Annotated in this window: 52 protein-coding genes and 1 pseudogene (1 of these 53 running past the window's edge); 16 read left to right on the top strand and 37 right to left on the bottom strand. The window is 61.6% G+C overall.

Translation table 11 applies throughout. From position 1 onward, the window contains the following. Positions 1–42: 42 nt before the first annotated feature. The 7 genes and pseudogenes from N438_RS00800 to N438_RS00770 form a co-directional block, all read right to left on the bottom strand. Positions 43–831, bottom strand: coding sequence for an ABC transporter ATP-binding protein (locus tag N438_RS00800; protein WP_012541422.1), 789 nt, complete (start codon positions 829–831; stop codon positions 43–45). Next, the gene (locus N438_RS00795; RefSeq protein WP_012541421.1) at positions 825–1,820 is read right to left on the bottom strand and encodes an ABC transporter permease subunit; all 996 of its coding nucleotides are present in this window, start codon (positions 1,818–1,820) and stop codon (positions 825–827) included. Before N438_RS00795 ends, N438_RS00800 begins: the two co-directional genes overlap by 7 nt. Beyond that, positions 1,801–2,838: an ABC transporter substrate-binding protein gene (locus tag N438_RS00790; RefSeq protein WP_116696019.1), complete on the bottom strand. Its 1,038-nt coding sequence runs from the start codon at positions 2,836–2,838 to the stop codon at positions 1,801–1,803. Before N438_RS00790 ends, N438_RS00795 begins: the two co-directional genes overlap by 20 nt. Continuing rightward, positions 2,835–3,797, bottom strand: a complete 963-nt coding sequence (locus tag N438_RS00785; protein ID WP_008804495.1) for an ABC transporter substrate-binding protein — start codon at positions 3,795–3,797, stop codon at positions 2,835–2,837. Before N438_RS00785 ends, N438_RS00790 begins: the two co-directional genes overlap by 4 nt. Before the next feature lie 5 nt (positions 3,798–3,802). After that, positions 3,803–4,954, bottom strand: a complete 1,152-nt coding sequence (locus N438_RS00780; protein WP_012541418.1) for an acyl-CoA dehydrogenase family protein — start codon at positions 4,952–4,954, stop codon at positions 3,803–3,805. Further along, positions 4,941–6,036 (bottom strand): annotated as a pseudogene (locus N438_RS00775) (LLM class flavin-dependent oxidoreductase). The gene N438_RS00780 and the pseudogene N438_RS00775 overlap by 14 nt, the downstream one beginning before the upstream one ends. 144 nt (positions 6,037–6,180) lie before the next feature. Continuing rightward, positions 6,181–7,074: a LysR family transcriptional regulator gene (locus N438_RS00770; RefSeq protein WP_038431397.1), complete on the bottom strand. Its 894-nt coding sequence runs from the start codon at positions 7,072–7,074 to the stop codon at positions 6,181–6,183. Positions 7,075–7,180: 106 nt separating this feature from the next. Between N438_RS00770 and N438_RS00765 the strand changes: the two genes are divergently transcribed. Continuing rightward, positions 7,181–7,783, top strand: a complete 603-nt coding sequence (locus tag N438_RS00765) for a cysteine dioxygenase (protein WP_116696018.1) — start codon at positions 7,181–7,183, stop codon at positions 7,781–7,783. 5 nt (positions 7,784–7,788) lie between these two features. Beyond that, on the top strand, positions 7,789–9,369 hold the full coding sequence (locus N438_RS00760) for a rhodanese homology domain-containing protein (protein WP_032730630.1): 1,581 nt from the start codon (positions 7,789–7,791) through the stop codon (positions 9,367–9,369). 12 nt (positions 9,370–9,381) lie between these two features. On the opposite strand, the gene N438_RS00755 is transcribed toward N438_RS00760, so the two are convergent. From N438_RS00755 to N438_RS00720, 8 genes are all read right to left on the bottom strand, one after another. Then, positions 9,382–10,107, bottom strand: coding sequence for a polyphenol oxidase family protein (locus tag N438_RS00755; RefSeq protein WP_032741113.1), 726 nt, complete (start codon positions 10,105–10,107; stop codon positions 9,382–9,384). 102 nt (positions 10,108–10,209) lie between these two features. Further along, a complete protein-coding gene (gene mhpT, locus N438_RS00750) occupies positions 10,210–11,406 on the bottom strand; it encodes a 3-(3-hydroxy-phenyl)propionate transporter MhpT (protein WP_116696017.1) in 1,197 nt (398 codons plus the stop codon). Between the two features lie 75 nt (positions 11,407–11,481). Next, on the bottom strand, positions 11,482–12,498 hold the full coding sequence (gene mhpE / locus N438_RS00745; RefSeq protein ID WP_032741115.1) for a 4-hydroxy-2-oxovalerate aldolase: 1,017 nt from the start codon (positions 12,496–12,498) through the stop codon (positions 11,482–11,484). Beyond that, positions 12,495–13,445: an acetaldehyde dehydrogenase gene (mhpF, locus tag N438_RS00740; protein ID WP_008804485.1), complete on the bottom strand. Its 951-nt coding sequence runs from the start codon at positions 13,443–13,445 to the stop codon at positions 12,495–12,497. The genes mhpE and mhpF overlap by 4 nt, the downstream gene beginning before the upstream one ends. Further along, entirely contained in the window at positions 13,438–14,244 is an 807-nt protein-coding gene (gene mhpD / locus N438_RS00735) for a 2-keto-4-pentenoate hydratase (RefSeq protein WP_012541411.1), read from the bottom strand. The genes mhpF and mhpD overlap by 8 nt, the downstream gene beginning before the upstream one ends. 10 nt (positions 14,245–14,254) lie before the next feature. After that, a complete protein-coding gene (mhpC, locus tag N438_RS00730; protein ID WP_009486092.1) occupies positions 14,255–15,121 on the bottom strand; it encodes a 2-hydroxy-6-oxonona-2,4-dienedioate hydrolase in 867 nt (288 codons plus the stop codon). A 17-nt stretch (positions 15,122–15,138) separates the two neighbouring features. Beyond that, positions 15,139–16,083 carry a 2,3-dihydroxyphenylpropionate/2,3-dihydroxicinnamic acid 1,2-dioxygenase gene (mhpB, locus tag N438_RS00725; protein ID WP_032741116.1) on the bottom strand — a complete coding sequence of 315 codons (945 nt, stop codon included), beginning with the start codon at positions 16,081–16,083 and terminating at the stop codon, positions 15,139–15,141. A gap of 1 nt (position 16,084) precedes the next feature. After that, on the bottom strand, positions 16,085–17,749 hold the full coding sequence (locus N438_RS00720; RefSeq protein WP_116696016.1) for a bifunctional 3-(3-hydroxy-phenyl)propionate/3-hydroxycinnamic acid hydroxylase: 1,665 nt from the start codon (positions 17,747–17,749) through the stop codon (positions 16,085–16,087). 177 nt (positions 17,750–17,926) lie between these two features. Between N438_RS00720 and N438_RS00715 the strand changes: the two genes are divergently transcribed. The 4 genes from N438_RS00715 (at position 17,927) to N438_RS00700 (ending at position 21,633) form a co-directional block, all read left to right on the top strand. Continuing rightward, complete coding sequence (locus N438_RS00715) at positions 17,927–18,739, top strand: DNA-binding transcriptional regulator (protein ID WP_023340341.1); 813 nt, start codon at positions 17,927–17,929, stop codon at positions 18,737–18,739. 92 nt (positions 18,740–18,831) lie between these two features. Then, a complete protein-coding gene (locus N438_RS00710) occupies positions 18,832–19,890 on the top strand; it encodes an ABC transporter substrate-binding protein (RefSeq protein WP_032754661.1) in 1,059 nt (352 codons plus the stop codon). Then, the gene (locus tag N438_RS00705; RefSeq protein WP_032754663.1) at positions 19,880–20,887 is read left to right on the top strand and encodes an iron ABC transporter permease; all 1,008 of its coding nucleotides are present in this window, start codon (positions 19,880–19,882) and stop codon (positions 20,885–20,887) included. The genes N438_RS00710 and N438_RS00705 overlap by 11 nt, the downstream gene beginning before the upstream one ends. Continuing rightward, positions 20,884–21,633 carry an ABC transporter ATP-binding protein gene (locus N438_RS00700; RefSeq protein ID WP_032754667.1) on the top strand — a complete coding sequence of 250 codons (750 nt, stop codon included), beginning with the start codon at positions 20,884–20,886 and terminating at the stop codon, positions 21,631–21,633. Before N438_RS00705 ends, N438_RS00700 begins: the two co-directional genes overlap by 4 nt. Here the strand turns inward: N438_RS00700 and N438_RS00695 are convergent. The 4 genes from N438_RS00695 to N438_RS00680 all read right to left on the bottom strand — a co-directional run bounded on the left by N438_RS00695 (position 21,617) and on the right by N438_RS00680 (position 26,516). Beyond that, the gene (locus N438_RS00695) at positions 21,617–22,360 is read right to left on the bottom strand and encodes a substrate-binding domain-containing protein (protein ID WP_032754675.1); all 744 of its coding nucleotides are present in this window, start codon (positions 22,358–22,360) and stop codon (positions 21,617–21,619) included. The genes N438_RS00700 and N438_RS00695 overlap by 17 nt on opposite strands. A gap of 56 nt (positions 22,361–22,416) precedes the next feature. After that, positions 22,417–23,253, bottom strand: coding sequence for a shikimate dehydrogenase (locus N438_RS00690; protein ID WP_023297820.1), 837 nt, complete (start codon positions 23,251–23,253; stop codon positions 22,417–22,419). A 15-nt stretch (positions 23,254–23,268) separates the two neighbouring features. Next, a complete protein-coding gene (locus tag N438_RS00685; protein WP_023322833.1) occupies positions 23,269–24,591 on the bottom strand; it encodes an MFS transporter in 1,323 nt (440 codons plus the stop codon). Between the two features lie 71 nt (positions 24,592–24,662). Continuing rightward, entirely contained in the window at positions 24,663–26,516 is a 1,854-nt protein-coding gene (locus tag N438_RS00680; protein WP_116696015.1) for a sugar phosphate isomerase/epimerase and 4-hydroxyphenylpyruvate domain-containing protein, read from the bottom strand. A gap of 126 nt (positions 26,517–26,642) precedes the next feature. Between N438_RS00680 and N438_RS00675 the strand changes: the two genes are divergently transcribed. Further along, positions 26,643–27,281: a TetR/AcrR family transcriptional regulator gene (locus N438_RS00675; protein ID WP_008804472.1), complete on the top strand. Its 639-nt coding sequence runs from the start codon at positions 26,643–26,645 to the stop codon at positions 27,279–27,281. A gap of 17 nt (positions 27,282–27,298) precedes the next feature. On the opposite strand, the gene fumD is transcribed toward N438_RS00675, so the two are convergent. Both fumD and N438_RS27675 read right to left on the bottom strand, forming a co-directional pair. After that, positions 27,299–27,511: a fumarate hydratase FumD gene (fumD, locus tag N438_RS00670; RefSeq protein WP_012541399.1), complete on the bottom strand. Its 213-nt coding sequence runs from the start codon at positions 27,509–27,511 to the stop codon at positions 27,299–27,301. A 236-nt stretch (positions 27,512–27,747) separates the two neighbouring features. After that, positions 27,748–27,879 (bottom strand): hypothetical protein, encoded by a 132-nt coding sequence (locus N438_RS27675; protein ID WP_004217210.1) that lies wholly within the window; start codon positions 27,877–27,879, stop codon positions 27,748–27,750. 137 nt (positions 27,880–28,016) lie between these two features. Here N438_RS27675 and pykF point away from each other — a divergent pair, with 137 nt between their 5' ends. Beyond that, entirely contained in the window at positions 28,017–29,429 is a 1,413-nt protein-coding gene (gene pykF, locus N438_RS00665) for a pyruvate kinase PykF (RefSeq protein WP_012541397.1), read from the top strand. A gap of 311 nt (positions 29,430–29,740) precedes the next feature. Further along, positions 29,741–29,977, top strand: a complete 237-nt coding sequence (locus N438_RS00660; protein WP_007374746.1) for a major outer membrane lipoprotein — start codon at positions 29,741–29,743, stop codon at positions 29,975–29,977. 61 nt (positions 29,978–30,038) lie between these two features. On the opposite strand, the gene N438_RS00655 is transcribed toward N438_RS00660, so the two are convergent. From N438_RS00655 to N438_RS00620, 8 genes are all read right to left on the bottom strand, one after another. After that, positions 30,039–31,025 (bottom strand): L,D-transpeptidase family protein, encoded by a 987-nt coding sequence (locus tag N438_RS00655; RefSeq protein WP_032754677.1) that lies wholly within the window; start codon positions 31,023–31,025, stop codon positions 30,039–30,041. Between the two features lie 100 nt (positions 31,026–31,125). Then, positions 31,126–31,542 carry a cysteine desulfuration protein SufE gene (sufE, locus tag N438_RS00650; RefSeq protein WP_008804468.1) on the bottom strand — a complete coding sequence of 139 codons (417 nt, stop codon included), beginning with the start codon at positions 31,540–31,542 and terminating at the stop codon, positions 31,126–31,128. An 11-nt stretch (positions 31,543–31,553) separates the two neighbouring features. Next, the gene (gene sufS, locus N438_RS00645; RefSeq protein WP_008804467.1) at positions 31,554–32,774 is read right to left on the bottom strand and encodes a cysteine desulfurase SufS; all 1,221 of its coding nucleotides are present in this window, start codon (positions 32,772–32,774) and stop codon (positions 31,554–31,556) included. Next, a complete protein-coding gene (gene sufD / locus N438_RS00640; protein ID WP_012541393.1) occupies positions 32,771–34,045 on the bottom strand; it encodes a Fe-S cluster assembly protein SufD in 1,275 nt (424 codons plus the stop codon). The genes sufS and sufD overlap by 4 nt, the downstream gene beginning before the upstream one ends. Further along, positions 34,020–34,766, bottom strand: a complete 747-nt coding sequence (gene sufC / locus N438_RS00635; RefSeq protein ID WP_004184415.1) for a Fe-S cluster assembly ATPase SufC — start codon at positions 34,764–34,766, stop codon at positions 34,020–34,022. Before sufC ends, sufD begins: the two co-directional genes overlap by 26 nt. 16 nt (positions 34,767–34,782) lie before the next feature. Then, positions 34,783–36,270, bottom strand: a complete 1,488-nt coding sequence (sufB, locus tag N438_RS00630) for a Fe-S cluster assembly protein SufB (RefSeq protein ID WP_008804465.1) — start codon at positions 36,268–36,270, stop codon at positions 34,783–34,785. A gap of 2 nt (positions 36,271–36,272) precedes the next feature. Further along, positions 36,273–36,650 (bottom strand): Fe-S cluster assembly scaffold SufA, encoded by a 378-nt coding sequence (gene sufA / locus N438_RS00625; RefSeq protein WP_116696014.1) that lies wholly within the window; start codon positions 36,648–36,650, stop codon positions 36,273–36,275. Positions 36,651–37,123: 473 nt separating this feature from the next. Then, positions 37,124–37,321, bottom strand: a complete 198-nt coding sequence (locus tag N438_RS00620) for a hypothetical protein (RefSeq protein WP_004203090.1) — start codon at positions 37,319–37,321, stop codon at positions 37,124–37,126. Positions 37,322–37,700: 379 nt separating this feature from the next. Here N438_RS00620 and lldD point away from each other — a divergent pair, with 379 nt between their 5' ends. Continuing rightward, on the top strand, positions 37,701–38,885 hold the full coding sequence (gene lldD, locus N438_RS00610; protein WP_032735928.1) for an FMN-dependent L-lactate dehydrogenase LldD: 1,185 nt from the start codon (positions 37,701–37,703) through the stop codon (positions 38,883–38,885). 55 nt (positions 38,886–38,940) lie between these two features. Here lldD and N438_RS00605 read toward each other — a convergent pair whose 3' ends face one another. The 4 genes from N438_RS00605 to N438_RS00590 form a co-directional block, all read right to left on the bottom strand. Further along, a complete protein-coding gene (locus N438_RS00605; RefSeq protein ID WP_032735929.1) occupies positions 38,941–42,042 on the bottom strand; it encodes an efflux RND transporter permease subunit in 3,102 nt (1,033 codons plus the stop codon). Further along, entirely contained in the window at positions 42,039–43,148 is a 1,110-nt protein-coding gene (locus tag N438_RS00600; RefSeq protein ID WP_032735930.1) for an efflux RND transporter periplasmic adaptor subunit, read from the bottom strand. Before N438_RS00600 ends, N438_RS00605 begins: the two co-directional genes overlap by 4 nt. A 74-nt stretch (positions 43,149–43,222) precedes the next feature. Then, positions 43,223–43,837: a TetR/AcrR family transcriptional regulator gene (locus N438_RS00595; protein ID WP_012541387.1), complete on the bottom strand. Its 615-nt coding sequence runs from the start codon at positions 43,835–43,837 to the stop codon at positions 43,223–43,225. A gap of 95 nt (positions 43,838–43,932) precedes the next feature. Then, complete coding sequence (locus N438_RS00590) at positions 43,933–44,928, bottom strand: NAD-dependent epimerase/dehydratase family protein (protein ID WP_032741148.1); 996 nt, start codon at positions 44,926–44,928, stop codon at positions 43,933–43,935. A gap of 96 nt (positions 44,929–45,024) precedes the next feature. Here N438_RS00590 and N438_RS00585 point away from each other — a divergent pair, with 96 nt between their 5' ends. The 5 genes from N438_RS00585 to N438_RS00565 all read left to right on the top strand — a co-directional run bounded on the left by N438_RS00585 (position 45,025) and on the right by N438_RS00565 (position 50,135). Beyond that, positions 45,025–45,936, top strand: a complete 912-nt coding sequence (locus N438_RS00585; RefSeq protein WP_032741149.1) for a LysR family transcriptional regulator — start codon at positions 45,025–45,027, stop codon at positions 45,934–45,936. A 158-nt stretch (positions 45,937–46,094) separates the two neighbouring features. Continuing rightward, the gene (locus N438_RS00580; protein WP_116696013.1) at positions 46,095–47,093 is read left to right on the top strand and encodes an ABC transporter substrate-binding protein; all 999 of its coding nucleotides are present in this window, start codon (positions 46,095–46,097) and stop codon (positions 47,091–47,093) included. Continuing rightward, a complete protein-coding gene (locus N438_RS00575) occupies positions 47,093–48,130 on the top strand; it encodes an iron ABC transporter permease (RefSeq protein WP_012541383.1) in 1,038 nt (345 codons plus the stop codon). Before N438_RS00580 ends, N438_RS00575 begins: the two co-directional genes overlap by 1 nt. Then, positions 48,130–48,891 carry an ABC transporter ATP-binding protein gene (locus tag N438_RS00570; protein WP_032741150.1) on the top strand — a complete coding sequence of 254 codons (762 nt, stop codon included), beginning with the start codon at positions 48,130–48,132 and terminating at the stop codon, positions 48,889–48,891. The genes N438_RS00575 and N438_RS00570 overlap by 1 nt, the downstream gene beginning before the upstream one ends. Before the next feature lie 56 nt (positions 48,892–48,947). Then, on the top strand, positions 48,948–50,135 hold the full coding sequence (locus tag N438_RS00565) for an MFS transporter (RefSeq protein WP_162494487.1): 1,188 nt from the start codon (positions 48,948–48,950) through the stop codon (positions 50,133–50,135). An 84-nt stretch (positions 50,136–50,219) separates the two neighbouring features. Here the strand turns inward: N438_RS00565 and N438_RS00560 are convergent, their stop codons facing one another. Continuing rightward, a complete protein-coding gene (locus N438_RS00560) occupies positions 50,220–51,251 on the bottom strand; it encodes a methionine synthase (protein WP_032741154.1) in 1,032 nt (343 codons plus the stop codon). Between the two features lie 23 nt (positions 51,252–51,274). Next, positions 51,275–52,255 carry a DUF1852 domain-containing protein gene (locus N438_RS00555; protein ID WP_032730651.1) on the bottom strand — a complete coding sequence of 327 codons (981 nt, stop codon included), beginning with the start codon at positions 52,253–52,255 and terminating at the stop codon, positions 51,275–51,277. 608 nt (positions 52,256–52,863) lie between these two features. Between N438_RS00555 and N438_RS00545 the strand changes: the two genes are divergently transcribed. Next, entirely contained in the window at positions 52,864–53,184 is a 321-nt protein-coding gene (locus N438_RS00545) for a hypothetical protein (RefSeq protein ID WP_012967847.1), read from the top strand. A 96-nt stretch (positions 53,185–53,280) separates the two neighbouring features. Here N438_RS00545 and N438_RS00540 read toward each other — a convergent pair whose 3' ends face one another. Continuing rightward, positions 53,281–53,529: a GlsB/YeaQ/YmgE family stress response membrane protein gene (locus N438_RS00540; RefSeq protein ID WP_002909014.1), complete on the bottom strand. Its 249-nt coding sequence runs from the start codon at positions 53,527–53,529 to the stop codon at positions 53,281–53,283. A gap of 203 nt (positions 53,530–53,732) precedes the next feature. Beyond that, positions 53,733–53,854 carry the end of a 1,4-dihydroxy-2-naphthoyl-CoA hydrolase gene (gene menI / locus N438_RS00535; protein WP_008804450.1) on the bottom strand. Its footprint extends 289 nt past the window's final position, so the window shows 122 of its 411 coding nt (coding positions 290–411); its start codon lies beyond the right edge, outside the window — the gene reads right to left on this strand; it ends in the stop codon at positions 53,733–53,735.

Here is a 53,854-nt window from a genome sequence, read left to right as displayed (position 1 = left end):
AGGCCCGGTAAGGCGCAGCCGCCACCGGGCAATGCGTTCAGCTTACCAGTCCTCCTCCTGGCCGAGGATGCGCAATATATCCTGACGATGCTGCAGCAGCTGCGGGTTATCGCGATGACGAGGAAAATCCAGCGGCAGCGCGAACTCGGCGATAATCCGCCCTGGACGCGGCGACATCACCAGTACCCGCTCGCACAGCAGCAGCGCCTCTTCGATATCGTGGGTCACCAGCAGGCTGGTATACCCCTGCTGCTGCCAGAGGGCGATCAGCTCCCGCTGCATGCTGATGCGGGTCAGGGAATCCAGCTTACCCAACGGCTCGTCGAGCAGCAGCAGGCGCGGTTCGTTCAACAAGGCGCGCGCCAGCGCCGCACGCTGCGCCATCCCCCCGGACAGCTGCCGCGGCCACGCCTCGCTGAAGGCCTGCAGCCCGATGCGGTCAATCAGCGCGTCGGCCTTTGCCTCCAGCCCCTTTTTGCCCTGTGCCTGCGGGCCCAGCAGCACGTTCTGCCGTACCGTCAGCCATGGGTAGAGCGTCGGATCCTGAAACACAAGGATCCGCTCCGGCCCCGGGGCGCCGGGCGCCGCACCGTCGATCTGCATCTGTCCGCTCTGCGGCGCTTCCAGCCCCGCCAGCAGCCGCAGCAGGGTTGATTTACCGCAGCCGGAAGGGCCCAGCAGCGCCACGCTTTCCCCCGGGCGCAGCTGCAGACTGATATTCTCCAGCACCGGTACCGTCTGTTTGCCAAGTGTAAACGCATGATGAAGATGGCTGATGGATACCGCCGCGCCGCGCGCTATCGCCGGCGAATCTGGCGTCGCTGTTACCATTGCATTCCTCCTCGCTGCCAGCTCAGCAGCCGGTCACGCAGCATAAATAATCCGCTTATCAGGCCGGAGCATAACAACGCCATCACCAGCAGCGCGGCGTACATATTCGGATAGGCCGCCCAGCCCTGGGCCCACTGGAGGTAAAAGCCGATCCCTGACTTCACTCCGACCATTTCGGCGACAATCAGCACCGAAAACGACGCGCCGAGCCCCATAAACAGGCCGACAAAGACGTTCGGCAGCGCGGCGGGGATCGCCACCCGCAGGATCAGGAAACGCTGGCTGGCGCCGAGGGTCCGCGCCACGTCGTACCACGCCTTATCAATGCCCATCACTCCGGACCAGGTCAGCACCGTGACCGGGAACCAGGTGCTCAGCGCGATCAAAAACACGCTGGCCCCGAAGCTCGAGGGAAAAATAAACAGGCACAGCGGCAGCAGCGCGGTGGACGGCACCGGCCCCAGCAGACGTAACACCGGATGAACCCAGTAGCCAATCCGTTGCGACCAGCCAATGGCCAGACCGGTGATGAACCCGCTGCTGGTGCCCAGCAGCACGCCCAGCCCCAGCAGCCCCAGCGAGTGCAACAGGCTGTCGAGCAGGCGCGGCCAGTCGTCGTGCAGCACCTCGATCAGCGCCTGCGGCGGCGCGAAAAACGGCACCGGCAGCACGGCGCTCTTGGCGGTCAGCCCTTCCCAGACAGCAAACAGCACCGGCAACAGCGCCAGCCACTTGCCGGCATGCCGCACACGCGCGCCGCGCGCTCGCCAGTAGCGATAGCTCAGCGCCAGCAGCAGTAATCCACTGCCGAGGGTGAATTGCGCCAGCGCCCACCCTTCGCTAAACGGCCAGCGCCGCCCGGCATCGGGCCAGGTCAGAGTAAACAGACCGCCCAGCAGCCACAGCGCGGCGGCCAGCAGCCCTTCTCCCCACAGCGGCGCGCGGCCGGTGGGGCGCGCCAGAGCCTGCTCAGGCGAATACGTTGGCATAGATACTCTCCGCGAACTGATGGGGATCGGTACCCGGCTTGATCACCTGCACCCGCTGCAGGTCGACCGCGTACTGCGTCAGCTCTTTCACGAATGCTTCGCCCACCGCATGATGGCCGTGGCCCTGCCCGTGCAGGATGCCGCTCACCTCCGCTTCACTGGTGTTCAGGGCATGGGCGAGGAAGGATTGCGCCACGCTTTCCGGATGCGCAGCGGCATAGCTGTGCGCCTCAAGGATCGCCTGGGTGAGCCCGGCGGCGGCCGGTTTATGGTCCCGCGCCAGGCTCCCGCTCACCCCCAGCACGCAGCAGCTGAGGTTGGCATAATCCCCGGTCATATTGCTGGCGATCAGCTGATACTTGCCGGTCTCCAGCAGACGATAGCTGAATGGCTCGCTGCCGCTGATGGCGGCGATTTCGCGCTTGTCCAGCGCCACGCTGAGCAGATCCGCCGGGTAGACTTTCCACTGCACGTCGCTGATCGGGTCGATACCGTGGCGCTTAAGCAGAATGGCGAAGAAGTTTTTATCCGGCCCGGCCATATCAGTGACGCCGATGGTTTGTCCCTTCAGGCTCTCGAGGCCGCCGAACGGCGAGTCTTTGGCCGTCAGCAGGTTCAGACAGCCGCCGTGGGTTCCGGCGGTGAGCTTGACGTCAAAGCCCTGCTCCAGCGCCTTCAGCCAGCGCAGCGCCATCCCCACCCCGGCGTCGGCCTTACCGGTGGCGATCGCCTCCAGCAGCACATCGGTGGAGTTGCCGAAGTTAACAAACTCAACGTCGAGGTTATATTTACTGAAAATCTTCTGCTGCTCGGCGACGGCGACCGGCGCAAGGCATACCGCGCTTTTATTGATCGCCAGCTTGATCTTGTAGGGCTCTGGCAGGCGCAGCGCCGGATGGGCATCGCCGCTGGCCATGTTCGCCATATCGTGAGCCCACAGCGGCAGAGAGACCCCGGCCAGCGCCAGGCCGCCGCTGAGCTGTAAAAAACGGCGGCGGGAAAAAGCGTTTCTGGTCATGGTGTCACCTCGGCGGCGGGCACGCTAAAGCTGGGGTCAAAGGTCGGCTTCACGTCCAGCCGGGTGCGGATCAGGCCGTTGGCGAGATAAAAGTCCGCCGTTGCCTGCTGCTGGGTCACCGTTTCCTCTGCCAGCGGCTGCCACTGCGACTGGCGGTTGGCAAACTGCGCGCGGGCGATCTCCGCCGGGAAGCGAATGATCTCCCCCAGCGTTTTGCCGTAGCTGTCGAGATTGGCGTAGGCCCAGCGCTCGGCGCCGGCCAGGCGCTGGAGATAATCCTGCAGCGCGGCGCGTTTTTGCGGATCGTTAAGCGCGGAATCCGTTGCCGCGAGGAAGGTATTCCCCGGCAGCAGCCCTTTGCCGCTCACCAGAATCTGCCCCTCGTTGGTCTTCACCATCTGGGTGGTGTAGGGCTCCCAGGTCGCCCAGGCGTCCACCGAACCGTTAAGCAGCGCCACTTTGGCGTCCACCGGGCCGAGGAACACCCACTGCACCTCCTTCGGTGAAATCCCCGCCTGCTCCAGCGCTTTCAGCGCCACGAAATGACCAATCGACCCTTTACCGGTGGCGATGCGTTTGCCTTTTAAATCGGCGCCGCTTTTTAACGTGCTGCCGGGGGAAACCAGCACCGCGGTCCCCGCCGGGTTGCTTTTATCCACGGCAATGGCCTTGACCGGCGCACCGTTGGCCAGGGCAAAGAGCAACGGCGCATCGCCGATGATCCCCGCGTCTACGGCGCCCGCGTTGAGGGCTTCCGCCAGCGGCGCGGCGGCCGGGAACTCGGCCCACTTAATGTCGTAAGGGAGATTTTGCAGGGCGTTGGCCGCCTCCAGCTGCGAACGCATGCCGCCTTTTTGATCGGCGATACGCAGGGTGATCCGCTCCTGCGCTGTCGCGTAGCCGCCCAGCGCCAGCAGCATCAGCGCTGCCGCCACCCGGCCTGAAAATGATAGACGCATCGTGATTATCCTTGTGATTGAAAGACGAAGTTGCCGGCTGCCAGCCAGGCGCTGTCGCTCTGTGGGGTATGTACCCGTCCGCAGAGCACGTTGCGGTAGTGGCGTTCCAGCGGGTTCTGTCGGCTCAGGCCATGATTGCCGGTCAGCTCGAGCGCAATATTCACCGCCTGAATGGCGTTGTCGGTGATGGTGACTTTCGCCAGATTGGCCTCGATAGCGGAAAAGCGCAGCGCGGCGGCCTGCTCCAGCAGGCTGCGGTTGACCAGCAGCAGCCCGGCGATCTGCCCGACTTTCTCCTGCACCCGTGGCAGACGAGAGAGCGGATGACCGAGACCGGCGGGTACCCGTCCCGCCAGCCACCTCACCAGCCAGTCGTGAGCGGCGTGGGCAATGCTGTCATAGATCGCCGCCAGCAGCGCCGTCTGCCGGTTGGCGAACAGGCGAAACGGTTCGGCCTCCGCGGCGGGTGGCGCATCGGCCGGCCAGACATCCACCGCGTGCTCTGCCGCCACCCGCACGTGGTTAAAAATAACTTCATGGCTGCCGGTGGCCCGCATCCCGGCGTGATCCCAGCTTTTCACCACGCTGATACCCGGGCTGTCGCCAGCCACCAGCCAGGTGCCCACCAGCGGCGGGTTATCATCGCTTCTGGCCCACACCGCCAGCCAGCGCAGCCCTTCAATGCCGGTGGTATAAATTTTATGGCCGCTGATGTCCCAGCCCTCCGCGCGACGGGTCGCCACGGTGTCCGGCAGGCCGCCCCGCGCCGGGGATCCCAGCTCCGGCTCGACGCGCAGGCTGTTGATCAGGCCACCGTGTTCGACAGCATCGTGAAAAACCTGCTGGCGCAGCGGCGCGTGCCAGGCGTCGTTTTCCGCCAGCCGCAAATGGTGCAGATACTGCATGCAGACGATCAGCGCTGTCGCCGGCTCTCCCCAGGCGATGGCGGCGATGGCCTGCTGAAGCTGGGCCAGAGTGGCGCCCGCGCCGCCGCAGGATGACGGCACGGCGAGACTTAACCAGCCCCCCGCGCGCAGATGGTCGATATTACGCTGGGGAAACTCGCCGCTGGCATCAAGGCTGGCCGCCTGCTCCGCCATCTGCTGGCGGAGCGCCGTCAGCTGCCGGGCCCAGTCGTCGCGCTCAGGATGGATCACGATGCGCGCTCCGCCACCGCACGCCGGGCAGCTTTTTCCCGGGCGATCGGCAGCAGCGCCCGGCCATAGTCGGCCGCGTCGTTCAGCGGATCGAATCCGCGGATCAGGAAGTTACGCACGCCGAGGTCGTAGTAATCAAGCAGCGCATCCGCCACCTGCTCCGGGGTGCCCACCAGGGCGGTGGAGTTATGTCCGCCGCCCACCAGCTGGGCGATGCCGGTCCACAGACGTTTGTCCACCACCCTGCCCTGCGCCGCGGTGGCCCGCAGCCGCTGGGCGCCGATGCTGTCCGGTTTGGCTTTGAAACCCCCTCCGCGTTGCGCCGCCTGCTCGGTGGCGACGTGCAGGATATGCTCGGCTTTCTCCCAGGCTTCGGCTTCGCTGTCGGCGATAATCGGCCGGAACGAGACGCTGAAGCCGATATCACGCTGGTGTTTCGCCGCTTCGGCGCGCACGCGCTGGATGGTCTCTCCGGTTTGCGCCAGCGACTCGCCCCACAGGGCGAAGACGTCGGCATGTTTGCCGGCGACGGCGATGGCCGCTTCCGACGAGCCGCCGAAGTAGATGGGAAGATGCGGTTTTTGCAGCGGGCGAATGGCGGACCAGGCCTGCTCGGCCTGATAAAAATCGTTGTGAATATCCACCGGCTGCTCGCTGGTCCACACCTGGCGCACGGTGTCGAGGAAGGCGTCGGTGCGGGCGTAGCGCTGGTCGTGGTCGAGATAATCGCCATCCCGGCGCTGCTCGGCATCGTTGCCGCCGCTGATGATATGCACCGCCAGCCGGCCCCCCAACAGGTGCTCAAGGGTGGCGAATTTGCGCGCGGCGAGGGTTGGCGAAACAAAACCGGGGCGATGAGCCAGCAGGTAATGGATTTTCTGCGTCGACAGCCCGGCCAGGGCCGTCACCAGAAAGCCGTCGGGTTGATCGGACCAGTGGCCGACCAGCAGACGATCAAACCCGGCGGCTTCATGGGTTTGCGCAAAGCGAACGATATAGTCGCGGTCAAAGATCGGCCCCACCGGGGCAATCGTTTCGGAAGAGAGGCGGTGGCCAATCATGCCGAGAAACTGAATGCTCATGAACAACTCCTTGCGTCAGGGTAATGGAGTGGCCGCGACAGCGGCGCTGGTCATTACCCTATACAGAGTGTGTTAATGAGCAAAATGCATTTTTATCATATCTTAATATGCTGAATTAGCATTAAACAAAAATGCATAGTGCTTTCAGTCGGATACTGTCAGCTGCTGCACCACTTTGCTGGCGAAAAAGGTCAGCGGCGGCTGCAGGTTTGCCAGATACTGGGCGTGGATCAGCCACAGTGAGACCGCAGGCTGAAAATCGCTGAGATTGAGGACCGCGATCTCGTCCCGCCACGGGCTGCTGGCCAGCGCCGCCCGCGGCACCAGACCCAGCCCCTGTCCCTGCGCCACCAGCGCTATCTGCAGCTGCGCGCCCGCGCTTTCGACATTAAGCTTCAACCGCAATCCCTGACTCTGCAGCTGGCGAATAAGCCCGGCGCGCAGGCCACAGCCGTCGGGGTTAAGGATCCAGCCCTGTTCGGCGCACTCCCGCAGGGATGACGCGCGCAAATTCAAACGCCGGCCGACGATCGGCACCACCTCCAGGGGACACAGCAGCCGTCCGCTGTAGCCCTCGGCGAAGCTTTGCTGGGCGGGCCCCATCGCCAGCATGCCGTCCAGCTCGCCGTTTTCCAGCCGGCGCTGCAGCTGTCCGCTCCAGCCGCAGGTGATCTGCGGCGACAGTCCGGGAAACTGCTGGCTCAGCGCCGACAGCGCCGCCGGCAGGGCAATCTCGCTGAGACTCTGCGGCACGCCGAGACGCAGCGCGCCGCGCGGCTCGCCTTGCGGATCCAACAGGCTGTAGAGTTTTTTCGTCTCACGCTTAATGCTCAGACACTGCTCGTACACCCGGTGTCCGGCGGCGGTCAGGGTCAGCGGGCGGGTCTGGCGCTCCAACAGCGTCACGTTCAGCTCCTGTTCCAGACGCTGAAGACGCCGGGTGATGGCCGACTGGGTGATCCCCAGATATTCCGCGGCCTGATTGAGGGAGGAAAACTGCACCGTGGCCAGCAAAGCGTCAATATCGTCAATGCGCATAGGATCCTTATGTGAAATATGCATATTAATATATGCGTAAATTGCATTTAAATAATATTAACGCCTCTGTTAGCGTTTTGACCAGTCCCTCTGACAGGAACCGCACATGACTGCACCACGACTGGAAAAATTACGCCATTTCATTCATGAGGTAGACCGCCTGCACCGTGAGCACCACCAGACCGCCCCGCTGCTTGACGCCGTGGCGCAGCGACTGGCGGCGCTGGTGCGTCACGACGACTGGCTGCCGGAAGAGTACACTCTGCCGCATCCGCACCATTACCAGCAGTATCTGCTGCATGCCGACTACGGGGAGCGCTTCTCGATTGTCAGCTTCGTCTGGGGACCGGGGCAAGCGACGCCGATCCATGACCACCGGGTGTGGGGGGCCATTGGTATGCTGCGCGGCGCGGAGGAAAACCAGCGCTACCAGCTGGATGCCGATGGCATCCCGCGCGCGCTGGGCGCCGCCACGCTTCTGGAAGCAGGCCAGGTGGAGAAAGTCTCCGCTGACGATGGCGATATTCATCGCGTCAGCAATGCGCTGGCGGATCGCGTCTCCATCAGCATTCACATCTACGGCGGCAATATCGGCGCGGTGAAGCGCGCCGTGTATACCCCGGAAGGGCAGCAGAAACCGTTTATCTCCGGCTACTCTAACCGCCATTTACCCAATATCTGGGATTTGTCCCGCGAAAATCAAGGATAACCACTATGCCCACCTACGCTTATCGCCAGGCCGCCGGGATACGCCAGGCGCTGCTCGACCGTCGTGAACTGGCGCTGATCGACGTCCGTGAAGAGGCCGATTTCGCCACCGCTCATCCGCTGTTTGCCGTCAATCTGCCGCTCAGCAAACTGGAGCTGGAGGTCCGCCGGCGGATACCGCGCTTCACCACCCCGCTCACCGTCTACGACAACGGCGAAGGTCTGGCGGAGATCGCCGTCGAACGGCTACGGGCCTGGGGCTATCAGGATGTGGCCCTGCTGACAGAGGGGCTCGCCGGCTGGCGCCGCAGCGGCGGCGAGCTGTTTCAGGATGTCAACTCCGCCAGCAAAGCCTTTGGTGAACTGGTGGAAAGCGTGCGTCACACGCCGTCGCTCAGCGCCCAGGAGGTTCAGGCGCTCATCGACAGCCGGCAGGAGGTGGTGATCGTCGACGCCCGGCGCTTCGATGAGTACCAGACCATGAGCATCCCCGGCAGCATCAGCGTGCCCGGCGGCGAGCTGGCCCTGCGGGTGGAGAGCCTGACGCCCTCCCCGCAGACGCCGGTTATCGTCAACTGCGCCGGACGCACCCGCAGCATCATCGGCACCCAGTCGCTGATCAACGCCGGCGTGCCAAACCCGGTCCATGCCCTGCGCAATGGCACTATCGGCTGGACGCTGGCCGGCCAGACGCTGGCGCACCAGCAGCAGCGGCAATACGATCCCTCCGCCCGCGCCTCCGGCGTCCGGGCCGCTGAGGTGGCGCATCTTGCCGAACGGGCCGGGGTGGCGGTCATCGATGAGGCCACGCTGCAACGCTGGCTGCAGCAGAGCGACCGCACTACCTTCCTGTTTGATGTCCGCAGCCCCGAGGAGTACGCGGCGGGTCACTATCCCGGCAGCCTGAGCGCGCCAGGCGGCCAGCTGCTGCAGGAGACCGATCACTTCGCCAGCGTACGAGGGGCGCGAATTGTGCTGCTGGATGACGATGGCATCCGGGCGGCGATAACCGGCTCGTGGCTGGCGCAGATGGGCTGGGAGACGGCGCGGCTGAGCGCGCTGTCGGCCAGCCAGTTGAGCGAACGCGGGGTGCCGGCCGCCGAGGTGCCGCCCGGCCCGCAGGCGGAGGAGATAAGCCCGGCGCAGCTGGCGCAACAGCTGGACGAACCCGGTACGGTGGTGCTCGATTTTACCACCAGCGCCAACTTTGTCGCTCGCCATATCCCCGGCGCGTGGTGGCTAACGCGCTCGCAGCTGCGCCAGGCCCTGGATGTGATCCCTCCCGCACAGCGATACGTGGTGACCTGCGGCAGCAGTCTGCTGGCCCGCTACGCGGTGCCGGAGGTGGCGGCCTTGACCGGTAAACCGGTGCAGCTGCTTACCGGCGGGACGCTGGCGTGGATCGCCGCCGGTCTGCCGCTGGCGCATGGCGACAGCGGCCTCGCCGTCGAGCGCCGTGACCGCTATCGTCGTCCGTACGAAGGAACCGATAATTCCGCCGAGGCCATGCAGGCCTATCTGGAGTGGGAGTATGGCCTGGTGGATCAGCTGGCCCGCGACGGCACCCACGGTTTTCGGGTGCTCTAGCGCGAGCGCGCCTCAGGCCTCGCGCAGGATCCACGAATACTGAAAGCTCTTCGGCGCCGGAAAATGGGTCCGGCGTCGGTAGGAGCCCAGCGACTGCGGGGTGCAGTAGGTGCAACTCCCCAGCCATTCAACGCTCGCCGGCGACACTCCCGCCTCTGCGAAGATCGCTTCGGCAAAGGCGCGCAGATCAAACCACAGATTATCGCTGCCGCGTGCGGCGGCTTTGAGCGCATCGCTGACCGGGCCCGAACGGGAATGAAACAGCCGCTGGCGATGGCGGGCCACCCGATCACCGCCGGGCTGGTCCAGCAGTTGCTGATAAAATGCGGCGGAGACTTCGTAACAGCAAGGGTGAATATGCGGCCCCACGGCGATGACCAGATCGGCCAATGCCACCCCCTGCTGGCGAAAACAGGCCAGACTATTATCGACAATACCGCTGGCCAGCCCCTGCCAGCCGGCATGCACGCTGCAGACGAAGCGACCGTCGCGCGAGGCGATCAGCAGCGGCAGACAGTCGGCGGTCACCACCCCCACCTTTTGCCCGGCTACCGCGGTAAACACCGCGTCGGCGTGCGGGCGCGTCGGCAGCGGCTGCTGATAATGATGAACCTCATTACCATGCACCAGCTTCACCGGAGCCAGCTCGGCATAGGGAAAGGCGGCGGTTTCGTGGACATCGAGAAAAGCGTGGCGGATGCCAGGGATAGCATTGAGCAAACGGGAGGTGTAAGCCATAGGGACGATAAGCGTCAGGGAATGATGTCTTACCATAGGCCAGGTGACGCGGACAGGCAAGGCGGCGGCCCGGCATTTTTTTGCCAGACCGCCGGATGCGTCTCAGACAATCGCGGCGCGCTGCTGACGATGCATCAGCCAGAACACCGCCACGCCGGCCAGCACAATGCCGGGCGCCGAGGCCGCCATCACCCCGACGGTGCCGGTGCCGAGGGCCAGCATCTTGCCGGCCAGCAGCGGGCCGCTCATCGCCCCGAGACGGCCCACCGCCACGGCGGTGCCGACCCCGGTGGCGCGGATCGCTGCGGGGTAAAAAAGCGGCGCCAGGGCATAGAGTACGCTCTGGCCGCCGGTGGCGAACAGGCCGGCGACAAACCCCGCCAGCAGCATTCCGTTTAGCGACGACGCGCTGCCCAGCGCCAGCAGGGAAGCCAGAATCCCGCTGTAGATCAGGAGCGACATCCGCAGCGGGGTGAGCTTATCCATTAGCGCTCCCAGCAGCAGCGTGCCGCAGGCGGCGCCGATCTGCAGAGAGAACATCACCCCCGCCGCCTGGCTGGCGCGGAATCCCTGGCCCACCAGCAGCATCGGCAGCCAGTTGATCAGCATATAGACCACCAGCATGGTGAAAAAATAGCCCAGCCACAGCAGCAGGGTGGCGGCGGCCTGGCCCGGGGCAAACAGGGTGCGCAGCGGCACGCTGGCCTCCGCGCGCTGAAACGCCTGCGACTCCGGTAGCCAGCGCATCAGCAGCGGGATCAGCAGTAACGGGACCACGCCGCCAATCCAGAAAATAGTCTGCCAGGCCGCGGCGAGACCGGAAAAGCCCAGCGCCGCCGCCAGCGCGGCGCCAATGGGCACGCCGCAGTACATCAGGCTTACCGCCCGGCCGCGGAAGCGTGAGCCAGCGGCTTCCGAGGTTAAGGCAATCAGGTTCGGCAATGCCGCCCCGAGCCCGACGCCGGTGAGCAGGCGCGCCAGCAGCAGCGTCGGGAAGCTCCATGCCACCGCGGTGGCCAGCGAGAACAGGCCAAACAGCAGCACCGACCCCAGCAGAATGCGCTTGCGCCCGTGGCGGTCCGCCAGCATGCCGCCCATCAGCGCGCCGGGCAACAGGCCGAGGATCCCGGCGCTGAAGATCCAGCCCATCTGCATTTTATCCAGCGCAAAGGCCTGCGCCATGCCGACGGCGACGATCCCCGCCGCCTGCAGATCCAGCCCTTCCATCAGGGCCACCATAAAACAGAGCCCGATGGTAACCACCAGGCGCGAGGGGTTTGCAGTCGTTATCTTGGTCATAGGGTACCTTGGCGATAGCCGAACAAACGGAGCAGGTGACTGGCGGCTGATGCTTTGTCAGCCGCACGTTTTTCGTTATTTATTGCGGTTAAGCAGATCCAGTGCGACGTCGACGATCATATCCTCCTGGCCGCCGACCATCCGCCGCTTGCCCAGCTCGACGAGAATATCCACCGCGCTGAGGCCATAGCGCTCGGCCGCCGCTTCGCTGTGGCGCAGGAAGCTGGAGTAGACCCCGGCGTAGCCCAGCGCCAGCGTTTCGCGGTCGACACGCACCGGGCGGTCCTGCAACGGCCGCACCAGCTCATCGGCCGCGTTCATCAGGTCGTAGAGATCGGTGCCATGCTGCCAGCCGAGCTTGTCGGCGGCGGCAATAAATACCTCCAGCGGCGCATTGCCCGCCCCCGCCCCCATCCCGGCCAGGCTGGCGTCAATGCGATCGCACCCCTCTTCCACCGCGACGATCGAGTTCGCCACCCCGAGGCTCAGGTTATGGTGGGCATGCATCCCGGTGGCGGTCTCCGGCTTCAGCACCGCCTTCAGGGCACGGAAACGGTCGCGAATGTCGTTCATGTTCATCGCCCCGCCGGAATCCACCACATAGATACAGGTCGCGCCATAAGATTCCATCTTCAGCGCCTGCTGCGCCAGTGCCTGCGGGGAGATCATATGGCTCATCATCAGAAAACCGACGGTGTCCATTCCCAGCTCGCGGGCAAAGGCAATATGTTGCGCCGCGACGTCTGCTTCGCTGCAGTGGGTGGCGACCCGCACCACCCGCGCTCCGGCCTGATACGCCGCTTTCAGATCGTGCAGCGTGCCGATGCCCGGCAGCAGCAAGGTGGCGATTTTCGCCTGGCTGACCGCCTCCGCCGCCGCTTCAATCCACGCGATGTCGCTGTGAGCGCCAAAGCCGTAGTTGAAGCTGGATCCCTGCAGGCCATCGCCATGGGCCACTTCGATGGAGTCGACCCCAGCATTATCCAGCGCGCCGGCGATCTGCTGCACCTGCGCCAGGGAATACTGGTGACGAATGGCGTGCATGCCATCGCGCAGCGTCACGTCCGAGATATAAAGTTTTTTACCGTTCATGCTGTCGCTCCCGCCGCGCTGTGCATTGCCCCGGCCATTTGCTCCGCCGTCGCCAGCGCCGCCGAGGTCATAATATCGAGGTTGCCCGCGTACGCTGGCAGATAGTGCGCCGCCCCTTCCACTTCGAGGTAAACCGCGGTTTTCAGGCCGGAAAAACAGCCGATGCCGGGCAGGTTGACCGGCTTATCCTCGGGGATAACCTCAAACTGCACCTGCTGCTTCAGCCGGTAGCCTGGGACGTAAGCCTGCACTGCCGCCGCCATTTCGGCGATCGAGGCGGCAATCGCCTCCTGCGACGCCAGCTCGCTCAGGACGTAGACGGTATCGCGCATCATCAGCGGCGGCTCCGCCGGATTCAGCACGATAATCGCTTTGCCCTTGCCCGCGCCGCCGACTTTTTCAATCGCCTGCGAGGTGGTTTCGGTAAATTCGTCAATATTGGCCCGCGTGCCCGGTCCGGCGGATTGGCTGGCGATCGAGGCCACGATCTCCGCGTAATGCACCTTCGCCACTCGCGAGACCGCGGCGACCATTGGGATGGTCGCCTGCCCGCCGCAGGTCACCATATTGACGTTGCCCTGATGGAGATTGGCCGCGAGGTTGACCACCGGTACGCAGTACGGGCCAATCGCCGCCGGCGTCAGGTCGATGACGCGGATCCCCGGCTTCGCTTCGCGCAGCGCGGCATCGTTTTTGATGTGCGCCCCGGCGCTGGTGGCGTCAAAAACAAAATCGATGTCGGCAAATTCCGCCATCTGCATCAGGCCGCCCACCCCTTCGTGGGTGGTCGCGACGCCCATGCGCCGGGCGCGGGCCAGGCCATCCGACTGCGGGTCGATGCCGACCATCACCGCCATCTCCAGATGCTGGCCGTGGCGCAGGATTTTAATCATTAAATCGGTGCCGATATTCCCGGAGCCGATAATGGCGACTTTACGTTTACGCATCACGATGTCCTTCTCCGGCGGCGACGAAGCGTGCCGCAACTGAGCCAATACCTTCGATATGGGCGACAAAGCTGTCCCCCTCGTTAATCGCCACCATCGGGCCTAACGCCCCGGTCAGCACGATATCCCCCGCCCGCAGCGGTTCGCCGAGACTCGCCAGCTTGCGCGCCAGCCAGACTGCGGCGTTCAGCGGATGTCCCAGGCACTCGCTGCCGCGGCCGCTGGAGACCAGCTCCTGGTTGCGGGTCATGTGCATGGCGCACTGCTTCAGATCCAGTCCTGCCGGGCGCTGCGCCGGGCCGCCAATGACGTACAGGCCACAGGAGGCGTTATCGGCGACGGTGTCGACAAAGCCGATTGACCAGTCGCGAATGCGGCTGCCCACCACCTCCAGCGCCGGCAGCACCCATTCGATGGCGTTATACAGCTCATCAAAGGTGGTATCGGCATGCGGCAGATCCTGCTTCAACACCAGGGCGATCTCGGCTTCCACTTTGGGCTGCAGCACGCGGCTAAACGGCACCTCGGCGTTGTCGCCGTAGCACATGTCGGCAAACAGGGTGCCGAAATCCGGCTGGTTGACCCCCAGCTGCTGCTGCACTTTGGGATGGGTCAGGCCCACCTTGCGGCCCACTACCCGCCGGCCATGGGCCACGTGGTGCTGGACGTTCAGACGCTGGATGGCATAGGCGGCGTCGGCATTGTCGACGCCGAGGATATCGCGCAGCGGGGCGATCGCCTGGCCGGTCTGTTCCGCGTCGCGCAGCTGCCGGGCCAGCGCGTCAAGAGAAAAAGTCATCATTTACTCCTTAAGCCCGTGCGAGGAAATTGAGCACCAGCTGATTAAAACTGTCGGCATGTTCCCACTGCGCCCAGTGGCCGCAGTCGCGGTAAATATGCAGTTCCGAACCGGCGATCCCAGCGAGCAGGCGCAACCCGGCATCCATCGGCACGAAGCGGTCATTGCGTCCCCAGACGATCAGGGTTGGCGCGCTGATTTCGCCCAGCCGCGGGCCAAAGTCAGGAAACTGCTTCGGGTTGGCTTCGAGGCTTTTGACGAAGTTGTCCAGATGATCGCGACGCGACAGCATATTGTTGAGACGCGCCTCGAACAGCGCCTCGGTGAGGTCGCGGGTGTCGAAGACGAAGATGCTCATCATCTTCTTCAGGTTTTCTATGGTCGGCTCGCGGTACAGGGCGTTCAGCAGCTTGATGCCCTCCGTCGGCATCGGCGTAAACAGGCTCATGCCGCCGGTCCCCCCGCCCATCAGCACCAGCTTCGCCACCCGCTCCGGCCAGCTCAGGGTGAAGGCCACCGCGCTATGGCCGCCCATCGAGTTGCCCAGCAGATGGACTTTATCGATCCCCAGCTGATCGACCACGCTTTTCAGAATCCGGGCGTTGAGGTCCGAACGCGAGCCGCTGTTGACGATAGCATCGCTTTTGCCCCACCCCGGACAGTCGAGGAGCAGCACGCGATAGCCCGCCTCGACCAGCGGGTCAATGTTACGGCTGAAGTTGGCCCAGCCGGTGGCCCCCGGCCCGGATCCGTGCAGCATGACCACAGTCTCTTTCCCGTCGCCGCAGTCATTGATATGGATGCGCAGCGTGCGGCCCCCCTCGTTGACATTGAGGAATCGGCTGGTGGCGGCTTCGGTTTGCGGTTGATAGCTCATGTTAGTCTCCCGGTTAATCAAATCTCGGTGGTGGCGCTCAGCGAGCCGAACCCGGCGATCCACTCGGGGATCGGCCGGTAATAGCGGCCTTCACTGCGCCAGCGGCCAAAAGCGGATAGCGCGGCAAAAGCGGCCACCCAGGTCTTAATTTCGTGCGTCGATTTCCCGGCCATCGTCGACAGCTCGTCGTTGCCGATCGCATCCAGCTCCGCCAGCCGCCCCTGCTCCAGCAGGCTCATAAAGCGGTTGTCCCAGACCGGGTTGAGGGGATGGAGCGAGTGCGGATCTTCGGTAAACCGCCTGGCGGCGTTGATCACCCGCTGCTGGCGCAGTTCGCGTTCGTCCGGCGGCAGCTGTTTGCCACTGCCAAGCAGACGGTCACGCAGATGGGCGTCGGCCTTCGCCAGCTCCGGCACCGGCGGCTGGTGCGAGAGTCCGCCCGAGCCGAGGATCAGCACCCGCTTATTGAGGGTGTTGAGGAAGCGGCCCATCGCCTCGCCCAGCAGCCGGGTACGTTGAAAACCCGGCAGCGGCGCGGCGACGCCGTTAATAAACACCGGCAGCACCGGCAGGCGGTCCAGGCCGCCCAGCAGAAATTCCAGCGGCTGGGCGAAGCCATGGTCCACCTGCATGTTGTACGACACCGCCAGATCGATACCGCTGTTGATCACGGAGTGGGCGCAGGCTTCCGCCAGCTCGGTCGGCACCGGCAGGTCGCCGGCGGCGCTGGCGAAGTCGCCGATGGCGGTGGCGCCGACGCCGAGGCAGAACGGCGGCATCACGTCATAGAAAAAACCGTTGTAGTGATCGGGAGCGAAGAGCACCACCAGCTCGGGCTCGAAGGCGGCGATCCGCCGCCGGGCGTCGGCAATCACCCCGTTCACTTCATCAAGAACCGCCTGCTCCGGGTCCACCAATCCCACCAGCGGAGTGTGGGAGAGACAGTGCAAATAGGCATGCATATCAGGCCACCTTCTCTTCAGCGTGGGCGGTATCCCCGGTTGCGAGGGCCATTTTTTCCGCCAGGGCGGTCAGCTGTGCGCCGAGGGTCTGCGGGATGGCGAGAGCGGCGACAAAGCGGTCCGGTCTGACCACGGCGATGGCGGTGTTATGCTGAGCAAACCAGCTCTTCAGGCGGTTTTGCGTATCGCCCACCCGCAGCGTGCCGGGGGCGTTATCCTGCTCGCGATGGATCTGCACCGCCGGCACCACCTGGATAAAGCGCACGCCAATCGCGCGCCAGCGGGCGATCTGCCCGGCGTCGAGCCCCCACTGCGGGTTGCAGCCCCAGCCGATAATGGCGAAATTCGCGCCGATGACGTCGTCGAGCAGCACGCTCTCGCCGCTCTCCAGCGTCACCTGCGGTTGAATAAACATTTTGCCCACCGGCGAGGTCTTGCCGGCGCCGTCGGTCAGCAGCGCCCCCTCGCGGTACTGCGGCATCGGCTTAAAGCGCATTTCGAGGAAGTAGCGCTTCACCGGCGGCAGGTAGTTCAGCAGCCAGGAGAGACCGTCGCGCACGGCCCCCTGCCAGCGCTTCGGCGGCGCCAGCACGTGGCCGGCGGTGACCGACAGATCAATCATCGCTTTCGCGTGGTCGCGGCGCTCCTGCTGATAGCTGTCGAGCAGCGCCTCTCCCGCTTTACCGTTGACCACCAGCGCCAGCTTCCACGCCAGGTTGAAGGCGTCGCGCATGCCGCTGTTGTATCCCTGCCCCTGCCAGACCGGCATGATGTGCGCCGCGTCGCCGGCCAGCAGCACCCGGTCAATGCGAAAGCGCTCGGCAAGGCGGGCATTATGGGTGTAGACCCGCTGGCGGATCAGCTCGACGCGGTCCGGGTCCGGCAGCACTTTGCTCAGCAGACGACGCATATTGTGCGGCTCGCTGAGCTGGGCTTCGGTTTCTCCGGGCATCACCATAAATTCAAAGCGGCGCACGCCATGGGGCAGCGCGGCGGAAACGTAGGGTCGCACCGGGTCGCAGCACAGGTAAACGTGCGGGGTGGCCAGCGGGTCGTTAGCGATATCGATGACGATCCACTGATTCGGCGCGGTCTTGCCTTCGAAGGGGACGTTCAGCGTACGACGAATAAAGCTGGCGCCGCCGTCGCAGGCCACCAGCCAGTCCGCGCGCACCGTCTCCCGCTCGCCGTCCGGTCCTTTAAGATTTAACGTGACACCGTCACCGTTCTGGCTAAAGGCTTCTACTTCGCGGGAGAAGAGGCAGCGGACCTGCGGGAAACGCTGCAGGCCGTTATACATCACCGCATCGACCTGCGGCTGAATGAAGGCGTTGCGCCGCGACCAGCCAAACTCATCGGTCATCGGTTGGATATCAGCAAAGCAGCGCCCCTTCGGGGTCAGAAAGCGCATGGCGTGCCACGGCGTGGTGTGCGGCAGCACGTCGTTCACCAGCCCTACCGCCTGCATCGCCCGCAGGGATTCATCGTCAATGCCGATGGCCCGTGGGTAATCGATCAGTGTGTCGAGCTTTTCCACCAGCAGCACGCTGATGCCCATCTGGCCAAGGTAGTTGGCCATCATCAGGCCAACCGGACCGGCGCCGGCGATGGCGACCTGAGCGGTATGCTGCACGGCGGGTTGAATATCGGGTGTAGATGTTGTCATTTTCAGCGACCTCACGACTCGGAAACTGCCCGGCTGACAGGCAATTTGTTAATCATGTGTAAACGTATTTTTATAATGGGCTGAGTATAGGGCGGGGGTTTTCGGCTACAATCAAAACATCGCCGAATGTGCACCAGGTGCACAACGCTGTTTATAAAGCATTTTAAGGAAGGATTTATGCGTGACGATGGGTCCACTGAGTACAAAACGGTGCGTGGGTTAAGCCGGGGTTTATTGTTATTAAAATTGTTAAATAAATTCGACGGCGGCGCGACGCCGGGCCTGCTGGCGGAGTTTAGCGGCCTGCATCGCACCACCGTGCGCCGGCTGCTGGAGACGCTGCAGGAGGAGGGTTTTGTCCGCCGCAGCCGCTCCGACGACAGCTTCCGGTTGACCATTAACGTCCGCCAGCTGAGCGATGGATTTCGTGACGAACATTGGATTTCTGCCCTCGCCACACCGCTGCTCGGCGAGCTGCTGCGCGAGGTACAGTGGCCCACGGATATCACCACCCTCGACGTCGACGCCATGGTGGTGCGCGAGACTACCCACCGCTTCAGCCGACTGTCGTTTCACCGCGCGATGGTCGGACGGCGGCTGCCGCTGTTGCTCACCGCCTCCGGGCTGACGTGGCTGGCCTTTGCCCCCGACGCGGAACGCGACGCCATCGTCAGCATGCTGGCCGCCCGTCCGGAAGCTGAGTATCAGCTGGCCCGCGAACCGGAACGGCTGGCGGCGATCCTCGCCCGCACCCGCCAGAACGGCTACGGTGAAAACTTCCGCGGCTGGCGGCAGGAGGAGAAAATCGCCTCCATCGCCGTGCCGGTCTGCAGCCAGCAGCGGGTTATCGGCTGCCTGAATCTGGTCTATATCGCCAGCGCGATGACCATTGAGCAGGCGGCGCAGAAGCATCTTTCCGCCCTGCAGAGGGTGGCGAGTCAGATAGAGGCCCGCATGGAAGAGGAAGAAGTGTGGTACGAAATGCCTTAATCGTGATGAGGGTAAATGCGATCACCCATTGCGCCCGGCTTCGTTATATACTTTAATACATAACGAATTTTTCACGCCATTCGGGCCACACCATGTCAAAACACCCCTTACTGCTGGGCCTGACGCTGCTCAGCGCCAGCCTGTTCACCGGCCAGGCCTTTGCCGACCGCACCGTCACCGACCAGCTGGGTCGCCAGGTCACGCTCCCCGACCACATCACCCGCGTCGTGGTTCTGCAACATCAGACGCTCAACCTGCTGGTGCAACTGCATGCCGCAGAGGATATCGTCGGCGTCTTAAGCAGCTGGCAGAAACAGCTCGGGCCGCAGTTCGCCCGCTTTATGCCTGAGATCGGGCAACTGGCGACCCCGGGCGATCTCACCCAGGTCAATATTGAAAGCCTGCTGGCGCTGCGTCCGCAGGTGGTTTTTGTCGCCAACTATGCGCCGCCGGCGATGATCGCGCAGATCCAACAGGCCGGGATCCCGGTGGTGGCCATCTCGCTGCGCCAGGACGCCGCCGGGGAAAAAAATAAAATGAACCCTACCATGGCTGACGAAGAGCAGGCCTATAACGCCGGGCTGGTGGAGGGGATCCGCCTTATCGGCGAGGTCGTCGAGCGCCAGCCCGAGGCCGAGGCGCTGATTCACTACACCTTTGCGGCGCGCAAAAAAGCCAATGCGCCGGTGGCCGATATTCCCCAGAACCAGCGGGTGCGGGTGTATATGGCCAACCCCGATCTGAATACCTACGGCGCCGGTAAATACACCGGGCTGATGATGGCGCACGCCGGGGCGCTGAACGTGGCGGCCGCCAGCGTAAAAGGCGCCCGTCAGGTGTCGCTGGAGCAGGTACTGGAGTGGAACCCGCAGGTGATCTTCGTCCAGGACCGTTATCCGCAGGTGGTCAAACAGATAGAGAACGACCCGCAGTGGCAGGCGATCGATGCGGTGAAACACCACCGCGTGTGGCTGATGCCGGAGTACGCCAAAGCCTGGGGTTACCCGATGCCGGAGGCCCTGGCGCTGGGCGAGCTATGGATGGCGAAAAAACTCTATCCTTCGCGCTACCAGAGCATCGATGTGGACAGTAAAGCCAGGGATTACTATCAGCGTTTTTACCGCGTGGCGTGGACGCCAGATGCGCGCTAACCACCATCCCTGGCGGTTGCAGGGTAGCCTGGCGCTGGCGACGCTGGCGATCGCGGTCGCCTCGCTCTGTTTCGGCCAGTACCCGTTAAGCCTGCGCGCCGTTGGCCACACCCTGGTCCATTTGCCGCCAGGTGAAGGGGTGATCGGGCAGATCGTCTGGTCGGTTCGCCTGCCGCGCGTGGTCATGGCTCTGCTGGCCGGGGGCGCGCTGGGGCTGTGCGGCGCCACCTTGCAGGGCGTGTTCCAGAACCCGCTGGTGGACCCGCACATCATCGGGGTGACCGCCGGCTCCGCCTTCGGCGGCACGCTGGCGATCCTGTTGGGCGTCGGCGGTCTGCTGATGATGGCCTCGACCTTTTTCTTCGGCCTCATCGCGCTGGGGCTGATTTACGCCCTCGCCGCCCTGCAGGGGCGGGACAGCACGCTGGGGCTGATTCTGTCCGGGATCATTCTCAGCGGCTTCTTCGCCGCGCTGGTCAGCCTGATGCAGTACCTCGCCGATAGCGAAGAGACGTTACCGAACATTGTTTTCTGGCTGCTCGGCAGCTTCGCGACCGCCAGCTGGCATAAGGTTCTGCTTATGTCCCTGCCCATGGCGCTAGCCGTCGGGGTGCTGTGGAAGCTGCGCTGGCGTATCAACCTGCTGGCGCTGGAGGAAAGCGATGCCCGCAGTCTTGGCGTTCCGGTGGCCGCGCTGCGTCGCGGCGTGCTGGTGTGCTGTGCAGTGCTGGTGGCAGCCCAGGTGGCGGTCAGCGGCAGCATCGCCTGGATGGGGCTGGTGGTCCCGCACCTCGCCCGCCTGCTGGTGGGCGCTGACCATCGTCGCCTGCTGCCCACCGCCTTCTGGCTTGGCGCCGCGCTGATGCTGGTGGTGGACGATCTGGCGCGCACGCTGACCCAGGCGGAAATCCCGATCGGGATCATCACTGCCCTGCTCGGGGCGCCGCTGTTTACCTTTTTACTGGTGCAATCCCGGCGCCGGAGTACCGCCCGATGAACAGCTCATTATCGCTGGAAGCGCTACGCTACGGCCACCGTCAGCCGCTCTTCGCCCCGCTCACGCTGACCTGCCGGCCCGGTGAGATCTGGGCGGTGCTGGGCACCAATGGCCGGGGAAAAAGTACCCTGCTGGACACCCTGACCGGCGTGTTGCCGCCGCTGGGCGGCCAGGTGCAGTGCGAGGGGGGCGTCGCCCTGGTCCCGCAGTCGTTTCGTCCCGCTTTTCGCTGGCGCGTGAGCGATGTGGTGCTGATGGGCCGCGCCCGTCATGTGGATCTCTTTGCCCAGCCTGGCGAGGAGGATGCCCGGCGGGTTGAGAACGCGCTGGCGCAGTTGGGGATTGCCGCCCTGGCCGGGGATGACTTCGGCACCCTCTCCGGCGGCCAGCAGCAGCTGGTGCTGATTGCCCGCGCGCTGGTCAGCGCCAGCCAGAATATCCTGCTGGATGAGCCCTGCTCGGCGCTGGACCTCGGTAACCAGCAGGTGGTATTGCAGCTGATCGGCGACCTCGCTCACCGCCAGGCACGCACCGTCCTGTTCACGACCCATGATCCAAACCATGCGCTGCAGGTGGCCAGCCATACGCTGCTGCTTCTGCCGGAGGGCCAGTGGCTGGCAGGCGAGACCGCCGACGTGCTGAGCGAAACGCACCTCCGGCAAGCGTACGGCCTGCCGGTACGTCTGATCCACTATGCCGCCTCCGCGTCCCCTCTGCTGGCGCCGGGGTTTACTCTGCGTCGCTAAACGGCATAAAACCCGCCTGCCGGAGATACCTCTGGCCAACGTCGCCGAGTATAAAGCGATACAGGGCCAGTGCGGCGGGATCCGCCCTGAGGCGCGCCAGCTGGTAATCGCAGCGAATATTCCACGGCGCCGGGATGGTCAGGGTACGCAGATCGTCGCAGGCGGCCAGCGCGGGGCCATAGTGCGCGTAGCCGATAAACAGATCCGCCAGATTCTGGCGAATAAGCCACGCGCCGGCTATCTCGCCCGGCGGCACGCTCAGTGAGTCTCTGCCGCCGACCCGCGGCTGCGCCCGCCCGGCTATCGCGTTGCCCAACCCAGGATAGTGCGCCTCAATTCGGGCAAACAGTTGCCAGGTATAATCTCCCGACGGATCGCATCCCGGCGTGGAGGTCGCCAGCCGCAGGCGGGGCGTGCTGAGCAGCTCCAGCCAGTCCAGGCCATCGTTGTCCGGCGACCGCCGGGCGGTCAGCATCAGCTGGTTGCCGGCAAATCCCTGGCATTCCTGCGCCAGACCGGCCTGCAGCAGCGCCTGCGGGTGCGCCGCGTTGGCGGACGCAAAAACCGCGCACGGCGCCCCGGCCTCGATCCGCTCGCGCAGCAGGCCGGCAGGGCCAAACTGCGCATCGACCGCCAGGCCAGTGTGCTGCTGAAAGTGCGCCACCAGCGGCAGGAAAGCGCTTCTCAGGCTTCCCGCCGCCAGCAGCGTGAGAGGAGTGGACATCATAGAGAGTCGCTATAAACCGGATAATATAACGCTATATTACCCGGTTTGCCGTCGCGTCAGTAGCGAATTTCCGCCAGCGCGCGCAGCTGCTCGGGGGTGGCTACCGGCAGGTCGAAAAAGCGCAGATAAGCGGGGATCATTTCAAACAACATGTCGGTCCCGCGCTGGATATGGCACTGTCGCGCCTGAGCGGCCCTCAGCAGCGGGGTGTACTCCTGGGTCATCACCACCTCCCCCACCCAGGTGCCTGGCGCCAGACGGTCAACGTCCAGCGGCAGCGGATCGCTGGCCTTCATCCCCAGCGGGGTGGCATTGACCACCAGCTCGTGTCCGACAGGATCGTGCTGCATCAGGGTGATATCGAGCAGCGGATAGTGCTGATGCAGCCGTCCGGCGAGGGCGTGCGCCACCTCGGGCCGGGTATCGTACAGGGTCAGGGCGCTGACTCCCGCCGCCGCGAGGGAGGCGGCGATAGCCGACCCCACCCCGCCGCTGCCGACCACCAGCGCCCGCGTCCCCTGCGGATTAAACCCTTTACGACGCAGGCCCAGCACAAAGCCGTCGCCATCGAACATATCCCCGCTCAGGTTACCGTCGGCCTCGCGACGGATGGCGTTGCAGGCGCCGGCGATGGCCGCCGTCGGGCTCAGGCGCTGGACCAGATCGCAGGTGGCGATTTTATGCGGCATCGTCACCAGCGCGCCGATGATGTTGGTCATCGTAAACAGCGGCGGAATAAACGCGGCGTAGTCCTCCGGCCTGACCCCCATCGGCACCACCTTCACGTCCACCTGCTGGTCGACGAACCACGGGTTATAGATCATCGGCGCCTTAAAACTGGCGGTCGGATAGCCAAGGTGCGCTATCAGCCGCGTATTTCCACTAATCACCATGCCTTGCTCCTTTGCTTACTGCGATAACTCGATACGTTTGACGTCGCCGAGGATAAACAGATAGGCCACCACGCCCAGCAGCGCGGCGCCGCCGATGTAGATCAACGCGTAGAAGAAATTGCCGAACCCGGCAACGATAAAGCCGATCACCAGCGGGGTGAGGATCCCCGCGAGGTTGGCGCAGAAGTTAAACAGGCCGCCGGTCAGGCCGCCCAGCCCCTTCGGGGCAATATCGGAGATCAGCGTCCAGCCAAGCCCCACCATTCCCTGACCAAAAAAGGCAAACGACATCACCAGGATCACCGCCAGGTCGCTCTGCAGCCAGTTGGCGGTGATAATGCAGCTGGCCATCAGCAGACCGGCGACGATCGGCAGCTTACGGCCGAGGTTGGCCGACCCGGTCGCCTTGAGCAGTTTGTCGGAGATCCAGCCGCCAAACATCACCCCGCCCGCGGCGGCGACAAACGGCAGGATGGAGAAGAAGCCCACCTTCAGCCAGGGCATATGCCGCTCGGTGGCCAGCCAGGTCGGGAACCAGGTGAGAAAGAACACCAGCACGGTATTGCCGGCAAACTGGCCGATGCTGGCGCCGATGATCTGCCGCTTGCTCAGCAGTTGGCGGACCAGCGGCCAGCTGAACGCCACCTGCTGGTCCGTCGGGGCGCTCAGGCCGCCGCCGTTTTCGATATGCTCGCGCTCCTGCTGGCTGAGGCGCGGATCTTCATGCGGTTCGCGGTAGCAGCGCCACCACACCAGGGCAAACAGAATACCGACCGCGCCGACGCTGACGAACAGCACCCGCCAGCCAAAGCCGTCCATGATCCAGAACAGCAGCGGCGCAAAGCAGGCCAGCCCGAGGTATTCCCCTACCGTGTACACCGCTGTGGCTTTCGCCCGCTCATGCTGCGGGAACCAGGCGCTGACCACCCGGCTGTTGACCGGAAAGCACGGCGCTTCGCTAATGCCGAGTCCGAAGCGGCACAGCAACAGTGTTTTCAGCCCCACCGCCATGCCGTGGAACAGGGTAAACAGCGACCATAGGGTCAGCGACAGAAAATAGGTCACTTTGTTGCCAAAGCGGTCAAGGAACAGCCCGCCGGGGATCTGCGCCAGGGCATAGGTCCAGGCGAAGGCGGAAAAAAGGATACCCATGATCGCCGGGTCGATCCCCAGCTCACCGGTGAGCTTTGGGGCGGCGATCCCCAGCACGGTGCGATCGAGGTAGTTGATCATGGTACCAACGGCCAACAGCGCAAGGATGCCGATGCGCCGCCGGGAGCGGCGCACGGTGACGGCAGGCTGGGCGGCAGCCGTCGGGTTAGGGCTATATGAGCTCATAGTCAGTTCCTGTCTCGGGTACAGAGGATGTTGTTATTGTGTTTAAAGCATAATGAACCATTTGATTCGGGCTAACAATACTGCATCGCCGCCAGACGGACGGCGGCATTCGCCGCGCCATAGAGCGCGTAACCGGCCCGTCGTTCGGTTAACTCAAAGAAAAAGCGCCCGGCGGTAAAGGGGCGGGTATAAAGATGCAGGAAGGCCCCGCCCTGCGGATCGCGGTCGTAGAGGAGCTGCCGCCGCTGCAGTTGCCCAACGTCCAGCTCGCCGCCGAAGCGCGCCAGCAGATCGTCATAATAATTGGCCGGGATCGGCAGCGCATGGCGGGCAACGTCGGCAAGCTGGTCGCAGGTGGCCGGCAGATCGCGGCAGGCAAAGGCCGCATGCTGCAGCCCTGCCCCCTGGTAGCAGGCGACCGAGCGGGCAATCTGCGTCGCCCGGCTCTGCGAAATATTCAGCGCCAGACGGATATCGCCCTGCGGGCTGCGCACCGCCAGACTGCGCACCAGTCCATACGGGTCCGGCAGCGTCTGCTCATGCTCAAGGGTAAAACCAAACACCGTGCGGAAGAACATCACCCAGTTGTCGCGGCTGTCGGCCTCCATCCCCAGCGCCAGATGGTCGATACCGAGATAATCCTCGCGCACCGTCAGTCCGTCGCGCAGATGAAAATCGCGCTCATAGATCCCTTCCCCGGCCTCGATGAGATAGATAAGGCTACCGTCCGGGGCGCAGATCGCCGGGATCGGCGTTTCGTTCGGCCCGGCATCGCCCTGCCAGGTGGCATACCCCAGCGCGCGGGCGCGGGCCACAATCGGCGCACTGCGATCGACCCGCAGCGCCATGGCGCAGAGCGAAACGCCGTGGCGTTGATAGAAATGATCGGCCCAGCTGTGGGGCTGATGGTTGATGACGATCCGCGCCCCGCCGTTGCGCCACAGCGTCACCTGTTTGGAGCGGTGGCTTCCCTCGTGCTGAAAACCCAGCGCCTGCAGATGCTGCCCCAGGCGCTGCGCCTCGGCGGCGCTGGCGGCAAACTCGATAAACTCCAGCCCGTGATAGACCGGCAGCGGCGGCGGTGAAAACAGATCGGCATCGCACGTCGGGAGCCGACGGCTGGTTTGCTCCTCCAGCCACAGCAGCGAACGATAACCATCTTTGGCCGTCGCGCCGTTCGGCGAGGCGCGAAAACCGTCATTAAAGATCTCCAGCGACCAGGGGCCGCGATAGCCGCAGCGGGTGACCTGCTCGGCAAACGGCTCCAGCGGCAGCTCGCCCTGCCCGGGGAAGCAGCGGAAATGGCGACTCCATTCCAGGAGATCCATTTTCATGTACGGCGCATCGGCGAGCTGAACAAAGGTGATTTTCTCCACCGGCACCGACGGTAGCGCGTCCAGCGTGTCGCCGCGAGCCAGAATATGGAAGCTGTCGAGCACCAGGCCCAGCGCCGGGCTGTCCACCCGCCGTACCCGCTCCCAGGCCTGCTGCCAGCGGTTCACATGGGTTCCCCAGGCCAGGGCCTCATAGCCGATGGTGATCCCCTCTTCTTCCGCCAGCGTGGCCAGCGCCCGCAGATCCGCGACCTGCAATTCGCTATCCGCCGAGCAGTCCGGCTGCACATTGCTGCACAGCAGCAGCGTGTCGCAGCCCAGCTCGTGCATCAGGGCAAACTTGCGCCGAGCGCGGGCTATATTCGCCGCAAACTGCGCCCGGCTGGCGCCTTCAAAATCGCGAAAGGGTTGAAAAAGCGTGATTTTTAACCCTAAATCGGCGGCAAGCTGGCGGATTTCCGCCGGCGTCCCCGTATAATAGAGCAGATCGTTCTCGAAAATTTCCACACCCTGATAGCCCGCCGCCGCAATAGCGTGCAGCTTCTCAGGCAGGGTGCCGGAAATCGAAACGGTGGCGATAGAGCGCAGCATAAGGTCCTCGGGTCAACAACTGACGTGAGCCTTGAATATGTATCATTTGGTTCATTTGCGCCATACTAGGTTGCTAAATTGTGATCATTATGTGTATTTTTTGTCACCCAAGAAAAAGGAGTTGCCATGACCGTCGTTGCTCATGATGAAGCACAATCCCTGAAGGCGCGGATTTTCAGCGCCGCTATCGCTGTTTTTGCTGAACACGGGCTGTCAGGCGCCCGCATGGAGCAGATCGCCACCGAAGCGCAGACCACCAAGCGCATGGTGGTTTACTACTTCAAAAGCAAAGAGCAGCTCTATCAGGAGGTGCTGCAGTATGTGTATGCGCGGATCCGCGAAACCGAGCAGCAGCTGGGGCTGGAGAATGTGCCGCCGGTGGAGGCGCTGGTGCGGCTGGTGCGCTGGAGCGTGCGTTATCACGCCACCCACGCGGACTATATGCGGGTGATTTGCATGGAGAATATGCAGCGCGGCAAGTGGTTACAAACCTCGGGTGAACTGAAACCGCTGAATCGTACCGCCCTGTCGATTCTGGAAGACATTTTACAGCGCGGCCAGCAGCAAGGCGTCTTTCAGGCGGGGCTCGAAGCACGCGATGTGCACCGGTTAATCAGCAGCTTCAGCTTTTATCAGGTGTCGAACTTCTACACCTTCAGCAGCCTGTACCTTGACGATCCGTTGCCCGCCATCGACGACGAAGCGATGGTGGCCCACCACTGCGACATTGCCGTCCGGGCGGTGATCCGCTTCGTGATTTCCTGACCCGCCGGCGAAAGACGTTAATGCCCGGAAAGGGCGTGAATGACTTTCTCCATGGCCTCCACGGTGAGCGCCGAACGCTGAATTTTGGCGTTCGCCAGCGAGGTGCGCAGTACGCCGGCAATGACAATGTGTTTCGGCTCCTGGCCCAGGTCTCGCATTTCCAGCACCACTTTACCCACCACGCGGCACATTTCCTGGTACAGCTCGTCGTCTTTGGCTTTATTTCCCATCTGGTTTTGCTCGCACTTTATTATTATCAATCAATTCATTATTGATAGATTTTTTCCGCAACGCAAATTATCCCCGGCGGAATGGGCCAATGGCGCATTTTACTGGTTCATCACGCGAGAAAAAGCGCCTTCCGCTGCCCCTTTGCCTGCCCGGTGATGAAAAAATGTGTTGCGTACTTTTATGCATAACGTGCCGGTTTTGTTACGCGTTTTGTCCATAATTTGAAACGAGGTTTTTATTTTCCTTTTTGATTTCGGCAGCGTATAATGCGCTTCGATTCTTTCTTGAATGGTTTCAGCGCATTGGACTGCATGATAAAACGCATAACACCTTGCCACATTTCATGGGCTGAACCGCCAGCACACATTCTTCTGCACGCTCCGGGGTTGTCACCTATCCTTAGGGCGTGGCTTAGCAACTTTCGTAATACAGGTTTGGCTCCCCGGCAGTGCGCCCGCGGAGCGAGAATTCCATATCCTTCACAACTTAAAGACTAAAACTGTCATGAAAAAGACCAAAATTGTTTGCACCATCGGTCCGAAAACCGAATCTGAAGAGATGCTGACCAAAATGCTGGAAGCCGGCATGAACGTGATGCGTCTGAACTTCTCCCACGGTGACTATGCGGAACACGGTCAGCGCATCCAGAACCTGCGCAATGTGATGAGCAAAACCGGTAAGAAAGCCGCTATTCTGCTGGACACCAAAGGCCCGGAAATTCGTACCATCAAGCTGGAAGGCGGCAACGACGTCTCATTGAAAGCAGGCCAGACCTTCACCTTCACCACCGATAAATCCGTCGTCGGCAACAACGAAATCGTTGCAGTGACCTACGAAGGCTTCACGTCTGACCTCACCGTCGGCAACACCGTTCTGGTGGACGATGGCCTGATCGGCATGGAAGTGACGGCTATCGAAGGTAACAAAGTTATCTGTAAAGTGCTGAACAACGGCGACCTTGGCGAGAACAAAGGCGTAAACCTGCCGGGCGTCTCCATCGCCCTGCCGGCGCTGGCTGAGAAAGACAAACAGGATCTGATCTTCGGTTGCGAACAGGGCGTGGACTTTGTCGCGGCCTCCTTCATCCGTAAACGTTCCGACGTCGTCGAGATCCGTGAGCACCTGAAAGCCCACGGCGGCGAAAACATCCAGATCATCTCCAAAATCGAAAACCAGGAAGGCCTGAACAACTTCGACGAAATCCTCGAAGCTTCTGACGGCATCATGGTTGCTCGTGGCGACATGGGCGTTGAGATCCCGGTTGAAGAAGTTATCTTCGCCCAGAAAATGATCATCGAAAAATGTATCCGCGCGCGCAAAGTGGTTATCACCGCGACTCAGATGCTGGACTCCATGATCAAGAACCCGCGTCCGACCCGCGCTGAAGCCGGCGACGTGGCCAACGCCATCCTCGACGGTACCGATGCAGTGATGCTGTCCGGCGAATCCGCGAAAGGTAAATACCCGCTGGAAGCCGTCACCATCATGGCCACCATCTGCGAACGTACTGACCGCGTGATGACCAGCCGTCTGGACTTCAATAACGACAATCGTAAACTGCGCATCACCGAAGCGGTGTGCCGCGGCGCGGTAGAAACCGCTGAGAAACTGGAAGCGCCGCTGATCGTTGTCGCCACCCAGGGCGGTAAATCCGCACGCGCTGTGCGTAAATACTTCCCGGACGCCACCATCCTGGCCCTGACCACCAACGAAACCACCGCTCGCCAGCTGGTGCTGAGCAAAGGCGTTGTGCCGCAGCTGGTGGAAGAGATCGCCTCTACCGATGACTTCTATCATCTGGGCAAAGATCTGGCGCTGAAAAGCGGCCTCGCGCGTAAAGGCGACGTGGTGGTGATGGTTTCCGGCGCATTAGTGCCGAGCGGTACCACTAATACGGCTTCCGTACACGTGCTGTAATAATTTACAGGTTAATTGGTTTTTTTTAATAAAGCGCCTCTCGGGGCGCTTTTTTTATTCATTGATTAGCTCTTCCTATTAAAAATGCAAATCGGAATTTACTATTTAATAAGAGATTATCTAAGATGAATCCGATGGAAGCGCGCTGTTTTCACTCGCCTTTTTCAGCGATTTTGTCCAATTCGATGCTTCTTTGAGCGAACGATCAAAAATAAGTGCGTTCAGGTAAAAAAAATATTCTCATCCCAAAAAACTTTGTGTAATACTTGTAACGCTACATGGAGATTAACTCAATCTAGAGGGTATTAATAATGAATCGTACTAAACTGGTACTGGGCGCGGTAATCCTGGGTTCTACTCTGCTGGCTGGTTGCTCCAGCAATGCTAAAATCGATCAGCTGTCTTCTGACGTTCAGACTCTGAACGCTAAAGTTGACCAGCTGAGCAACGACGTGAACGCAATCCGTTCCGACGTTCAGGCTGCTAAAGACGACGCAGCTCGCGCTAACCAGCGTCTGGACAACCAGGCTCACTCTTACCGTAAGTAAGAGTTCTGGTAATAAAAATGGCGCACTCTGTGCGCCATTTTTTTTGCCCTCAGCATGAGGGCTACTGGGTAAGCAGGCTGTTGTCTGACGGCGTGTTCTGCGCCGACAGCGTAGCTGGCGCACTCCCCGTCCCCGTGGACACCACCACCGGATATCCCGCCCTTCTCGACATCGCTTTTTTCAGCTGTGCATCATCGACCGCTTTATCCTCTGCGAAGGCGTGAAACGCCGCAGGCAGCGTGTAGGCGATGGTCCGGGTGTTTTCCCCTTCCGTCTGCGAAAGCGGCCTGTGGACCTCGACATAGCGTTTACCATCCGGTTCGACGGCAAACTTCACCGGCTGATTGATAATCCGTACCGGCGTCCCGGTTTTCACCTGGTTGAACAGCGCTTTGATGTCATCGGCGTTCATTCGCATACAGCCTGAGCTGACGCGTAAACCGACGCTGTCCGGCGCGTTGGTGCCATGAATCAGATATTCGCCGTAGCCATAGGCCAGACGCAGCGCGTAGCGCCCCAGCGGGTTGTACGGCCCGGCCGGGACCACCGCCGGTAACGTCACCCCTTTCTCCAGCGAACGCGCCCGAATGCCCGCGGTGGGCGTCCAGGTCGGGTTGGGGATCTTCTGCCCGATGCGGGTGGTCATCTCAGGCGTTTCCAGCCCTAACTGGCCGATACCCAGCGGATAGACCTGCACCTGATTCTCTCCCGGCGGGAAGTAATACAGCCGCAGTTCCGCAAGGTTGACGACAATCCCCTCTCGCGGTACGTCGGGGAGCAGCATCTGGGAGGGGATCAGGACCTGAGTACCAGGCTTCGGCTGCACCGGCGCGATGGTATCGTTGGCTTCGAGGATCAGCATCGCCGCGGTATCGAAATGGCGGGCGATCGCCTGCAGGTTGCGGTCTCCCTCCTGTACGGTCCAGTACTGGTTCTGGCCAATCAGCCGGCTGTTGGCGGGAGGAAGCGGGTAGTCGACGGCCCAGGCGGCCGAGGAGACGCCAAGCGCGCTGAGAAGGGCTAAGGTGATCATCGTTTTGCGTTTCATACTGAGATTCCTTCTTTCGCTGATAAAACGCCAGGAGACTGAACGGCGGCAGGAGCAGAACCCCTACCGGACGTAACAGAATGAAATCTACCTGTTTATTCTAGCTAATATTTGCGGCTTTCGCGCGGATCGCACGGATCATGGCTTCAAGCCCTTGCGAGCGGGAAGGTGTCAGGTGTTGGGTGAGCGCCATTTTTTCAAACCACGGGCGCACATCGAACTCGATGATATCCTGGGCGGTCATCCGATCATAAAGGATAAACACCACCGCAATCAGCCCTTTGACGATCGCCGCATCGCTGTCACCGCGCAGGGTGATAACGCCGGAGGGGTCCTGCGCCATCACAATCCACACCTGGCTTTGGCAGCCCTGAATAATGTTCTGCACGCTATGTTCTTCCGGGCTTAGCGGCGCCAGCCGCTGGCCCAGCTCAATGATATAGAGATACTTCTCTTCCCAGTTGGCGCAACGGCTAAAATTGCGCAACAGTTTGTCTTTGTCTGGTAGTGCCGCCATCGTCACGTCCTTTACCCTAATAATTTGTGGATCCGCTGCAGGCCGGCCACCAGGCGGTCCACCTCTTCCGTGGTATTGTACATCGCCAGCGAGGCCCGACACATAGCCGGTACCTGATACCGGGCCATCAGCGGCATGGCGCAGTGGTGCCCGGTTCGCACCGCGATACCGTAGTTGTCGAGGAAGCTGCCGACGTCATAGGCGTGATGCTGGCCGAGGTTAAAGGCGATCACCCCTTTGCGCTGCGCCGGCCCGTAGAGGATCAGATCCGGCACGGCGCGCAGAGCCTCCAGCGCATAGCGCATCAGGGTCTGCTCGTACTCCGCGATCTGCGTCAGCCCCAGTTGGCTGACGTAGGTCAGCGCCGCGCCGAGGCCAATGATCCCCCCGGTATTCGGCGTACCGGCCTCAAAGCGCCACGGCGCCCGGTTCCAGGTGGTGCCTTCCGTCAGGCTGACGGTGGCGATCATCGACCCGCCGCCTTCCCATGGCGCCATCGCCTGCAGTAGCTCGGAACGGCCATAGAGCACGCCGATCCCGGTCGGGCCATACAGCTTGTGTCCGGAGAAGACGTAGAAATCGCACCCCAGCGCCTGCACATCTACCGGGTGGTGCATCACCGCCTGGGCGCCATCCACCAGCACTTTCGCGCCATGCTGATGCGCAAGGGCAATCAGCGCCGCCAGCGGGTTTTCCGTCCCCAGCACGTTGGAGACCTCGGTTATCGCCAGCAGGCGGGTGCGCGGGTCAAACAGTCCCGGGACAACATCCAGTTGCAGTGTGCCGTCCGGGTTCAGGGGGATCACCCGCAGCTCAGCCCCGACGCGGGCACACAGCATCTGCCACGGCACAATGTTGGCGTGGTGCTCCATTTCGCTGATGATGATGTTATCCCCGGCGCCGACGTTGGCGTTTCCCCAGCTGTTGGCCACCAGGTTGATACCCTCGGTGGTGCCGCGGACGAACACCACTTCCTCCGCCGACCCGGCGTTAAGGAAGGTGGCCGCCTGCTGACGCACGGCTTCCATCCGCGCGGTGGCTTCCGCGCTGAGGGTATGGATGCCGCGGTGCACCGCCGCGTAGCCGTGGCGATAGAATTCCGCTTCGGCGCCGATCACCGCCTCCGGCTTCTGGGCACTGGCGGCGCTGTCGAGATAGGCCAGCGGCTGACCGTTGACCTCCCGGTTCAGTACCGGAAAATCGGCGCGAACCCGTTCTACTGAAAATGTCATACTGTGCCTCCCGGCAAACGCTGTCCAATCCGCGCCAGCACCTGCTCTCTGAGCGCGTCGCTGCGGATAGCCTCGGTGAGCTCGGCGGCGAAGGCGTAGAGGATCATCTGCTGCGCCGCCTGCTGTTCGATACCGCGCGAGCGCAGATAGAACAGCTGTTCTTCATCAATGCGCCCGACGGTCGCCCCGTGGCTGCATTTCACGTCATCGGCGTAAATCTCCAGCTGCGGTTTGGTATCGACCTCCGCCAGCCGCCCAAGCAGCAGATTGTTGTTGGTCATCTGGCCGTCGGTTTTCAGCGCGTGCGGCGCGACGTTGATCAGCCCGTTAAACACCGCCCGACCCTTATCGCTGACGATGGTTTTGTGCAGCTGGCGGCTGTTGCAGTAGCCGACCTGATGGTCGAGCCAGGTGCGGCTGTCGCAGACCTCATTTTTCACCGGCATCGCCAGCGAATTGAGGCGCAGGTTGCTGTTTTCACCGCCCAGGCGGGTGCTGGTGTGATGACGCAGCACCTGGCCGCCGAGCAGGAAACTGCTGCTGAAGGCCGAGGCGTCGCGGCCCAGCAGCAGGTCGTTATGGGCGAAGTGGTAGCTGAGCGCGTTCTCAAACGCCAGCTTGATATGCTGGAGGTGCGCGTTATCGGCCACCGTCATGGTCAGTCGCCCGCCGGTGAAGTGCGGCTGCTCATTGAGGCTCAGGTAATGTTCGACCACAGTCGCCTCCGCCCCGCTTTCCAGCGCCAGGTGATGGCGATAATGGGCGGTATTCAGCGCATCGCCGGCCAGACCGCGGGTGATATGCATCAGCAGCAGCGGCTTATCCAGGCGGCGGTTGCGCGGTACGCGAAGGCGGGTCACCGTCTGCGCCAGGCTTTCGGTCAGATGGAGAAACACCTCCGGATGCAAAGCATCCGGCAGATGCTGGCGTTGGTTATCGACGCTGACCTCCACGCCGCTGGCGGCGAGATCGTCGCTCAGCTCAGGATGATAGCGGCCATCGATAAACACCAGCCGCCAGGCGTCCAGCGGCAGCGCCAGCGCATCACGCTGTTCAGCGCTGAGCGATGCCCCCTCGTCGGCGACAAAGTGACCGTTGAGTAGCGCGTCCAGCGGGGTGTATTTCCAGTCCTCGTGCTTACGTGTCGGCAGCCCCAGGCGCAGCAGCTGCTGCAGATGCTGGGTGGCCTCCGCCGTACGCTGGCCGCCCTGCGCTTCAAACAGGTGGTGCCACTGCTGCAGCGCGTTACTGCTGTTCGGTAAGCCAGCCATAGCCCTGCTCCTCCAGCTGTTTGACGAGGGTGAAATCCCCCGACTTCACAATCCGCCCCTGATACAGAACATGGACGTAGTCCGGCTTGATATAGTCAAGAATGCGCTGATAATGGGTGACAATGATGAAGGCGCGTTTGCCGTCGCGTAGCGAGTTGACACCTTCCGAGACAATCTTCAGTGCATCAATATCCAGCCCGGAATCTGACTCATCAAGAATGCACAGCTCCGGCTCCAGCACCGCCATTTGCAGAATATCGTTACGCTTTTTCTCACCGCCGGAGAAGCCAACGTTCACCGAGCGGGTCAGCAGATCTGCCGGCATCTGCAGCAGCCTGATTTTCTCTTCCATCAGGTCCTGGAAGTCGAAGCGATCCAGCGGCTCCTGGCCGCGATAGTTGCGCACGGCATTCAGCGCGGTCTGCAGGAAGAATTGGTTGCTGACGCCGGGAATTTCCACCGGATACTGGAAGGCCATAAAGATACCTTCTCCGGCGCGATCTTCCGGGGCAAGTTCCAGCAAGTCTTTACCCTTAAATTCGACGCGGCCGCCGGTCACCTCGTAATCCTCACGCCCGGCCAGGGTGGCCGAAAGCGTACTTTTCCCCGAGCCGTTTGGCCCCATAATGGCGTGGACCTCCCCCGGGCGCACCTCAAGGTTCAGCCCGCGCAGGATCGCTTTATCTTCGACGGCGACGTGTAAATCTTGAATACTTAACATCTTTTTTCCTTAATTATCAGCCGACGCTATGTTCAAGGCTAATGGCCAGCAATTTTTGCGCTTCGACGGCGAACTCCAGCGGCAGTTCGGAGAAGACGTCTTTACAGAAACCGTTGACGATCATCGAGATGGCATCGTCTTCGCTGATCCCGCGCTGTAAACAGTAGAACAGCTGATCTTCGCCAATCCGCGAAGTGGTCGCTTCATGTTCCAGCTGGGCGCTGTTGTTGCGGCATTCCACATACGGGAAGGTATGCGCCCCGCAGTCCGGGCCGATCAGCATCGAATCGCACTGGGTGAAGTTGCGGGCGTTAGTCGCGGTCGGCATGATTTTGACCAGCCCGCGATAGCTGTTCTGGCTGTGTCCGGCGGAGATCCCTTTCGAGATGATGGTCGAGCGGGTGTTCTTGCCGATATGGATCATTTTGGTGCCGGTGTCCGCCTGCTGGTGACCACTGGTCAGCGCTACCGAGAAGAATTCGCCGATCGAGTTATCGCCGCGCAGAATGCAGCTAGGGTATTTCCAGGTGATGGCCGAGCCGGTTTCCGACTGGGTCCATGACATCTTGCTGTTCTCCCCTTCGCACAGCGCACGCTTAGTGACGAAGTTGAGAATGCCGCCGGTGTTGTTGTCGCCGGGGAACCAGTTCTGCACCGTGGAGTATTTCACTTCCGCATCTTTATGAATGATGACTTCAACGACCGCCGCATGCAGCTGATAGCTGTCGCGCACCGGCGCCGAGCAGCCCTCAATATAGCTGACGTAGCTGCCTTCATCGGCCACCAGAATGGTACGTTCAAACTGCCCGGTCTTTTCGGCGTTGATGCGGAAATAGGTCGACAGCTCCATCGGGCAGCGGACGCCCTTCGGCACATAAATAAAGGTGCCATCCGAGGCCACCGCGGCGTTCAGCGCGGCAAAGAAGTTGTCATTGCCTGGCACCACGGTGCCCAGATACTTTTTCACCAGTTCCGGATGGTCGTGGATCGCCTCGCCGAAAGAACAGAAGATGATCCCCTGCTCCGCCAGCTTTTCGCGGTAGGTGGTCGCCACCGACACGGAGTCGAATATGGCGTCCACCGCCACCTCGCGCCCTTCACGTACCGGCACGCCCAGCTGGTTAAAGGCTTCTTCCACCTCGCTGGTCAGGAAGGTGTTGGCCCCGGTCTGCTGCACCGCGCCCGGCTCTGAAGCGCAGGTCTCATCGCAGTTGCCGCAGGAGGGGGCGGAATAGTAGCTGTAGTCCTGATAATTCAGCTTATCGTAATGCGCCTTCAGCCAGTGCGGCTCCTCCATCTCCAGCCATGCCCGGAAAGCATTGAGCCGAAACTCCAGCATCCACTGCGGCTCATTGCGACGGGCGGAAATGGCCCGGACCACCTCTTCATTAATCCCTTTGGCCAGCTCATCGGTCTGCAGCCGGGTGAAAAAGCCCTCTTTATAATTGAGCGGGCCGCCGGTCCAGGTTTTGACATCGTCAGTTGCTTCAGTATTACGCGACATAGTTACTCCGCCTGCACCCCAAAACTTTCGCCACAGCCGCACTCGTGCTGCGCTTTCGGGTTATGAAATTTAAAGATTTCATTTAAACCTTCCCGGACGTAATCGAGCTCCGTGCCGTCAATGAACGGCATCGCCTGCAGCGGCGCCCACAGTTTCGCCCCGTCAGATTCAAAGAGCAGATCGTCGGCTGCCGGCTCGGCAATCATTTCGAGCACATAGCTAAAACCAGCGCAGCCGCTGGTTTTTATCCCCAGCCGCAGCCCTTTTTTGTCCGGTTGCTTGCGCATCAGATCGCGAATATGCGCGGCAGCGGCCGGCGTCATGGTCAGTCCCTGCCAGCTAAAATCGGCGGGATTAAAGGTTCCTGCTTGTACTTCCATCGATAGACCTCCAGGTTGGCGCCATCAAGGCATACCGCCATGTTAGTGATAATGATTATCACTTCAACCCATCTGCAGCAGGGGTATTGCCCCATTTAGCGCTTTTTATAAGCATAGACCCTCGCCCGGGGATTATCAGGGTGTGCAGGGTGAACTTAATCTTTTGATTTATAATATGTTATTCTGAAATCGTTCTATATTCGCACGCAATGGTAAAGATGTATCGAAAATACCGATTTATGCAATAGCAGATGACCCGGTTCCTGTTTATCGCACAGCCTGGAGAAGGAAAAGTGACAGTGTCACCTAAAGGCCAACAAGGCCGAGAAGGCGCAGGTCCGGTGGTCGGGATAAGAAAGCGCCAGTCCGTGACGCTTTCGGAAAGCAACAATCGCCGCTCGCCAGGCCGCGATCCAGGGAATGAAAACTGTGATGAAACGGGTAAATGGATTGCCAGGCAGGGTCGCGGTTGGCTAGGTGCCTTTTCTGACCAGGCGGGCGGCCTGAACAAAAACCTCATCTTCCACCCCGTCCCCCTTCTGTCTGCCCAGTCTCACCAGTTCATCCACGATACTCCCCTGATTAATCTGCTTCTGTGTAGCCACTAAGCTAATGACCGCCGCGCCGATGGCCATGCCAATCAATGCCGTTTGTTCATCTTTATCTTTCATGGTGTCGCTCCGTCTGTCCTCCAGAGAAAGGCTAGCAAAAGATACCACCAGCTCAATTTCAAATTCATCTTCTTTACACCTCCCGGAAAACGCAGGCGCCGCGCTGACCTCTCCTTCCCCCTGGTGGCGATGGCGCAAAGCGCTGCCGCCTCATACCGGGTCTTTATTTTGCCAGCTTCACGTTGCGCGGAAATAAATAAAAATAACGCGCGCGCCGAAGAGTAAAAAAAGGAAATAACAGCCTCAGCGATAAAACCAGATTATTCCAGCAGGGAATAGCTGGGATGCTAATATTTCATTTCCCCACCGGTTTTTAGAAGCCTATAGTTTTTTTGCCTGCAGAACATCCACTTAGGTTAAAAGACATAAGGACATAATAATGATTGTTTCAGCCCCCAGCGATTATCGCGAAGCCGCTCGTCGCCGTCTGCCCCGCTTCCTTTTCGATTATATTGACGGTGGCGCGGTGGCGGAAAATACCATGAACGCCAACGCCACCGAGCTTGCTTCGGTAGCCCTTCGCCAGCGCGTGCTGTGCGGGGCGGGCGAACCGACGCTGGCCACCACGATCCTTGATGCCTCATGGGCGATGCCCGTGGCGCTGGGGCCGGTCGGCGCCACCGGGATGTACGCCCGCCGCGGCGAAGTTCAGGCGGCCCGCGCCGCCTCCCGCGCCGGGATCCCGTACACCCTGTCCACGGTGTCGGTCTGCTCCATTGAAGAGGTGGCGAGCCAGGCCAGCGGCGCACTCTGGTCCCAGCTGTACGTGCTGAAAGATCGCGGCTACATGCGTAATGCGCTGGAGCGCGCGTGGGCCGCCGGCATGAAAACCCTGGTATTCACCGTCGATATGCCGATCCCCGGCTCGCGGTATCGGGATAATCGATCAGGCATGTCCGGGCCGCACGCCACCCTGCGACAGTATCTCCAGGCCTGTACTCATCCACGCTGGGCAATGAACGTCGGGCTGGCGGGCAGGCCCCTGTCGTTCGGTAATATAGAAGCCTACACCGGCCACAAAATGACCATGGACGACTACATGGGGTTCATCAGCAACAACTTCGACCCGTCCATCGCCTGGCACGATCTGGAGTGGATCCGCGACAGCTGGCAAGGGAAATTAATCATCAAAGGGATCCTCGATGCCGACGATGCGCGCAATGCCGTGCGCCTCGGCGCCGATGGCATTGTGGTGTCGAATCATGGCGGCAGACAGCTCGATGGCGCCATCCCCACTGCCCGGGCGCTACCAAGGGTGGTGGATGCGGTCGGCGACGATCTGACGGTACTTGCTGATTCCGGGGTGCGCTCCGGCGTGGACGTCATTCGCCTGCTGGCCCTCGGCGCGAAGGGCGTGCTGCTCGGGCGGGCCTATATTTATGCCCTGGCCGCGGCGGGCGAAGCGGGCGTGGCGCATCTGCTGCACTTATTTGCCGAGGATATGAAGGTCACCATGACCCTCACCGGCGCGACCTCGCCATCGGCCATCAGCCTCGATTGCCTTGACCGCCTTGAACAGGATCAACATCGCACTCATGCGGTGCCGGTATCCTTACCCGCCTGACGCTGCCCAGGGCCGGGCCTGACCGCGTTTATCGGCCAGGTCCGGCAAGAGGGAATTACCCCTGCGGGTGCAGCGCCGGGTGTTGCACTGCGTCAGCCGGGGGCTGAGGTCGGATGCGGAACCAGATCGCGTACATGGCCGGCAGGAAAATAAGGGTCATGATGGTTCCCCCCAGCGTCCCGCCAATCAGCGTATAGGCGAGCGTTCCCCAGAAGACCGAATGGGTGAGCGGAATGAACGCCAGGATCGCCGCCAGCGCGGTCAGCAGAACCGGGCGGGCGCGCTGTACTGTCGCCTCCACCACCGCGTGGAACGGATCGAGCCCTGCCTGTTCGTTATGGTGGATTTGGCCAATCAGGATCAGCGTATTGCGCATCAGGATCCCCGACAGGGCGATCAGGCCCACAAGAGCATTGATGCCAAACGGCTGATTGAACAGCAGCAGTGTCGGCACCACGCCAATCAGCCCCAGCGGCGCGGTCAGGAAAACCATGACCATCGCCGACAGCGAACGCACCTGCAGGATAATGATCAGCAGCGTGAGGGCGATCATGATGGGAAATAACGGCACCATCGCCCGCGTGGCTTTGCCTGACTCCTCGATCGACCCCGCCGTCTCGATGCGATACCCCGGCGGCAGCGAGTCGATAATGGGCTGCAGCGATTTCATCAGCGCGGTGGAGACATCCGGCGGCTGCAGGTTATCCGCGACATCTCCGCGGACGGTGATGGTCGGCGTGCGATCGCGACGGCGAAGCAGCGGGTCCTCCATTCTGATCGACACGTCGCCAATCTGTGATAAGGGAACCCGCTGCCCGCCGCTGCCCACCAGGGTGAAGTCGGCGATTTTCGCCGGATCCAGACGGATATCGCCCGCCGCGCGGCCGATGACCTGCACGGCGCGAATATCTTCCCGAACGGTGGTGATGGGGATCCCTGACAGCAGGAACTGCAGCTGCTGGGCGACGGACTGGGAGCTGAGTCCGCTCGCCTGCAGCCGGTCCTGATTGAGGCTGAAATGCATCACCGGCACCCGCGAACCCCAGTCGCTATTGACGGTGCGCATCAGCGGACTGGTCTGCAGCACCGATTTAACCCGTTCGGCGATGTCGAGCAAGGTGTGCGGATCGGGCCCCATCACCCGCCAGGCAACCGGATAGGGCGAATAAGGGCCAAAGACCAGCTGAGTGACGCGCACCCGCGCTTCCGGCGCCAGGCCATTGGCCACAGCCTCCCGCAGCCGCCGCTTGAGCGCCTCGCGGGCGTCCTGACCGTCGGTCAACACCACCAGTTTGGCAAAGGAGGGATCGGGCAACTCCGGGGCCATCGCCAGGTAAAAGCGCGGCGCGCCCTGGCCAATATAGCTGGTGACAATCTTCGCCTCCGGCTGCTGCTGCAGCCAGTGCTCAATTTTCGCCGTCGCGGCGCTGGTCTGGATAATCGACGACCCGTAAGGCATCTGTACTTCAACCAGTACTTCCGGACGATCGGAGGTGGGGAAAAACTGCTTTTTCACCGCGCTCATTCCCAGTATCGCCACCATAAACAGCACCACCACGCTGGCGGCCACGCGCCATTTGCGGGCGATAACCCGGGTCAGCAGCCGACGGAAACGCTGATAGCGTGGGGTGTCATACAGCGCGGCGTGGCCTGCCGCCGCGGGCTTTCTGTCCGGCAACAGGTGCACCCCCAGCCAGGGGGTAAAAATCACCGCCACAATCCAGGAGGCAATCAGCGCGATACCGACGATCCAGAACACGTTGCTGGCGTACTCCCCGGCGGTGGACTGCGCAAATCCATTGGGCATAAAGCCCACGGCCGTCACCAGGGTACCGGCCAGCATGGGCGCCGCGGTATGGCTCCAGGCATAGGCGGAGGCTTTGAGGCGGTCGTACCCCTCCTCCATTTTGACCACCATCATTTCGATGGCAATGATGGCATCATCCACCAGCAGGCCCAGGGCGAGGATCAGCGAGCCGAGAGTGATGCGGTCGAAGTTTTTGCCGGTCGCCTCCATTACCACAAACACCACGGCCAGGGTTAAAGGCACCGCCGCCGCGACCACCACCCCCACGCGCCACCCCATGCTGACAAAGCACACCGCCATCACCACCAGCAGGGCGACAAAGAATTTGATCATGAACTCATCGACTGCGGCGCTGATATTCACCGACTGATCGGTCACTTTGGTCAACGACATGCCGAGCGGCAGGCTCTGATTGATGCTGGCCGTTTCGGCGTCCAGCGCTTTCCCCAGCGCCAGACCATTCCAGCCCTCGCGCATCACCACCCCCAGCAGCAGCGCCGGTTCGCCCTGATTGCGGATCAGGAAGGTCGCGGGATCTTCATACCCTCGCTCAACCGTGGCGACATCGGCCAGTTTCAGCGTTCTGCCCCCGGCAATAATCGGCGTGTCGCGGATCTGCTGCAGGCGGTCGAACGCCCCGTCGAGGCGGATAAAGATCTGCCCGCCCCGGGTCTCAATGGCCCCGGCGGCGGTCAGCACATTCTGGCTGTTCAGCGCGGCAAAAATCGCCTCTGGCGAAAGGCCCAGGGTGGCGAGACGATCATGAGAAAAGGAGAGATAAATGCGCTCCGCCTGTTCGCCGAGGATATTCACTTTTTTCACCCCGGGTACATGCAGCAGCTGCTGGCGCAGGGCTTCAGCGTCACGCACCAGCTGCCGCGGCGGCTCTCCCCGCGCTTTCAGAGCAAAGAGGGCAAAGGTGACATCGGCGAATTCGTCATTCATCATCGGGCCGGAGACGCCGGCAGGCAGGTTTTTCGCCTCATCCCCGAGCTTTTTGCGCGCCTGATAAAACTGCTCCGGCACCTCGGACGGCGGGGTCTGATCCTGCAGCGATAACGTGATCAACGCCATACCAGGGCGGGTATAGGTCTCCGTGCGATCGTACCACTTCAGCTCCTGGAGCCGTTTTTCCAGCGGCTCGGCGACCTGATCCTGCATCTCCTGCGCGGTGGCGCCGGGCCAGACGGTAATGACCGTCATTTGCTTGACCGTGAAGGGCGGATCTTCCGCCCGCCCGAGTCCGAAGAACGCCACCAGCCCGGCGACGGAGATGAGGATAATCAAAAACAGGGTCACCGACCGCTCGCGGACGGCCAGCGCGGAGAGATTAAAACGCCCGGCGCTCATGGCTGGCTCCCGGCGGCATTATGCTCGCGTCGTTCCGCCAGACGCACCGCCTCGCCCTGGTGCAGAAGATGGGCGCCCAGGGCGACGATGGGCTCGCCGGGCTTCAGCGGGCCGGTCACCCGCGCCGTTTCATCATTCAGGCCGAGCACGGTCACCGGTTGCCAGGAGACGGTGGCCGGACGCGAGGCAATGCGCCAGACGCCAGGGCCGTTGCCCGGATCGTAGACCGACGCCAGGGGCACCTCCAGCACCTGGCCTGGCGCCTGGTCGCTGCCGATACGCAGGGTCACGGTAGACCCCAGCGGCGCATTCGCCAGCGCCCCGTTCAGCACATAGCGCGCTTCAAAGGTGCGGGTGGTGGCGTCAGCCGCGTCCGAAAGCAGTCGCAGGGTCGCCGTGACCGGCTGAGATTCGCTGCCATAGCGTGTCGCCAGCGCCTCGCTGCCGACCGCCGGGCGCAGCGTCTCCGGAAGCTGCACCCGCGCTTCGCGCTGCCCCGCCCGCGCCAGGCGGATCACCACCTGTCCGGCGCTGACCACCTGCCCCGGTTCGGCAAGCGTTTCCACCACCACGCCGTCAGCGTCCGCCAGCAGTCCGGCATAGCCGGTGGCGTTTTGCGCCACATTGGCCTGCGCCTGGGCCGCGCTCAGGTCGGCTCTCGCCGCCTCTGCCGCTGCGTTAATCTGGTCGAATTCCGCGGCCGAGACGGCGCCGCTCGCCACCAGGCCGCGATAGCGGGCCAGATCGTTGGTCGCCTTTTTGGCTCGCGCCCGCGCGGCATCCACGGCCCGCTGTTGAGACTGCGCCTGCAAGGTTAAATCAGCCGGATCCAGACGCAGCAGCAGTTGACCGCGCTTGACGCTCTGCCCGGTCTCCACCAGCCGGGCAAGGATTTTTCCCGATACCCGGAAGCCGAGATCGCTTTGGGTACGAGCGACCACCACGCCGGTAAAGGCCCGCGAGCTGGCCTCCGCGCGCTCGACGGTCGCCACCCGGACCAGCGGCGGCCGGGTGCGGGGATCGTCATGATCGGCAGGTTCGCCGCAGCCCGCGAGGGCCAGCGGCAGGAGGCAGACGGCAAGATGGACGGCATTGAGCCTGAGCATGGGTCACCTTAATGAAAAGACCGGACAGTGACCGCATTCTCAGACTAGTGACCAATAAAGTCAATAGTCACCAATCAGGGGGAGAGACTTCTCAGGATCAGGGAGGCAAGCAGCACCGCCGCGGTGGGCGCGGTGTCGAGATTGTATTGCAACTGCACCGGGTTGATGAAAGGACACATCACCATATAGACCGCCAGGGTTGCCTCATCCAGCGGGGTTTTGCGCTCGAACTCACCCGCCTGGCGGCCTTCGACAAGGATTTGACCAATCAGCTGCTGCAGATGACCGGCATACTGTTCCGTTGAAGGCCATCTATCGCGCGCTGCGACGGCGGCGATGTCGTACAGTTTGCGATCCTCAAAAAACAGTTCACTGCCGGCCTCGGTCAGTGCCCGGAACAGGCGGCGCAGTTTCTCGCTGGCGGACGGCGCATCGGCGATAGCCGCGCTGACGGCCACCATGATCTTCTCCAGCCGGCTGGCGCAAATCGCCTCGCCAATCGCCTGCTTGGAGTCAAAGAATTTATAGATATAGGCTTTGGAAAAGCCTATCGCTTTGGCGAGATCGGTGACCGTCGTTTTCTCATAGCCATAGCGACTAAAGTGCGCCATGGCCGCGTCAAGAATCTGGTCCCGAACGCTGTGGTCATGGGGACCACGGCTTGCAGGGGTGGGGGTATTTTTCGTCATCCGTTTAGCTTAATGCGATCGCTATCGTTTGACAACGAGTGACGTTATTATGATTTGGTCACAATAACACCCCGCTCTGTGATCCTCTTGCCGCGTTACGCCTCACCCGCCTCTTGGTTTATCGCGCCGGCGGGCAGACAACCCATGCCTTGCAGCGTCTGAAGCACCGCGCTGTCGAGTGGGGTATGCGGCTCCGCACCTAAAAAATCAACCAGTTTATCGTTGCGCAGGCGTACCGGCAGACGCCAGAGATAGTGCATCTCGACCATTTCCCGCAGGGTGGCGTTAAAGGGCGCCGCCAGCTTTACCAGCCACCAGGGAAAAGACTTCACTGCCGCTCGGCCGCCATAGCGGGCGACCACCCGCTGGATCGCCTGACTCATTTCGCTGCCGTCCGGGTCCCAGTGGCCCTGCATATGAAAGCGAGCAAACGGCTCAAGCTCATGCCTGCGGGCCAGCAGCGCGGCGATGGTGTCGGCGACGTCGGGCAGATAAGCCCACTGATGCCCGACGCCGATCGCCCCCGGGCGGCTAATGACGCGGGGAAGCTGACCAGGCTTGACCAGCCCCTGAGAAAACCAGTTATTTCCGGCGCGTGGACCAAAAAAATCGCCCGCCCGAACAATCAACGCCCGGCCACCACGCTGCACGTAATCCTCCAGCGCCTGCTCCATCTCCACCCGAATAGCGCCTTTACGGGTCACCGGTTGCTGAGGGGCCGCTTCAGCAATCAGCGGAAAGGCATCCGGTCCATAGTTATAGACCGTGCCGGGCAGGACAACTAACGCCCGCTGTTGTTCGGCGGCCTGCAGGGTGTTGTGCAGCATGGGCAGTACCTGCTGCCGCCAGTGCCGGTAGCCCGGCGGATTGACCGCATGGACGATAACGTCGCAACCGGCAGCCGCCGCCGCAACCTGCCCGGCATTCAGCGCGTCGCCGGCTATCCACTGCATGCCATCTGCGGGACCGCGAATCTGAGCGCCGCGCTTCAGCGCCCGAACCTGCCAGTTGTCCGCCACCAGCCGGCGCGCCACTTCCCCGCCAATCCCCCCGCTTGCTCCCAGAATAAGTACTTTGCCGCTGCTGTTCATCCTCTTTCCCCGTTCACTAATGGATGCTTGACAGCCTACCTGCCGCTCATATCAAATGAAATTGCATACCATCATCGAGCAGCTATACATTTTTGTATGAATACCTCTATTCCCTGGGAGTGGTACCGAACCTTTCTCGCCGTCCTGCAGGAAGGTTCCTTATCGGGCGCATCGCGCACCCTGAACATCACCCAGCCGACGGCGGGGCGCCATATTGCCGGGCTGGAGGCCGCGCTCGGCCAGGCCTTATTTACCCGCTCGCAGACCGGCCTGCTGGCGACCGACGCGGCGCTGGCGCTGCGGGTGCACGCCGAGGCGATGGACAATACCGCCCAGGCGCTGGAACGCACGGCGGCTAACTTTAGTCGCGACCGAACCGAACTGCGTGGCGTGGTGCGGGTGGCCGCCAGCGAGGTGGTCGGCGCCGAGGTGCTGCCGCCGCTGGTTGCCCGGCTCAGGCAGGCGTGCCCGAATATCGTCATCGAACTGATGCTCTCCAATCGGTTTCAGGATCTGCTTCACCGGGAGGCGGATATTGCGGTGCGGATGGTCGCCCCGCAGCAGGAGCAGCTTATCGCCCGCCGTCTCGGCAGGATCGAGCTTGGGTTACATGCCACCGCCGCCTACCTGACGCGCCAGGGGCTGCCCGCAACCCTCGACGATCTGGCCAGCCACGCGCTGATTGGTTTCGATAGCGCCACCCCACTTGTTCGCCGGGCCCTGCAGGCTTACCCCCGATTTCAGCGCGAAGCGTTCGCGATGCGGACCGATAGCGACCTCGCCCAGTTGAGCCTGATCCGCGCCGGAGCGGGGATCGGCATCTGCCAGGTGCCCCTTGCGGATGGCATTATTCCCCTGCAGCGAGTGCTGGCGGCCGACTTTTCCCTGAATCTCGATACCTGGCTGGTAATGCATGAGGATCTGCGCCACAGCCCAGCCTGTAAGCGGGTATTTGATTTTCTCGCCCAGGGGTTGCAGGCGTATATTCGTGGCCCACTGGCGAGCTGACCCGCCCCATCGCGCGGGCATTTCATTGCCTGCCGAAATAGTCACTCATTGACACTGTAAATATGGCATTGTATAAAACCCCGCCCCAATAATGAGTTTCATTTGCATTACTCCCATTTGCTGGTCATCCACTCGCCTGTTTACAAGGATAGCGTTTAATGAAGAAGGTCCTCTGCGCGTTAGGCTTGATGTTCACCGCCGTCAGTTCCGCGCTGGCAACAACCTACCCCCTGACGATTGAAAACTGTGGCTATCAGGAGACCTTCACCCGGCCGCCGGAGCGCGTGGTCGCGCTGGGGCAAAATACGGTCGAAATTCTGCTGCTGCTCGGGCTGCAAAAGCAGGTGGTCGCCAGCGCCTTCTGGCCGACCAGCGTTTTACCGCAGCTGGCTGAGCAAAACGCGAAGATTAAAACCCTGACGGTGGAAATTCCGAGCCTGGAATCCGTGCTGGCGCAAAATCCCGATTTCGTTCCCGCCCAGTTGCCGCTGCTACTGGGGCCGGAAAGCAAAGTCGCTAAGCGTGAAGATCTCGCTACCGTCGGCGTAAACAGCTACGTCTCACCGGGGATGTGCGCCACCAAAAAGGCCACCGGCGATATGTATGGCAGCCGGCAAAAGCTGTGGGATATGACCTGGGTGTATCAGGAAATTAGCGATTTTGCCCGCATTTTCAACGTCGAAGATCGTGGTCAGGCGCTGATTGCCGATTTCAAAAAACGTGAAGCCGACCTGCGCCAGGAGTTTGGTAAAAGCAAAAAGGATCTCTCCTTCGTCTTCTGGTTCTCCAGCGCCTCACCTTCGGCCGATGCCTATGTTGGCGGCAAAAACAGCGCCTCCGGATTTATCGCCAGTGTGCTGGGCGGACATAATGCGATTACCTCCGAAACCGAGTGGCCCACGGTGAGCTGGGAGAGCATTATTGCCGCCAACCCGGATGTGATCGTGGTCTCCAGCCTGGATCGTAACCGCTGGGCGCTGGATAAGGCCGAGGAGAAGATCAAATTCCTCAAAAGCGATCCCGCCGTCAGCCAGCTGGAGGCCGTGAAAAAAGGCCATATCGTGGTCATGGACGGTCAGGCGATGAACCCGACCATCCGCACGCTTTATGGCGCGGAACAGGTGGGCGAGCAGCTGAGAAAAATGGGGCTGAACTGATGAGCGTCGCCGTGCTTCAGACGCGCCGCAGCATGCTGCTCACCGGCTGGTGTTTACTGGCCGTGATCGTGCTGGCGCTGGTGATAGCGGTGGGCGTCAGCGTCGGCGAGCTGGCCATCCCGCTGCAGAATGTCTTTTACGCTATCAGCAACAGAACCGGCTTAACCGCTGAGCCTCTCAACCGTATCTATGAGAGCGTGATCTGGGATTTCCGCCTCAGCCGCGCGCTGGTCGCCGCCTGCTGCGGCGCAGGCCTCGCTATCTGCGGCGTCGTGCTGCAAAGCCTGCTGAAAAATGCCCTCGCGGAACCCTACGTCCTCGGCGTCTCCGCCGGGGCCTCCACCGGCGCGGTGTCGATCGTGGTGTTGGGCCTTGGCGCTGGCGCGATTTCCCTCTCGGCAGGCGCCTTTGCCGGGGCCTTCGCCGCCTTCGCCTTTGTCGCCTTGCTGACTAATGGCGCGCGCGGCGGCAATGAGCGTACGATTCTGGCGGGCGTTGCCGCGTCACAGTTATTTAACGCCATCACGGCTTACACCATCAGCACCTCCGCCAGCGCGCAGCAGGCGCGCGATGTGATGTTCTGGCTGCTGGGCAGCTTCAGCGGCGTCCGCTGGCCCGAATTCCAGCTGGTCATCGTGGTGGTGCTCGCGGGCCTGGCGGTCTGCCTGTGGTATGCCCGGGCGCTGGATGCATTCACCTTCGGCGATGATGCCGCCGCCTCGCTGGGGATTGCCGTGCCACAGGTACGTCTGATCCTCTTCACCACCGCGGCGCTGATCACCGCCACCATCGTCAGTATGGCCGGCTCGATCGGCTTTGTCGGCCTGGTGGTGCCGCACGTGATGCGCTTCTTCTTTGGCCCGCTACACCGGACGTTGCTGATCGCCAGCGCGCTGGCAGGGGCGATATTGATGGTACTGGCGGACATTGCGTCGCGCCTGCTGATTGCCCCGCAGAGTCTGCCCGTTGGGGTGGTAACCGCCCTGGTTGGGGTGCCTTTCTTTGCCGTGATTATCTACCGCTCAAGGAATAAGTGATGAGTATTTGCGCTGAAAATATCACCTGGAAGGCAGGCAAAAAGGTCATCGTCAATAATGTCTCGCTGCGGGTGTCGCGCGGCGAAACGGTCGGACTGCTGGGGCCCAACGGCTGCGGCAAATCCTCGCTGCTGCGCGTTCTGGCGGGCCTGCGCCGCCCGGATGCGGGTCGCGTCACCCTCGACGGCCAGGACATCACCCGGATGGCGAAAAAGCAGCTCGCCCGCCGCGTGGCTTTCGTCGAGCAACACGGCATGACCGAGGCCGATATGCGGGTGCGCGACGTCGTGCGCCTGGGGCGCATTCCCCACCACTCCCCGTTTTCAAACTGGAGCGCTCAGGATGATGAGGCGATCACCGCCGCGCTGCAGCGGGTAGCGATGCTGGAGAAAAGCGAGCAGGGATGGTTAAGCCTCTCCGGCGGCGAGCGGCAGCGGGTGCATATCGCCCGCGCGCTGGCGCAGAGCCCAAGCGAAATCCTGCTGGATGAGCCTACCAACCATCTGGATATACACCATCAGATGCAGTTAATGCAGTTGATCAGCGAGCTGCCGGTGACCAGCATTGTGGCCATTCACGATCTTAACCATGCCGCGATGTTCTGCGATTCGCTGATCGTGATGCAGCAGGGGCAGATCCTCGCCAGCGGGACGCCGGAGGAGATTTTGTCCGAAGCGCTGCTGTGGGACGTTTTCCGGGTGAAAACCAAAATCGAGATCTCCCCTTACCACGGTAAAAAACACATTCATTTCATCGTTTAGGTTGGGCGGATATGCCTCTCTTCTCCCTGCGCCCTGCGGCAACCCTCTGGCCTCCCGTGTTACTGGGAAGTCAGTTCGTTTTTAATATTGGCTTTTACGCGGTCGTTCCTTTCCTCGCCCTCTTCCTGCGCGACGACATGCTGCTCTCGGGGGGACTTATCGGCCTGATCCTCGGGCTGCGCACCTTCTCTCAGCAGGGCATGTTTATCATCGGCGGGACGCTGGCCGACCGCTATGGCGCTAAGGCCATCATCCTCGCCGGCTGCGTCGTTCGCGTCGCCGGTTATCTGCTGCTGGCGTGCGCTACGTCGCTGTGGCCCATTATCCTCGGCGCCTGCCTGACCGGCGTCGGCGGCGCTCTGTTTTCCCCGTCGATCGAGGCCCTGCTGGCGCGGACCGGTACCCACAGCCAGGCCAACGGGAAACGCAGCCGCGCCGAGTGGTTTGCGCTGTTTGCGGTGTGCGGTGAGCTGGGGGCGGTTATCGGCCCGGTGGCCGGAGGGCTGCTGAGCGGGATCGGCTTTCGGCATATCGCCCTCGCCGGCGCGGGAATCTTTCTCCTGGCGCTGCTGGTGCTCTTTTTCTGTCTGCCCGCCGACGGGCACACGACAACAACGCGCAGACGAGTCCCATGGTGGATGCCTTTGCGCCAGCCGCGCTTTGTCGCGTTTATTCTCGCCTACAGCTCCTGGCTGTTGAGCTACAACCAGCTGTACCTCGCCCTGCCGGTGGAGATCCAACGTTCCGGCGGTCGTGAGCAGGATCTGGCGCCGCTCTTTATGCTGGCCTCGCTGTTGATTATCACCCTGCAGCTCCCTCTCGCCCGCTTCGCCCGACGAATTGGCGCCGTGCGCATCCTGCCGGTGGGCTTTCTGCTGCTGTCGGCTTCTTTTGTCAGCGTGGCGTTATTTGCCGCCACCCCGCCCGCCGAAGGCTGGCTGCGATTATTGCCGTCGGCCTGCTTTGTCACGCTGCTCACCCTCGGCCAGATGCTGCTGGTGCCTTCAGCCAAGGATCTGATCCCGCTGTTCGCCGATGAGTCGACGCTGGGCGCCCACTACGGGGCGCTCGCCACCGCGGGGGGTTGCGCGGTGTTAGCCGGAAATTTACTGCTCGGTCATTTGCTTGACCAGGCGCTCACCCCCTCGCCGCAGGCGGTTTATCCCTGGCTTCTGCTGGCGCTGTTTCCGCTGTGCAGTGCCGTCGCCTTGCGGGCGATCTGCCGCCCGCTGGCGGCAACATGACGCTGAGCGGGCAACAGCCCGCTCAGGAGGTGAACCGGCGATGAGTGACACCGCCAAAGGAAGATAACGGGAATGCGCCCCGCCTTACTTTGCCGCCAGCTCGCGGCGAACGATCTCGGCGCCGGCGCTCAGGGCATGCAGTTTGCCGGTCGCGACATGGCGCGGCAGCGGCGCCATACCGCAGTTGGTGGACGGGTAGAGTTTGTCGGCATCGACGAACGCCAGCGCCTTGCGCAGGGTTTCTGCCACCTCTTCCGGGGTTTCGATAGCATGACTGGCGACATCGATCGCCCCGACCATCACCTTTTTACCGCGGATCAGTTCCAGCAGATCCATCGGCACCCGCGAGTTGTGGCACTCGAGAGAGATAATATCGAGGGAGGATTTCTGCAGCTGCGGGAAGGCCTCCTCATACTGTCGCCACTCAGAACCCAGCGTTTTTTTCCAGTCGGTATTCGCCTTGATGCCGTAGCCGTAGCAGATATGCACCGCCGTTTCACACTTCAGCCCTTCGGTCGCTCTTTCTAAGGCGGCGATCCCCCAGTCGTTGACTTCATCAAAGAAGACGTTGAAGGCCGGCTCATCGAACTGAATAATATCGACCCCGGCGGCCTCTAACTCTTTCGCTTCCTGATTAAGGATTTTGGCGAACTCCCAGGCCAGCTTTTCCCGGCTTTTATAGTGGTTGTCATACAGCGTGTCGATCATGGTCATTGGCCCTGGCAGCGCCCATTTGATCGGCTGACTGGTGAGCTGACGCAGATAACGCGCGTCCTCCACGAAGACCGGTTTCTGGCGCTCCACGGCGCCCACCACGGTTGGAACACTGGCCTCATAGCGGTTACGAATTTTCACGATCTCGCGTTTGGCAAAATCAACGCCGCTGAGGTGCTCAATAAAGGTGGTGACAAAGTGCTGCCGCGTTTGCTCGCCGTCGCTGACAATATCGATCCCGGCACGCAGCTGGTCGTCGAGGGACAAACGCAGGGCATCGCGCTTGCCGGCCAGTAATTCCTCGCTGGACAGTTTCCAGGGCGACCACAGGGTCTCTGGCTGCGCCAGCCAGGACGGTTTCGGTAAACTGCCGGCGGTCGATGTCGGAAGCCATGTATTCATAATAAGTAGCCTTTTATTTTGGTTTAGCAAAGCGCGAAGTTAGCAGACCATTGCTCAAGCAACGTCTTGTGCGGGTTGATAAAATGTTGTTGTGTAAATTTACCCTGCTCTATCGCCAACAGGCTGCGCTCTTCCCGGTCATAAACAATTTTTGTTAATGAATGATCCAGGTGGTTGAGATTGGGTTGATAGTATTGCCCCGCCGCGGAATTGGCATTGTAGATCTCCGGGCGGTATATTTTCTGGAACGTCTCCATCGTGCTGATGGTCGCGATCAGCTCCAGGCTGGTGTAATCGCTGAGCAGATCGCCGGTAAAATAAAAGGCTAACGGCGCGACACTGTGCTTCGGCATAAAATAGCGCACCTGCAGGCCCATTTTGCTGAAATAGCGCTCCGTCAGCGACACGCCATCCTGAGCATATTCAATGCCGAGGACCGGATGTTCATTACCGGTACGCCGGTAAACATCTTTGCTGGAGACGCTCAGGCAAATCACCGGCGCCTTGCTGAAGCTGGCCTTATAGGCGCTGGATTGCACGAAATCCTTAAAGATATTGCCATGCAGCTCGCCAAAGTTATCGGGCACGCTAAAGCTACCCCGGTTTTTATTATGTTCCAGCAGCAGAACGCTAAAATCATAATCCCGCACATAGGAGGAGAAGTTATTACCGGCGATACCGGCATGGCGCTCTCCGCTCTTTTTATCGACAATATGCGTTTGCAGGATCTCTATCACCGGGAAGCTGGCACCATCCTGAGCAATATTCATCTCGACAGAAATAATATCCAGTTCCACCGCATAGCGATCGTTATGAGGATTATCCCAGTGCGCCAGGGTATTAAACCGGTTATTCATCATGATTAACGTATTGCGCAGATTTTCCTGACGGTTCTCCCCTCTGGCTAAATTGGCAAAGTTGGTGGTAATACGCGTATTTTCCGCGGGGTTATAGTTTTCATCAAAACGACTGCGCTTAATCGTATAGGTAAATTCGTTAGTCATGGCGATTGTCCATTCTGGTGTTGGGTATGAAGCTGAATGAGCAGATTGCCATTCCACAAGCAACGCGGGGTCAGGCCTGGCGCGCTTCAACCGATAAATGTTGTTGATTCGTTAATGAGTCTATTTTTGCCAGAGTCGGCGGTGGAGGGAAAGCGACTTAAATTCATTGCAACATGAGCCATCCTCATGTTGCTCCGCTGAGCGCTGGTTGCAAGGTGTGGAACCGGTCGTGGTGATGGCGCTATGGTCAGGCGCGGGCAACTCAGGCAACGTCTGGCGAATAATCATTTGTCCAGTGAATATATGCCAGGGTACAATCTTTAACCACTATAATACGTGCTTTGACGTCGCCGCCGTGCCGTACCCGTTTGCTGGAGCTTTTGTCGTAAAGAATGATTGTTGATATCAGTATTATGTCGATGTGCATGGCCGTGCTGCTGATTATGAGCGTACTGCTGAACTAAAATGCTTCCCCAATGACACAAGCTCTCATCTGACCTTCACATTCGCGAAGAAAAAAGGAGATTCAGAGGATTCGCGTCGCATGGGATTGTCCCGCCTGCCGCCGCCCTCTACTCTTTTGATACTTGCTAATCGAGGAATACCAGATGAAAAAAGCTTTGACTGCCCTGTTCGCCATCGCCGCGGTTGCCGCCGCCAGCGCCTTTGCGGCCGATAAAACCGACGTCCCGGCGCCCGCCGTTGATAACGGGGCCCGCCCCCCGCTGGAGATGGGCCGTGGCCCCCTGCCGCCGTTCCCGCCGCAGCTTCCGCCGCACAGACCGGTGCTGTTTTCGGCCACAGTAGCGACCGATACGCCGGCAGAAACCATTAACAAACTGACCGCGCTGATCCCGGCCAGCCCGGCGAAGCACTACGAAGTTCACGTTGAGGTGGTGCCCGTTACCGGCGATGCCGACGGGCAATAGCCCTTGCGCGGGTCGCCTGACCTGGGCACTGCAATAAAAAAGCTGCCGCTTATCGCGGCAGCTTTGTTAACGAGAATGAAACAGAATGGCTGAGAATTAACTGCGCACTTTCCGGTAGATAAACAGCACGACCAGCGCGCCGATTACCGCAACCACAAAGCTGCCGAAATTAAACCCGTCGACCTTGCCAAAACCAAACAGGGTACTGATCCAGCCGCCGACCACGGCGCCGATGATCCCCAGAATAACGGTGACAATAAACCCGCCGCCGTCTTTCCCCGGCATAATCCACTTGGCTAAAATACCGGCAATAAGTCCAAAAATGATCCAGGAAAGAATACCCATGGTTAACCGTCCTCTTGTTACCTTTAAGCATTTAGTATTGAAAAGAGTAGCATATATAACGCGAGTGGATCGGCAATAATATATTTATTAGATAATTCCTTGCCGCTGCAGGGTGGTCCGTGCGACAAAATCTCTGGTCCTGACAAACCCGTTACCGTTTATTACCCTGAAAAAAGGGAGGCTATTCGCCTCCCGGTCACTGCTTATATTACTGCGGTGGTTAGCCGCGATGAACAGCATAATCGCGACTGTTCGTCGAAGATTTCGATTTGCCAGACCTGATGACGAGTGCCGACGTGCAGCGCTTTACAGACCCCCCGCACCC

This window comes from Klebsiella sp. GL120222-02 (genome assembly GCF_003097195.1).
GTDB classification, from domain to species: domain Bacteria; phylum Pseudomonadota; class Gammaproteobacteria; order Enterobacterales; family Enterobacteriaceae; genus Klebsiella; species Klebsiella variicola.
This window is presented reverse-complemented; position numbering and strand designations above follow the sequence as displayed.

Coding starts and splice junctions, on each gene's coding strand:
- N438_RS00720 (WP_116696016.1), bottom strand. CDS start 17,749: ATGACAACATCTACACCCGATATTCAACCCGCCGTGCAGCATACCGCT.
- N438_RS00580 (WP_116696013.1), top strand. CDS start 46,095: ATGAAGAAGGTCCTCTGCGCGTTAGGCTTGATGTTCACCGCCGTCAGT.
- N438_RS00575 (WP_012541383.1), top strand. CDS start 47,093: ATGAGCGTCGCCGTGCTTCAGACGCGCCGCAGCATGCTGCTCACCGGC.
- N438_RS00540 (WP_002909014.1), bottom strand. CDS start 53,529: ATGGGTATTCTTTCCTGGATCATTTTTGGACTTATTGCCGGTATTTTA.
- lldD (WP_032735928.1), top strand. CDS start 37,701: ATGATTGTTTCAGCCCCCAGCGATTATCGCGAAGCCGCTCGTCGCCGT.
- N438_RS00545 (WP_012967847.1), top strand. CDS start 52,864: ATGAAAAAAGCTTTGACTGCCCTGTTCGCCATCGCCGCGGTTGCCGCC.
- N438_RS00715 (WP_023340341.1), top strand. CDS start 17,927: ATGCGTGACGATGGGTCCACTGAGTACAAAACGGTGCGTGGGTTAAGC.
- N438_RS00760 (WP_032730630.1), top strand. CDS start 7,789: ATGCCCACCTACGCTTATCGCCAGGCCGCCGGGATACGCCAGGCGCTG.
- sufA (WP_116696014.1), bottom strand. CDS start 36,650: ATGGAAGTACAAGCAGGAACCTTTAATCCCGCCGATTTTAGCTGGCAG.
- pykF (WP_012541397.1), top strand. CDS start 28,017: ATGAAAAAGACCAAAATTGTTTGCACCATCGGTCCGAAAACCGAATCT.
- N438_RS00690 (WP_023297820.1), bottom strand. CDS start 23,253: ATGGTGATTAGTGGAAATACGCGGCTGATAGCGCACCTTGGCTATCCG.
- sufS (WP_008804467.1), bottom strand. CDS start 32,774: ATGACATTTTCAGTAGAACGGGTTCGCGCCGATTTTCCGGTACTGAAC.
- mhpC (WP_009486092.1), bottom strand. CDS start 15,121: ATGAGCTATCAACCGCAAACCGAAGCCGCCACCAGCCGATTCCTCAAT.
- N438_RS00795 (WP_012541421.1), bottom strand. CDS start 1,820: ATGCCAACGTATTCGCCTGAGCAGGCTCTGGCGCGCCCCACCGGCCGC.
- N438_RS00600 (WP_032735930.1), bottom strand. CDS start 43,148: ATGCTCAGGCTCAATGCCGTCCATCTTGCCGTCTGCCTCCTGCCGCTG.
- N438_RS00705 (WP_032754663.1), top strand. CDS start 19,880: ATGCGCGCTAACCACCATCCCTGGCGGTTGCAGGGTAGCCTGGCGCTG.
- sufD (WP_012541393.1), bottom strand. CDS start 34,045: ATGGCTGGCTTACCGAACAGCAGTAACGCGCTGCAGCAGTGGCACCAC.
- N438_RS00555 (WP_032730651.1), bottom strand. CDS start 52,255: ATGACTAACGAATTTACCTATACGATTAAGCGCAGTCGTTTTGATGAA.
- N438_RS00765 (WP_116696018.1), top strand. CDS start 7,181: ATGACTGCACCACGACTGGAAAAATTACGCCATTTCATTCATGAGGTA.
- N438_RS00800 (WP_012541422.1), bottom strand. CDS start 831: ATGGTAACAGCGACGCCAGATTCGCCGGCGATAGCGCGCGGCGCGGCG.
- N438_RS00590 (WP_032741148.1), bottom strand. CDS start 44,928: ATGAACAGCAGCGGCAAAGTACTTATTCTGGGAGCAAGCGGGGGGATT.
- mhpE (WP_032741115.1), bottom strand. CDS start 12,498: ATGAACGGTAAAAAACTTTATATCTCGGACGTGACGCTGCGCGATGGC.
- N438_RS00620 (WP_004203090.1), bottom strand. CDS start 37,321: ATGAAAGATAAAGATGAACAAACGGCATTGATTGGCATGGCCATCGGC.
- mhpF (WP_008804485.1), bottom strand. CDS start 13,445: ATGCGTAAACGTAAAGTCGCCATTATCGGCTCCGGGAATATCGGCACC.
- mhpT (WP_116696017.1), bottom strand. CDS start 11,406: ATGACCAAGATAACGACTGCAAACCCCTCGCGCCTGGTGGTTACCATC.
- sufC (WP_004184415.1), bottom strand. CDS start 34,766: ATGTTAAGTATTCAAGATTTACACGTCGCCGTCGAAGATAAAGCGATC.
- N438_RS00595 (WP_012541387.1), bottom strand. CDS start 43,837: ATGACGAAAAATACCCCCACCCCTGCAAGCCGTGGTCCCCATGACCAC.
- sufB (WP_008804465.1), bottom strand. CDS start 36,270: ATGTCGCGTAATACTGAAGCAACTGACGATGTCAAAACCTGGACCGGC.
- N438_RS00585 (WP_032741149.1), top strand. CDS start 45,025: ATGAATACCTCTATTCCCTGGGAGTGGTACCGAACCTTTCTCGCCGTC.
- N438_RS00680 (WP_116696015.1), bottom strand. CDS start 26,516: ATGCTGCGCTCTATCGCCACCGTTTCGATTTCCGGCACCCTGCCTGAG.
- N438_RS00770 (WP_038431397.1), bottom strand. CDS start 7,074: ATGCGCATTGACGATATTGACGCTTTGCTGGCCACGGTGCAGTTTTCC.
- N438_RS00660 (WP_007374746.1), top strand. CDS start 29,741: ATGAATCGTACTAAACTGGTACTGGGCGCGGTAATCCTGGGTTCTACT.
- N438_RS00790 (WP_116696019.1), bottom strand. CDS start 2,838: ATGACCAGAAACGCTTTTTCCCGCCGCCGTTTTTTACAGCTCAGCGGC.
- N438_RS00675 (WP_008804472.1), top strand. CDS start 26,643: ATGACCGTCGTTGCTCATGATGAAGCACAATCCCTGAAGGCGCGGATT.
- mhpB (WP_032741116.1), bottom strand. CDS start 16,083: ATGCATGCCTATTTGCACTGTCTCTCCCACACTCCGCTGGTGGGATTG.
- N438_RS00655 (WP_032754677.1), bottom strand. CDS start 31,025: ATGAAACGCAAAACGATGATCACCTTAGCCCTTCTCAGCGCGCTTGGC.
- N438_RS00700 (WP_032754667.1), top strand. CDS start 20,884: ATGAACAGCTCATTATCGCTGGAAGCGCTACGCTACGGCCACCGTCAG.
- sufE (WP_008804468.1), bottom strand. CDS start 31,542: ATGGCGGCACTACCAGACAAAGACAAACTGTTGCGCAATTTTAGCCGT.
- N438_RS00685 (WP_023322833.1), bottom strand. CDS start 24,591: ATGAGCTCATATAGCCCTAACCCGACGGCTGCCGCCCAGCCTGCCGTC.
- N438_RS27675 (WP_004217210.1), bottom strand. CDS start 27,879: ATGTGTGCTGGCGGTTCAGCCCATGAAATGTGGCAAGGTGTTATGCGT.
- N438_RS00570 (WP_032741150.1), top strand. CDS start 48,130: ATGAGTATTTGCGCTGAAAATATCACCTGGAAGGCAGGCAAAAAGGTC.
- fumD (WP_012541399.1), bottom strand. CDS start 27,511: ATGGGAAATAAAGCCAAAGACGACGAGCTGTACCAGGAAATGTGCCGC.
- N438_RS00755 (WP_032741113.1), bottom strand. CDS start 10,107: ATGGCTTACACCTCCCGTTTGCTCAATGCTATCCCTGGCATCCGCCAC.
- mhpD (WP_012541411.1), bottom strand. CDS start 14,244: ATGACTTTTTCTCTTGACGCGCTGGCCCGGCAGCTGCGCGACGCGGAA.
- N438_RS00695 (WP_032754675.1), bottom strand. CDS start 22,360: ATGATGTCCACTCCTCTCACGCTGCTGGCGGCGGGAAGCCTGAGAAGC.
- N438_RS00785 (WP_008804495.1), bottom strand. CDS start 3,797: ATGCGTCTATCATTTTCAGGCCGGGTGGCGGCAGCGCTGATGCTGCTG.
- N438_RS00605 (WP_032735929.1), bottom strand. CDS start 42,042: ATGAGCGCCGGGCGTTTTAATCTCTCCGCGCTGGCCGTCCGCGAGCGG.
- N438_RS00710 (WP_032754661.1), top strand. CDS start 18,832: ATGTCAAAACACCCCTTACTGCTGGGCCTGACGCTGCTCAGCGCCAGC.
- N438_RS00560 (WP_032741154.1), bottom strand. CDS start 51,251: ATGAATACATGGCTTCCGACATCGACCGCCGGCAGTTTACCGAAACCG.